This window comes from Levilactobacillus yonginensis (assembly GCF_964065165.1).
In the GTDB taxonomy this organism is placed as follows: domain Bacteria; phylum Bacillota; class Bacilli; order Lactobacillales; family Lactobacillaceae; genus Levilactobacillus; species Levilactobacillus yonginensis_A.
Genome location: NZ_OZ061549.1, coordinates 1,613,993 through 1,671,663 on the forward strand (window position 1 = coordinate 1,613,993; position 57,671 = coordinate 1,671,663).

At 48.6% G+C, this 57,671-nt stretch carries 57 protein-coding genes (2 of these 57 running past the window's edge); 26 read left to right on the plus strand and 31 right to left on the minus strand.

Annotation, left to right across the window (positions count from 1 at the left end):
• The 14 genes from AB3Y94_RS07705 to AB3Y94_RS07770 form a co-directional block, all read left to right on the plus strand.
• A protein-coding gene (locus tag AB3Y94_RS07705) for a DUF2798 domain-containing protein (RefSeq protein ID WP_367295709.1) crosses the window boundary here: on the plus strand, positions 1-72 show its final stretch. The gene continues 435 nt to the left of window position 1, outside the view; the window shows 72 of its 507 coding nt (coding positions 436-507); its start codon lies off the left edge, out of view; it ends in the stop codon at positions 70-72.
• A 399-nt stretch (positions 73-471) separates the two neighbouring features.
• Positions 472-1,149 (plus strand): N-acetylmuramoyl-L-alanine amidase, encoded by a 678-nt coding sequence (locus AB3Y94_RS07710; RefSeq protein WP_367295710.1) that lies wholly within the window; start codon positions 472-474, stop codon positions 1,147-1,149.
• 171 nt (positions 1,150-1,320) lie between these two features.
• Positions 1,321-1,644 (plus strand): multidrug efflux SMR transporter, encoded by a 324-nt coding sequence (locus AB3Y94_RS07715; RefSeq protein WP_367295711.1) that lies wholly within the window; start codon positions 1,321-1,323, stop codon positions 1,642-1,644.
• Between the two features lie 18 nt (positions 1,645-1,662).
• Complete coding sequence (locus AB3Y94_RS07720) at positions 1,663-2,445, plus strand: SDR family NAD(P)-dependent oxidoreductase (RefSeq protein WP_367295712.1); 783 nt, start codon at positions 1,663-1,665, stop codon at positions 2,443-2,445.
• Positions 2,446-2,871: 426 nt separating this feature from the next.
• Positions 2,872-4,347, plus strand: coding sequence for an aldehyde dehydrogenase (gene aldA / locus AB3Y94_RS07725; RefSeq protein WP_367295713.1), 1,476 nt, complete (start codon positions 2,872-2,874; stop codon positions 4,345-4,347).
• A 240-nt stretch (positions 4,348-4,587) separates the two neighbouring features.
• Complete coding sequence (locus AB3Y94_RS07730; protein WP_367295714.1) at positions 4,588-5,712, plus strand: NAD(P)-dependent alcohol dehydrogenase; 1,125 nt, start codon at positions 4,588-4,590, stop codon at positions 5,710-5,712.
• A 151-nt stretch (positions 5,713-5,863) separates the two neighbouring features.
• Positions 5,864-6,193 carry a toxin-antitoxin system HicB family antitoxin gene (locus AB3Y94_RS07735; protein WP_125680802.1) on the plus strand — a complete coding sequence of 110 codons (330 nt, stop codon included), beginning with the start codon at positions 5,864-5,866 and terminating at the stop codon, positions 6,191-6,193.
• An 11-nt stretch (positions 6,194-6,204) separates the two neighbouring features.
• Positions 6,205-7,047 (plus strand): SPFH domain-containing protein, encoded by an 843-nt coding sequence (locus AB3Y94_RS07740; protein ID WP_125691706.1) that lies wholly within the window; start codon positions 6,205-6,207, stop codon positions 7,045-7,047.
• A gap of 271 nt (positions 7,048-7,318) precedes the next feature.
• Positions 7,319-7,678, plus strand: coding sequence for an MmcQ/YjbR family DNA-binding protein (locus AB3Y94_RS07745; RefSeq protein WP_367295715.1), 360 nt, complete (start codon positions 7,319-7,321; stop codon positions 7,676-7,678).
• 466 nt (positions 7,679-8,144) lie between these two features.
• The gene (locus AB3Y94_RS07750) at positions 8,145-9,788 is read left to right on the plus strand and encodes a peptide ABC transporter substrate-binding protein (RefSeq protein ID WP_367295716.1); all 1,644 of its coding nucleotides are present in this window, start codon (positions 8,145-8,147) and stop codon (positions 9,786-9,788) included.
• Between the two features lie 162 nt (positions 9,789-9,950).
• Positions 9,951-10,454 (plus strand): GtrA family protein, encoded by a 504-nt coding sequence (locus AB3Y94_RS07755; protein WP_367295717.1) that lies wholly within the window; start codon positions 9,951-9,953, stop codon positions 10,452-10,454.
• Between the two features lie 1,109 nt (positions 10,455-11,563).
• The gene (locus AB3Y94_RS07760) at positions 11,564-12,136 is read left to right on the plus strand and encodes a cadmium resistance transporter (protein ID WP_367295718.1); all 573 of its coding nucleotides are present in this window, start codon (positions 11,564-11,566) and stop codon (positions 12,134-12,136) included.
• Positions 12,137-12,249: 113 nt separating this feature from the next.
• Positions 12,250-12,945, plus strand: coding sequence for a hypothetical protein (locus AB3Y94_RS07765; RefSeq protein ID WP_367295719.1), 696 nt, complete (start codon positions 12,250-12,252; stop codon positions 12,943-12,945).
• A 120-nt stretch (positions 12,946-13,065) separates the two neighbouring features.
• Positions 13,066-13,563: an LURP-one-related/scramblase family protein gene (locus tag AB3Y94_RS07770; protein ID WP_367295720.1), complete on the plus strand. Its 498-nt coding sequence runs from the start codon at positions 13,066-13,068 to the stop codon at positions 13,561-13,563.
• A 122-nt stretch (positions 13,564-13,685) separates the two neighbouring features.
• On the opposite strand, the gene AB3Y94_RS07775 is transcribed toward AB3Y94_RS07770, so the two are convergent.
• The gene (locus AB3Y94_RS07775; protein ID WP_367296496.1) at positions 13,686-14,294 is read right to left on the minus strand and encodes a LysE/ArgO family amino acid transporter; all 609 of its coding nucleotides are present in this window, start codon (positions 14,292-14,294) and stop codon (positions 13,686-13,688) included.
• A 105-nt stretch (positions 14,295-14,399) separates the two neighbouring features.
• Positions 14,400-15,404 (minus strand): NADP-dependent oxidoreductase, encoded by a 1,005-nt coding sequence (locus AB3Y94_RS07780; RefSeq protein WP_367295721.1) that lies wholly within the window; start codon positions 15,402-15,404, stop codon positions 14,400-14,402.
• Between the two features lie 140 nt (positions 15,405-15,544).
• Here AB3Y94_RS07780 and AB3Y94_RS07785 point away from each other — a divergent pair, with 140 nt between their 5' ends.
• Positions 15,545-16,087: a TetR/AcrR family transcriptional regulator gene (locus AB3Y94_RS07785; protein WP_367295722.1), complete on the plus strand. Its 543-nt coding sequence runs from the start codon at positions 15,545-15,547 to the stop codon at positions 16,085-16,087.
• A gap of 110 nt (positions 16,088-16,197) precedes the next feature.
• On the opposite strand, the gene AB3Y94_RS07790 is transcribed toward AB3Y94_RS07785, so the two are convergent.
• Positions 16,198-17,082 carry a LysR family transcriptional regulator gene (locus tag AB3Y94_RS07790; RefSeq protein ID WP_367295723.1) on the minus strand — a complete coding sequence of 295 codons (885 nt, stop codon included), beginning with the start codon at positions 17,080-17,082 and terminating at the stop codon, positions 16,198-16,200.
• A 136-nt stretch (positions 17,083-17,218) separates the two neighbouring features.
• Here AB3Y94_RS07790 and AB3Y94_RS07795 point away from each other — a divergent pair, with 136 nt between their 5' ends.
• Together AB3Y94_RS07795 and AB3Y94_RS07800 are read left to right on the plus strand one after the other, a co-directional pair.
• Entirely contained in the window at positions 17,219-18,856 is a 1,638-nt protein-coding gene (locus tag AB3Y94_RS07795; protein WP_367295724.1) for a malolactic enzyme, read from the plus strand.
• 425 nt (positions 18,857-19,281) lie between these two features.
• Positions 19,282-20,253: an AEC family transporter gene (locus tag AB3Y94_RS07800; protein ID WP_367295725.1), complete on the plus strand. Its 972-nt coding sequence runs from the start codon at positions 19,282-19,284 to the stop codon at positions 20,251-20,253.
• A gap of 47 nt (positions 20,254-20,300) precedes the next feature.
• Here the strand turns inward: AB3Y94_RS07800 and AB3Y94_RS07805 are convergent, their stop codons facing one another.
• The 3 genes from AB3Y94_RS07805 to AB3Y94_RS07815 all read right to left on the minus strand — a co-directional run bounded on the left by AB3Y94_RS07805 (position 20,301) and on the right by AB3Y94_RS07815 (position 23,071).
• Entirely contained in the window at positions 20,301-20,663 is a 363-nt protein-coding gene (locus AB3Y94_RS07805) for a nuclear transport factor 2 family protein (protein WP_367295726.1), read from the minus strand.
• A gap of 263 nt (positions 20,664-20,926) precedes the next feature.
• Positions 20,927-21,532: an NAD(P)H-binding protein gene (locus AB3Y94_RS07810; protein ID WP_367295727.1), complete on the minus strand. Its 606-nt coding sequence runs from the start codon at positions 21,530-21,532 to the stop codon at positions 20,927-20,929.
• A 204-nt stretch (positions 21,533-21,736) separates the two neighbouring features.
• Positions 21,737-23,071, minus strand: coding sequence for an MFS transporter (locus AB3Y94_RS07815; RefSeq protein WP_367295728.1), 1,335 nt, complete (start codon positions 23,069-23,071; stop codon positions 21,737-21,739).
• A 194-nt stretch (positions 23,072-23,265) separates the two neighbouring features.
• Between AB3Y94_RS07815 and AB3Y94_RS07820 the strand changes: the two genes are divergently transcribed.
• The gene (locus tag AB3Y94_RS07820) at positions 23,266-23,535 is read left to right on the plus strand and encodes a type II toxin-antitoxin system Phd/YefM family antitoxin (RefSeq protein ID WP_367295729.1); all 270 of its coding nucleotides are present in this window, start codon (positions 23,266-23,268) and stop codon (positions 23,533-23,535) included.
• Positions 23,528-23,785 (plus strand): Txe/YoeB family addiction module toxin, encoded by a 258-nt coding sequence (locus AB3Y94_RS07825; protein WP_367295730.1) that lies wholly within the window; start codon positions 23,528-23,530, stop codon positions 23,783-23,785. The genes AB3Y94_RS07820 and AB3Y94_RS07825 overlap by 8 nt, the downstream gene beginning before the upstream one ends.
• 540 nt (positions 23,786-24,325) lie before the next feature.
• Here the strand turns inward: AB3Y94_RS07825 and AB3Y94_RS07830 are convergent.
• Complete coding sequence (locus tag AB3Y94_RS07830) at positions 24,326-24,895, minus strand: Crp/Fnr family transcriptional regulator (RefSeq protein ID WP_367295731.1); 570 nt, start codon at positions 24,893-24,895, stop codon at positions 24,326-24,328.
• A 100-nt stretch (positions 24,896-24,995) separates the two neighbouring features.
• Between AB3Y94_RS07830 and AB3Y94_RS07835 the strand changes: the two genes are divergently transcribed.
• The gene (locus AB3Y94_RS07835; RefSeq protein ID WP_367295732.1) at positions 24,996-25,586 is read left to right on the plus strand and encodes an NAD(P)H-dependent oxidoreductase; all 591 of its coding nucleotides are present in this window, start codon (positions 24,996-24,998) and stop codon (positions 25,584-25,586) included.
• Between the two features lie 197 nt (positions 25,587-25,783).
• Here the strand turns inward: AB3Y94_RS07835 and AB3Y94_RS07840 are convergent, their stop codons facing one another.
• From AB3Y94_RS07840 to AB3Y94_RS07870, 7 genes are all read right to left on the minus strand, one after another.
• The gene (locus AB3Y94_RS07840; protein WP_367295733.1) at positions 25,784-26,827 is read right to left on the minus strand and encodes a zinc-dependent alcohol dehydrogenase family protein; all 1,044 of its coding nucleotides are present in this window, start codon (positions 26,825-26,827) and stop codon (positions 25,784-25,786) included.
• Positions 26,828-26,921: 94 nt separating this feature from the next.
• Positions 26,922-27,398: a flavodoxin family protein gene (locus tag AB3Y94_RS07845; RefSeq protein WP_367295734.1), complete on the minus strand. Its 477-nt coding sequence runs from the start codon at positions 27,396-27,398 to the stop codon at positions 26,922-26,924.
• Positions 27,399-27,687: 289 nt separating this feature from the next.
• Positions 27,688-28,119 carry a MerR family transcriptional regulator gene (locus AB3Y94_RS07850; RefSeq protein ID WP_367295735.1) on the minus strand — a complete coding sequence of 144 codons (432 nt, stop codon included), beginning with the start codon at positions 28,117-28,119 and terminating at the stop codon, positions 27,688-27,690.
• A 25-nt stretch (positions 28,120-28,144) separates the two neighbouring features.
• Entirely contained in the window at positions 28,145-28,798 is a 654-nt protein-coding gene (locus tag AB3Y94_RS07855) for an NAD(P)H-binding protein (protein ID WP_367295736.1), read from the minus strand.
• 291 nt (positions 28,799-29,089) lie between these two features.
• Positions 29,090-29,734 carry a TetR/AcrR family transcriptional regulator gene (locus AB3Y94_RS07860; protein WP_367295737.1) on the minus strand — a complete coding sequence of 215 codons (645 nt, stop codon included), beginning with the start codon at positions 29,732-29,734 and terminating at the stop codon, positions 29,090-29,092.
• 189 nt (positions 29,735-29,923) lie between these two features.
• Positions 29,924-30,889 (minus strand): beta-galactosidase small subunit, encoded by a 966-nt coding sequence (locus tag AB3Y94_RS07865; protein ID WP_367295738.1) that lies wholly within the window; start codon positions 30,887-30,889, stop codon positions 29,924-29,926.
• Entirely contained in the window at positions 30,873-32,759 is a 1,887-nt protein-coding gene (locus tag AB3Y94_RS07870; protein ID WP_367295739.1) for a glycoside hydrolase family 2 TIM barrel-domain containing protein, read from the minus strand. The genes AB3Y94_RS07865 and AB3Y94_RS07870 overlap by 17 nt, the downstream gene beginning before the upstream one ends.
• A 191-nt stretch (positions 32,760-32,950) precedes the next feature.
• On the opposite strand from AB3Y94_RS07870, the gene AB3Y94_RS07875 reads away from it, so the two are divergent.
• Positions 32,951-33,421, plus strand: a complete 471-nt coding sequence (locus tag AB3Y94_RS07875; protein ID WP_367295740.1) for a hypothetical protein — start codon at positions 32,951-32,953, stop codon at positions 33,419-33,421.
• Between the two features lie 168 nt (positions 33,422-33,589).
• On the opposite strand, the gene AB3Y94_RS07880 is transcribed toward AB3Y94_RS07875, so the two are convergent.
• Positions 33,590-34,003: a hypothetical protein gene (locus AB3Y94_RS07880; RefSeq protein ID WP_367295741.1), complete on the minus strand. Its 414-nt coding sequence runs from the start codon at positions 34,001-34,003 to the stop codon at positions 33,590-33,592.
• 444 nt (positions 34,004-34,447) lie between these two features.
• Here AB3Y94_RS07880 and AB3Y94_RS07885 point away from each other — a divergent pair, with 444 nt between their 5' ends.
• Together AB3Y94_RS07885 and AB3Y94_RS07890 are read left to right on the plus strand one after the other, a co-directional pair.
• Positions 34,448-35,317, plus strand: coding sequence for a hypothetical protein (locus AB3Y94_RS07885; protein ID WP_367295742.1), 870 nt, complete (start codon positions 34,448-34,450; stop codon positions 35,315-35,317).
• Between the two features lie 134 nt (positions 35,318-35,451).
• Positions 35,452-35,574 carry a hypothetical protein gene (locus AB3Y94_RS07890; protein WP_367295743.1) on the plus strand — a complete coding sequence of 41 codons (123 nt, stop codon included), beginning with the start codon at positions 35,452-35,454 and terminating at the stop codon, positions 35,572-35,574.
• Positions 35,575-35,616: 42 nt separating this feature from the next.
• Here the strand turns inward: AB3Y94_RS07890 and AB3Y94_RS07895 are convergent, their stop codons facing one another.
• The 14 genes from AB3Y94_RS07895 to pyrF form a co-directional block, all read right to left on the minus strand.
• Complete coding sequence (locus tag AB3Y94_RS07895) at positions 35,617-35,997, minus strand: VOC family protein (RefSeq protein WP_367295744.1); 381 nt, start codon at positions 35,995-35,997, stop codon at positions 35,617-35,619.
• Between the two features lie 365 nt (positions 35,998-36,362).
• Complete coding sequence (locus tag AB3Y94_RS07900) at positions 36,363-37,163, minus strand: DUF2399 domain-containing protein (RefSeq protein ID WP_367295745.1); 801 nt, start codon at positions 37,161-37,163, stop codon at positions 36,363-36,365.
• The gene (locus AB3Y94_RS07905) at positions 37,156-39,576 is read right to left on the minus strand and encodes an SbcC/MukB-like Walker B domain-containing protein (RefSeq protein ID WP_367295746.1); all 2,421 of its coding nucleotides are present in this window, start codon (positions 39,574-39,576) and stop codon (positions 37,156-37,158) included. The genes AB3Y94_RS07900 and AB3Y94_RS07905 overlap by 8 nt, the downstream gene beginning before the upstream one ends.
• 63 nt (positions 39,577-39,639) lie before the next feature.
• The gene (locus AB3Y94_RS07910) at positions 39,640-40,272 is read right to left on the minus strand and encodes an ATP-binding protein (RefSeq protein WP_367295747.1); all 633 of its coding nucleotides are present in this window, start codon (positions 40,270-40,272) and stop codon (positions 39,640-39,642) included.
• Positions 40,269-41,291, minus strand: coding sequence for a hypothetical protein (locus tag AB3Y94_RS07915; protein ID WP_367295748.1), 1,023 nt, complete (start codon positions 41,289-41,291; stop codon positions 40,269-40,271). Before AB3Y94_RS07915 ends, AB3Y94_RS07910 begins: the two co-directional genes overlap by 4 nt.
• Entirely contained in the window at positions 41,284-42,792 is a 1,509-nt protein-coding gene (locus tag AB3Y94_RS07920) for a hypothetical protein (RefSeq protein WP_367295749.1), read from the minus strand. Before AB3Y94_RS07920 ends, AB3Y94_RS07915 begins: the two co-directional genes overlap by 8 nt.
• Before the next feature lie 158 nt (positions 42,793-42,950).
• The gene (locus tag AB3Y94_RS07925; protein WP_367295750.1) at positions 42,951-43,841 is read right to left on the minus strand and encodes a DMT family transporter; all 891 of its coding nucleotides are present in this window, start codon (positions 43,839-43,841) and stop codon (positions 42,951-42,953) included.
• A 118-nt stretch (positions 43,842-43,959) separates the two neighbouring features.
• Positions 43,960-44,403 (minus strand): hypothetical protein, encoded by a 444-nt coding sequence (locus AB3Y94_RS07930; RefSeq protein ID WP_367295751.1) that lies wholly within the window; start codon positions 44,401-44,403, stop codon positions 43,960-43,962.
• A 22-nt stretch (positions 44,404-44,425) separates the two neighbouring features.
• The gene (locus tag AB3Y94_RS07935) at positions 44,426-44,956 is read right to left on the minus strand and encodes a hypothetical protein (RefSeq protein WP_367295752.1); all 531 of its coding nucleotides are present in this window, start codon (positions 44,954-44,956) and stop codon (positions 44,426-44,428) included.
• Between the two features lie 236 nt (positions 44,957-45,192).
• Positions 45,193-45,759 (minus strand): hypothetical protein, encoded by a 567-nt coding sequence (locus tag AB3Y94_RS07940; protein ID WP_367295753.1) that lies wholly within the window; start codon positions 45,757-45,759, stop codon positions 45,193-45,195.
• Positions 45,760-45,761: 2 nt separating this feature from the next.
• Complete coding sequence (locus tag AB3Y94_RS07945) at positions 45,762-46,502, minus strand: DNA alkylation repair protein (protein ID WP_367295754.1); 741 nt, start codon at positions 46,500-46,502, stop codon at positions 45,762-45,764.
• A 298-nt stretch (positions 46,503-46,800) separates the two neighbouring features.
• On the minus strand, positions 46,801-48,906 hold the full coding sequence (locus AB3Y94_RS07950; RefSeq protein WP_367295755.1) for an amidase family protein: 2,106 nt from the start codon (positions 48,904-48,906) through the stop codon (positions 46,801-46,803).
• A 348-nt stretch (positions 48,907-49,254) separates the two neighbouring features.
• Positions 49,255-49,896 (minus strand): orotate phosphoribosyltransferase, encoded by a 642-nt coding sequence (pyrE, locus tag AB3Y94_RS07955; RefSeq protein WP_367296497.1) that lies wholly within the window; start codon positions 49,894-49,896, stop codon positions 49,255-49,257.
• Entirely contained in the window at positions 49,893-50,606 is a 714-nt protein-coding gene (gene pyrF / locus AB3Y94_RS07960) for an orotidine-5'-phosphate decarboxylase (protein ID WP_367295756.1), read from the minus strand. Before pyrF ends, pyrE begins: the two co-directional genes overlap by 4 nt.
• 302 nt (positions 50,607-50,908) lie before the next feature.
• Between pyrF and AB3Y94_RS07965 the strand changes: the two genes are divergently transcribed.
• On the plus strand, positions 50,909-52,141 hold the full coding sequence (locus AB3Y94_RS07965; RefSeq protein ID WP_125691626.1) for an MFS transporter: 1,233 nt from the start codon (positions 50,909-50,911) through the stop codon (positions 52,139-52,141).
• 121 nt (positions 52,142-52,262) lie between these two features.
• Positions 52,263-53,012: a peroxide stress protein YaaA gene (gene yaaA / locus AB3Y94_RS07970; RefSeq protein WP_367295757.1), complete on the plus strand. Its 750-nt coding sequence runs from the start codon at positions 52,263-52,265 to the stop codon at positions 53,010-53,012.
• Positions 53,013-53,086: 74 nt separating this feature from the next.
• On the opposite strand, the gene AB3Y94_RS07975 is transcribed toward yaaA, so the two are convergent.
• Entirely contained in the window at positions 53,087-54,538 is a 1,452-nt protein-coding gene (locus AB3Y94_RS07975; protein ID WP_367295758.1) for a DUF5776 domain-containing protein, read from the minus strand.
• Between the two features lie 85 nt (positions 54,539-54,623).
• The gene (locus AB3Y94_RS07980; protein WP_367295759.1) at positions 54,624-55,202 is read right to left on the minus strand and encodes a TetR/AcrR family transcriptional regulator; all 579 of its coding nucleotides are present in this window, start codon (positions 55,200-55,202) and stop codon (positions 54,624-54,626) included.
• A gap of 163 nt (positions 55,203-55,365) precedes the next feature.
• Between AB3Y94_RS07980 and AB3Y94_RS07985 the strand changes: the two genes are divergently transcribed.
• Positions 55,366-57,671: the 5' portion of a YhgE/Pip family protein gene (locus tag AB3Y94_RS07985; RefSeq protein ID WP_367295760.1), read on the plus strand. 451 nt of this gene lie beyond the right edge of the window; 2,306 of the gene's 2,757 nt are visible here — the first part of the coding sequence; it begins with the start codon at positions 55,366-55,368; the stop codon falls past the right edge of the window.

Here is a 57,671-nt window from a genome sequence, read left to right on the forward strand (position 1 = left end):
ATCCTAGGTGCTGTCCAAAAACGGACCTCACCAGCCGAAACGCCAACTGAACCAGAATCTATTAAAAATTAATTCCTAACTAAACGTCGCAGCTATCATCTAGATATAGCTGCGGCGTTTTTCTATGCCAATGGTCCCACGCCAGGCAACTTAAAAACGACTATCAGATAATTCTGATAGTCGTTTTTAGTTGCCATTTCCACCGACCTATAACTCCGACCAGCGATTCATTATCCATTCACACGCAATCATCTCTGTCATATTAAAATCAAATCAGACCAGGAATAAGTACCACGTCTTAATTTTGCAATCAACCTTCGTTGGCAATTAATTGGCTGGTTGAATGGTGTAGTAATCAAATATTATCGCCGAATTTAGAAAAAGGTCTACCCGTTTTTGCGGATTTAGCGTATGCTTAATGCAGTTAAAGACTCATCATCCTTAACACTTTTTAAGGGAGCGAATCTACATATGAAAAAATGGACTTTCGGTCTCGTTGCGGGGCTCATGTTACTGTTACCACTAACGCTAGCAACGACGACCACAACCACCGCCAACGCGGCTACCAAAACAACCACGACTAAAACCAAACCCAAGACCAAGGCTAAGAAACATTACCTGATCGTCATGGGCCACGGTGCTGGTGATCCCGGGGCTCGCGGTAATGGCACCACCGAGGCAACTTTTCTGCGAAAGCACATGCTACCACAGTTAAGAAAGTATGCTAAGGAAGTTAAAAACAGTAAAATCACTTTCTATAATCCCAAGAAAAACTTGGTGAGTGATACCTTGTATCACCACAAGGGTTCCTACAAGATTAACAAGAAGACGACCGTCATCATGTTCCACTTAGATGCACCAGCCGGTCACGGGGGCCACGTAATCATTCACAAGAAGCACCCGACGGCTCGTGATAAGCGTCTGGCCAAAGTCATTAAGAAGTACGTTGGGTTAAACCGCGCTTATAACGGCTATAGTTTCCGAACAAACCTTCGAAACTGCAACGTTCTGCGTAAGCGGGGCATTGATTACAGTCTAGTTGAGTCTGGTTTTATTACGAATAGAACCGACGTCAAACATTTGAAGAAGCACATGGCCAAGATTGCCAAATCAGACATCGAAGCCATCACAAACGAACGAATCAAGTAGGACCATCTTTAGTAGGGGGCCGGGACTTTTGCCCCGGTCCCCTACTGTCGTCTTTTTAATCAGTTAACCAGCTTTTAAACTTGTAAGCGTTTTTTATTGTCCCAGCGTTAGTGAACTGTTAGGGTAAATCTTACAGGTGTGTTTCACACGAAACATGAGGGGGTGTTCACCATGCCGTACATGTACTTAGGCATTGCAATTATGGGAGAACTTGTTGGAACAAACTTACTCAAGGCAGCAGCTGGCTTCACTCGCTTCGGTCCTGCCCTGGGCGCATTAGGAGCGTACGCCCTATGCTTCTATTTTCTATCACTAGCAATGAAGAATATTGATCTAAACGTTGCCTACGCCATCTGGGCCGGGATTGGCATCGTCATCACCACGTTTGTTTCCATGACTTATTGGCATGAACCAATTAACCAAGCAAGTGTGTTGGGCATTGCATTAGTTGTTGCCGGTGTGGTCATCCTCAACCTGTACGGTCCAGGAAATTAACCGGAGGAGGAACAATGCATGACAGAAACTGTAGTGATTTTGGGGGCCGGTGCTGGCTTTGGCTTAGCCATTGCCCGTGCTTTTGGCCAACAGGGGCAGCATCCCGTGCTGGTAGCCCGCAACGAAAACCGGCTCCAACAAATGAGTGACGATCTACGAAATGACGGTATCACCGCCGATTGGCTGGCCGCTGATGCCGGCGACGCCAACCAAACAAATGCCATGTTTAACCAAATCATGCAACGTTGGGGTATTCCCCAAACCTTCGTCTACAATGTAGCCGACACTTCGTTGGATGATCCGCTAACTACGCCGACGGAAAGAATCGCCCGGTCCTTTGATTTGAACGTCCTCGGTGCTATCCGCACAGCGCGCCAGTTCATTGCGTTAGCCCCAAGGGATAGTTCCCGTAACATTCTGATTACCGGTGGCGGGGCTGCTCTGAATCCAACCAAGGATACCACCACATTATCCCTAACCAAGGCCGCATTACGCAGTTACACCCAGTCCTTAGCTGCCGAATTGGCAGGCACCGGGATTTACGTAGGCTTAATTACCATCCAGGGAATCTCGGACACCAGTGAAGCCATGGCTCCTAAGAATGTGGCCCAGACTTACGTTCAAGCCGCTGCCGAGCGTCAGCATAGTGAAATACGCTACCCTGCTGGCGAGCAGTCCACCTCGGAGTTTGACGACTTAAAGGCATTAGTTAATGAACCGACCAAACTTCAAGCATTTTTAAAAGACCATCCCGGTGCCGCAGATTTTCTACGCAAGCATCCAAATTTTTTACAAAAATGATTACTATGAGACTGAATCCTCGTTGGTTCAGTCTTTTTTTAATACCAGTAACCTTTGAAAAATCAAGAATTGACAGCCCCAAGTAGGCACTTAACCACTGATTTTCTTCATTGAGTTTAACAAGTTTATTATCAAATTTTCGACCGCTACGCGCAGTAAGATTGTTAGTTGCTCATGAATTTTTAGGCGCATTTAATCTTGTGAACCACTTTGCATTCTTTTCGTTAATGCGTTATAACGTAGGCGAGTAATCGGATATACCAGCAATACATTAGCACCATTGATTGCTCAATCGTTAACATTGCACTAATTTAAGCACCTATAAATGGTTAGCTAGTGTTAACTATATCATTCATAAATGTCATTCAACGACGTATTATGGATCAAGTTAGTCTGTCTATTGATTTGGGGAAAGGACGATCTACTATGGCTCAAAATTCTGTTGCTTTAAAGCACTATCAAATGTACATCAATGGTGAATTCAAGGATTCTTCATCTGGCAATCTCATTACCGTGATCAACCCCGCTACTGGCGCACCAATTTCAACAGTTCCCAGTGCAACATTAGAGGAAACGCGTGCAGCAATTGATGCCGCTTACGAAGCTCAGAAGTCCTGGAAGAAGGTTCCTGCTGCAACGCGTGGCCAATACTTACACGACGTTGCCACAGAAATTCGGCAGGAAGCCGATCACCTGATTGAAATGCTCCAAGAAGAACAAGGCAAAATCAAGTCTTTAGCCACCACTGAAATTCTCTTCTCAGCTGACTACTTCGACTATATGGCCAGTGCTTCACGGACCTACGAAGGTGAAATTCTACAATCTGACAACGCTAACGAAAATATCATGATCGACAAACAGCCAATTGGCGTCGCTGCTGGTATCTTGCCTTGGAACTTCCCATTCTTCCTGATTGCGCGGAAGATGGGTCCGGCCTTGGTAACTGGGAATACCATTGTGATGAAGCCTAGTTCCGACACACCAAACTTGGGCTTGGAATTTGGTAAAATCTGTGAAAAGGTTGGTATTCCTAAAGGCGTTGTTAACATCGTTACCGGTCCCGGAGCCGTCATTGGTGATGAACTTTCCAAGAACAAGAAGATCGGTATCATTAGTTTGACTGGTTCCGTGAACTCCGGAAAGCGGGTCATGGCAGCGGCAGCTACCCACATGGCCAAAGTTTCTCTGGAACTCGGTGGCAAGGCTCCTGCCATTGTCTGCAAGGATGCCGACATCGATTTGGCCGTACAATCCATCATTGATTCTCGGGTCGATAACAACGGACAACTTTGCAACAACTGTGAACGCGTTTACGTTCAGGAAAGCATTGCTGACAAATTCACGAAGGAGTTGGCTCAGAAAATGGCTGCCGTCACAGTTGGCGATCCAATGGCGCACGAAGACATTGGCATGGGTCCGCTGATTAACCAAGCTGCACTGGACAAAGTATCTGGCATGGTTGATCGAGCTGTTGCGGCCGGCGGCAAACTAGAAACTGGTGGCCACGTAGTCAAGATTGCCAAGGGCTTCTACTTTGAACCAACGGTTATCAGTGGTGTTAAGCAAGACTCTGAAATCGTCCAAGATGAAATTTTTGGCCCCGTTCTGCCAGTCTTAACCTTCAAGACGCTGGATGACGCCATTGAAATGGCCAACGACAGTGACTTTGGTCTGACCTCCTCCATCTTCACCGAAAACATCGACAACGCTATGCGGGCTTCTCGTGAACTAGAAGATGGTGAAACCTACATCAACCGGTTCAACTTTGAAGCCATGAATGGCTCCCACTCCGGCTGGAAAGAATCTGGCATTGGTGGTGATGACGGGAAGCACGGGATCGAAGAATTCCTGAACACTCACGTCATCTATCTGCAAGGTCACCCAGAGAAAGCCCAAGGTTAATACCCGTTGAAAAACGATAAGCCGCTTTCGGATTATCGTTTTTCTATGAACGTGACTGATCAAACAGCTATTTCAAAGTTTTCTAATACAATTCTAATCATCAGAAACGGTTGTTATACCTGGCTTTTGCGTAGTTGCTTGGTATGAAACGAGTTATGAAAGCGCTTGCTTTTTAATCTCATTGTGTGATAATGAACATTGTAAAAACAAACACATATCTAATAAAACGAGGTGCCAATTATGAAGATTCAAGCTGCAGTTGTTGATAAGCAAAATGCTGATTTTGATATTCGTGATGACGTTGAACTAGCTGACATGGGTCCTGACGACATTCAGGTCCACATGGTTGCCAGTGGGATCTGCCACTCCGACGAAGCCTTACGGACTGGGGTTGCGGTTATCGACTACCCTATCGTGTTAGGTCACGAAGGCTCCGGGATCGTTGAAAAGGTTGGTCCAGAAGTTACCCAATTCAAGCCAGGCGACCATGTCGTCTTGAGCTTCTACGGTTGTGGTAATTGCAAGAGCTGTCTGAAGGGTATTCCAACCCAATGTGAAAACTACGCTGCAAACAACCTATCTGGTGTTCGTCCAGATGGGAGCGCCCACTTCACTGAAGCTGGCCATAACGTTGCCGACATGTTCGACCAAAGTTCCTTCACTTCAACTACGGTCGTTCGTGAACGGAACGCCGTTAAGGTCGACAAGGATTTGGACCTGCGGAAACTCGGGCCTCTAGGTTGTGGCTACGTTACTGGTTCAGGAACTGTTCTGAACACGTTGAAGCCAAAGCCTGGTGACACAATTGCCGTCTTCGGGACTGGTGCCGTTGGATTGGCTGCTATGATGGCCGGTCGGATCTCTGGTTGCACCAAGGTCATTGCCATTGATATCGTGGACTCCCGTTTGAAATTAGCTAAGGAACTCGGCGCAACTGATGTTATCAACAGCAGCAAGGTTGATGACGTTGTCAAAGCCGTCCAAGACTTGACTGGTGGCTATGGTGTCAACTACGCTGTTGATACCACTGGGGTTGCTGCTGTTATCAGTAACTCCATCAGTGCCTTAGCACAAGGTGGGACTTCCGCCGCAATCGCTGTGACGAACCACCACATCGACCTGGATACTTGGAACGACCTCTGTGTCAACGACAAGAAGGTTGTTGGGGTCAACATGGGTGACTCAATTCCTCAAGTTGATATTCCTCGTCTGATTGAATTCTACAAGTTGGGCCAATTTGATTTCGATAAGACTGAAAAGTTCTACAAGTTCAGTCAAATCAACGAAGCCAATGCTGACTCCGTTTCTGGGAAGACCATCAAGCCCGTTCTGGTCATTGATGACAGCTACGTTCCTGGCAAATAAAGCACAGTTTTAATCGAACCGGCGAATCCGTACGAGAGACGGATTCACCGGTTTTTTCTGTCTACGAACCAGCCTTCCCCACAACCGTTTAGCAATTGCTATTACAATATCAAAATGATATCATTAGGCTATCATAAGGGAGGGCGTTATTATGGCTAAGGAAAAACAAAAGCGGTTTCTATTACGTATGGATGAAGATCTCTTTCAACGTTTATCACTGGCAGCGGACGCCGATGGTCGGAGCATCAACGCCTACATCGTTCAATTGCTCTCCCGGGCAGCACCACACGGGACTTGGGAGCAACGCCAGCTCATTGGTCGCTCATTATCTGGCAAGGAACTAGATGCCAAATCTGGCTTAGTCTTAGTAGCGGGAATTTACTATCGCTACCTACTCGAGGCGCCAGAAAAACCAGACCGAACGGCTAGTTATACCATTACCGAAAGTAACGGTAACATCTTAACGCTTAAAAAAATCTAGGGGGAATTAGTATGCTTGGGATTCGAATTGTTCGTCAAAATAATGAAGGTTTAGTTGAAACGTTAGGGAAATACAAGCACAGTGTCACTTCAGGAATTCATTTCTACATTCCTGGTATCCAGAAGATTCGGACGGTCAATCTGGCCATGACACCACTGGCTCTCCCCAACTATTCCGTAATCACCAAGGATAACGCGGATGTCTCCGCTAGCCTGACGTTGAACTATCACGTCACTAATTCCGTGAAATACCAATATGAGAACACCGACTCCGTCGAATCCATGGCCCAACTGGTCCGCGGCCACTTACGAGACATTATCGGTCGCATGGAGTTGAACGAAGCTTTGGGGTCAACTGCCAAGATCAATCAGGAATTAGCCACGGCCATTGGTGATCTGACCGACACATACGGCATCAACGTCGATCGGACCAACATTGACGAATTAACGCCTTCTAAGGCCATCCAGTCCGCGATGGACAAGCAATTAACAGCCGACCGTGAACGGGTGGCCGCCATTGCCAAGGCTGAGGGGGAAGCCAAGTCCATCGAACTGACCACTAAGGCCAAGAACGACGCCCTCATGGCCACGGCCACCGCAGAAGCCACGGCCACCAGAACCCGGGCTGATGCCGAAAAATATCGGATTGATACGGTCAATTCCAGTCTAGAATCCGCCACAAAGGAATTTTTCGAAAACCAATCAATTTCTGCCTTCAGTGATCTAGCTAAGTCCCCTGCCAACGTGGTCGTTGTTCCCAATGATCACATCGCCGACCTGGGTCAAATCCCCGCCATTGGTGCCGCTCTGAAGAGTGGCCTCGTGGATAAGACACCGAAACCCTCGAAAAAATAAAATAGTGAACGAGCGTGCAGCGTTACCTGTAATGGGAAACCCTGCACGCTTTTTGTTGCACGGTTAGCAGTTAGCCCACAGTTGTTCCCACATAGTTTCTAGCAACCAGTAAACCGGAATCTCGTCAGTTGGTTTCCCCAGTATGCTCAAAACTGTTAGCAATAGCTAGCACAACCGGTTCACCCCATCAGCCGTCGCCAACCTCATTGAATCCCCCAGTGATTAGCCGTACACTACGGGTAGTTAAAGCTATTCATAGGAGGTTCTATACATGGTCACACGACGAGATATTTTCACTTACATCGAAGATAACTTTGGGGTCACTCCCGTCTATATGTTCAAAGATTTTCCCAAATATGCCGCCCTCAAAAATCGACAAGGAAAGTGGTTCGGTCTGGTCATGAACGTTCCTCAGAATAAATTGGGACTCACGGGGACCACAGAACTCGAGATTCTCGACGTAAAAGTTGATCCCGAACTGGCCAGTATTCTCCGTGACAAACCGGGCTACTTAGCTGGCTACCACATGAATAAGGAACACTGGATCAGCATCATTTTGAATCAAACTACCGACGCCCACAGTCTCTTCCAACTACTCGATGGCAGTTACGAGTTTGTTACTAATAAATGATTATTAATAATTAATAAAATTCAACCTTTTTAAACTTGGTAGTTGACACCTCTTTTTTTCAGGGGTACACTAGCCTCAATTCAATAAATCGTCCGAAACAAACCATTGAAGTGGAGATCAAGATTATCGTGCACGTAAAGAGAGTCGTCGTTGCTGAGAGTACGGCCGAACGCAGGTAGTTAAATGGACCACCGAGGGCTTCCCCGAATCATTTAGAGTAGTACGGGAAGACGTGCGACATACGTCAGTTGTCAGGGAAATGTTAGTTTCCTGTGGAGAGGGGCGCGGTCTCTTTTTCGGGACCCGTCTAATTAAGGTGGCACCGCGGTTAAAACCGTCCTTAACACATTGGCTGTTGAGGACGGTTTTTGTATACATTTAACCAAGGGGGATTCACCTATGTTCAAACGATGGCAAAACTCAATGTTATTTCTAACCACTACGACTAAAAAATCTGGAGGAATACATGATGAGTTTACACAACCACAAGAAAGCCCTATTACTTTGTAGCGGAATTATCCTAGTTGGTGGCATCTTCGCCATCACCGCTCACTCAAAATCAACGAAAACCGCAGTTTCTCAGGACTTGAACCTGTACCAGACGGCCCCCATCACCAGCCTCGACGTTGCCAAAATTACCGACAGCGTTTCTAGCAACGCCCTCAGCCAAGTTGGCGAAGGACTTTACCGACTCAACGCCAATAGTGAAGCTGAGAATGCGTTGGCTACCAAGACGACTGTTCGTGACAGCGGCCATCAGTACACCATTGACCTGCGCCACGATGGGAAATGGAGCAACGGTCAACCAGTAACGGCACAGGACTTCGTTTATTCCTGGGAACGGACGCTGAACCCGAAATCTAAGTCGGAGTTCACCTACCAATTTGCCAATATTAAAAACGCAAATGCCATCGCAGCCGGTAAAAAAGCCCCCTCAACGCTAGGCGTCAAGGCTGTCGGTAAGTACCAACTGCAAATCACATTGAGCCAACCCGCCGACTACTTCAAGAAGATGCTGGCCAGCACGACCTACTACCCACTGAACAAAAAAGCCGTCGATAAGTACGGTAAACAGTACGGTTCTTCAGCTGCCACCACCGTTTACAACGGGCCGTTCGTTCTAACCAACTGGAACGGGACCAGCGATACCTGGACTTTAAAGAAGAACGCCACGTACGCGGCTGCCAAATCGGTTAAGTTGAAGCAAATCTCTTACAAGGTCATCAAGTCGAGCACCACGTCCTACAACCTCTACCAATCTAAGAAGTTGGACGCCGTCACCCTAGATGGCGAACAAACTACCCAAAATAAAAACAATCCAGACTTAAGGTCTGTCTCACAGGGGCGCATTGGCTTCATTCAATACAACCAAAAGGATAAGGTTGCGGCTAACCGTGATTTACGAACCGCCATTTCACTGGCCATCAACCGCCAACAGTTGACCACTAAGGTCTTGAAGAACGGGTCCCAGCCTGCCAAGACCTTTGCCATCAAGAACATGTTGAAGAATCCTAAGACTGGCAACGACTTTACGGCCGACGCTAAGGTGAAGGATACGGTCGATTACAACCCCACTCTCGCAAAGAAACTGTACCAACAAGCACTGAAGCAATTGGGTAAAAAATCCGCCAGCGTGACGATCACCTGCGGAGACGATGATGCCAGCCAAAACATGGCTGAGTTTATCCAGAGCGCTCTGAGTAGTAAATTGGGCTTAAAGGTCCACGTACAAGCCATGCCATTTACCTCCATGCTTAGCAACGTTTCTAAGGGGAACTTCCAACTTAACCTAACCAGCTGGAGCATGGACTACGCCGATCCAATCCAATCCTTACAGATTCTGGAATCGACTAACAACTCCAACATGGGCCACTACGACAGCAAGGCCTACGACCAAGCATTGAACGCTTCCGAGGGACGTGACGCGCTAAAATCAACTGCTCGTTACGCCGACCTAGTTAAGGCTGCCCAGACTGCTGCCAAGGACCAAGCCGTTACGCCACTCTATGAAGGTCGGACTGGGATTCTGGTCAATCCAAAGATCAAGGGGGTCGTCTACAATAAATTTAACGGCAGCGCAGACTACACGCACGCTTACGTTAGTGATTAATTCATTAGAATTGATGGATAAGTTCCATTGCACTGAGAGTGAGAAACGTTATAATTAAGTTAGCATCTTAATTACGCGTTTTCATGACTCAGGTGAACCGATGAAAGCTTCTCGGCCGGTTGACCCAGCTAAAAAAACGTTACAGAAAGGTTCTTATTGACTATGGCCCCATTACGTCATCATGAATATCCGACCACCGAGTCGGAATACGAAGCTGAGTTAACCGAAACGGAAAATGAACACGCCGCCGAGCTCAAAAAGGTCGAAGACAAGGTTCAAGGTCAAATTTCGCGTTACCTCTTGTTCGGTGCCATCTCAGTGGTTATCAACATTACTTTGTTCTACTTGTTCTACCACACGATGGGTATCGAATATCAACTGGCCAACTTCATCGACTGGATCATTAGTGTTCAGGTTTCCTTCTGGTTGGATCGTCAGTTTGTGTTCAAACACAAGTCAAACAAGCCAATGAAAGAAATGGGAACGTTCTACATGACCCGAGTCATTACCTTCTTGATTGAAACGCTACTGTTATGGTTAGGAATTTCCGTAATTGGCGCCAACAAGACCATCACGAAGGTCATCGGCCACATCATCGCGTTAGTTCTGAACTTCTTCGTTTCCAAGAAGTTAGTCTTCAAGAACCAACCTGCCCCTGCCGATTAAAGTTAACCAACTAAATTCGCACGCATCCCCTGTTAACTGGGATGCGTGTTTTTTTGTGGTCGAGGCAGTTGGCCGAGGCAGTTGGCATCGCACTCCGGCGGACGGGGGTGGGGCCTGCTGTGGGGACGCTTCAGCCTGAAAAGCGGGCTTCTCGCTCGCTTTTAAGCCACGAAGCCCCCGTGTCTTAAAAGTCGCCCATTGTGTAGGCGAGCATAAACCACTCGCCAACACAATTTTCACGGCTGGCCCCACCCCCGTCCACCTCCAGCTTAAATTGACCATCACGGCCACAATCTCTCAGTCTTCATAGGGAAACTCAAATTTAATCAGTCTCCGGCTATCTGAACCATACTTCTGACAATGGCAACAGAAACTGCATAAGCCTCCCACTCTCTATCCGATCAACGACAATTCTGTATCAAAGCCTCAATCTATCTACACATACACAATCACTGGCAGAAGCCTCACTCACTATCGTAGCCGGAGGTCGCCAGGGAGGGTGGCAGCTGTGTCGGTGACGTTAACTCGGCGGGCTGTCCGAGTTTAGGCCACGGGACGAGCTTGGAAACACGCGGGCTTGGCGTGATTTCAAGTCGCGCTGAAGGACCGCTCCTCAGGCCGGAAGCAGTCCCCACAGCAGGCACCCTCCCTGGCGGCCAGAGGCGACCAACAAATTGTCCGTCCGAATCTACCATACAAAATACGTTCTCTTTTCCATCATACACAGCCCACCGGCAGAAGCTTCACTCACCACCGTAGCCGGAGGCGACTAACAAATTGTCCGTCTGAATCTACCAGACAAAATACGTTCTCTTTTCCATCATATACAGCCCACCGGCAGAAACTTCACTCACCACCGTAGCCGGAGGTCGCCAGGGAGGGTGACAGCTGTGTCGGTGGCGTTAGCTCGGCGGGCTGTCCGAGTTTAGGCCACGGGACGAGCTTGGAAACACGCGGGCTTGGCGTGGTTTCAAGTCGCGCTGAAGGACCGCTCCTCAGGCCGGAAGCAGTCCCCACAGCAGGCACCCTCCCTGGCGGCCGCTCTCATTCACCACACTGATAATTAGTGTATGATAGAACATACCCTCTAGAGAAGGATGGATTGACGCATGTCACTATCATTTATCTTCACCGTCATCGGCATTTTCTTCGTCACGGATACCGATGACTTAATCGTACTCCTGCTACTTTGGCTAGCCGCCAAGACACCTCAGCAACGTCGCGCTGTGATTGTCGGTCAGTACCTAGGCATTATCACCCTCATGCTGGCAGCGTGGATCATTAGTCGCGGCGTCGTGCACTTTAACGTGGTCCACTGGACTCGCTGGCTGGGATTGATTCCCCTGTTACTGGGCATCATGGGCCTCAGAAATTGGCTACGACACCGTGACACCGGTGGGCTAAAATCCCTGTTGACCCGCGCCGTCAGCCTACCAGTTGTCTGGTCATTGACCGTTGGCAACGGCGGCGACAATCTCAGTATTTACATCCCCTACTTTAGTAAGCTCACCTTGCCAGCATTTGGAGCGGTCAGTCTGATCTTTCTAGTCATGATTGGTGGCTGGCTGCTGATCAGCTACTACCTGGCCAAATCGGCACCAGCTAGCTATTTCTTTGCTCGTTTCGGCGCCTGGCTCTCACCAATTCTATTTATCATTGTTGGCCTGGCAATTCTCCTTTAAATGTTTCATGTGAAACACTCGAAAAATATCTGACAGCGATTACATTTTCACCTATGAACTTGCGCCCCTTAACGGTATAATGAGGCCACGAGTACTCATTTGGGAGGGAAATCATGAAGAACGATCGCCTATTGTTTCAAGCCGGTCTCGATGACGATGAAGGTGCCTGGCTCGACGTCGCACCGGAAGCTGATACCTACGCCGACCCTGAAGCCTACAGTGCCATTCTGGCCTTAGTTATCCAGACGATGCAAGAGAAGCTGCACCTATCGCGGGCAGACCGGGCCGCCTTTTTAAAAATGACACTAGCCGACGTTGATGCCCACAGTGATGAGGACCAGGGGCCCCACCTGCTGAAACCGTCAGCCACCGTCAAACTAATGGTAAAAAATATTACGAGCGACCAGCGTAACACGCTCGTCATCAAGCTAGCCGACTTGCGAGAAGTTGAGAGCGTGGGTGAAGTCACCTACCTCACACTGGTCAACCGCAACATCTCGCTGGTGCCCAATGACGAGTTCAAATCAGTTAAAAACGACGTGAATGCGGACAGTCTGCAAGAATACATTGATGATCTCGAGCTCACACACATTCTCTACGCCTATCAAACCAATCAGACGGCACTGAATCAAATTGTCCAATACGCTAAGTCTCATCAAATCTATAAAACCAGTGAATTCAACGACCTCGATTTAGACGCGCCAGACTCACAGGAAGAGTTCGACCGGTTTATCAATGAAGTCTTCGCTGAAATACAGCAGGGACAACGCAAAGATAACGTCATTCCATTTCGACCACGTGAAAAGTAAGACTTCAGTTAGGCAGTCATGTGTCGCCAACAGCGATGCCGGACTGCCTATTTATGTAAAAGTAATGCTACCATCTACCTTAACCACCATCTAATCCCATAAATCCTGGAGGTAACAACGATGCACAAATTGTACCTAAATCAACGGGTCTTTTCGCTACGGGAAAAGTTTTCAGTCCTCAATGAACGCGAACAGCCCGTGTACCAAGTCGTTGGCAGCGTCTTTCAAATTCCCAAACACTTTGACATTCTCGACCGCAACGAACACGTCGTGGCTAGCGTCACCAAGAAACCTCTTAGTTGGCTACCCAAATTCTTCTTGGAAATTGGCGGCCAGCAGGTAGCGACTATTCAAAAAAGTCTGACACTGTTGAAACCGCGTTATGAACTGACAGCAGCTGGTCTTACCGTGACCGGTGACTTTTGGGACATGAATTTTGAAGTGTTCCGGCAGGGCACCGTCGTGGGACGCGTGACCAAGCGGTGGTTCAGTGTTGGCGACAAGTATGAAATCACCATCATAGACGATGAACAGGAACTCCTGCTCGTGGGCCTAGTCATTGCCATCGACTATGTCAAGCGAATGGCTGCCGCCGCCAGTAGTGGTGCCAGTAACTAAGTTGGCGAATTTACAAAAAGAAATGGTGGTCATGGAAATATCCATGACCACCACTTCTTTTGTATTTAGACACGTTTAGCCTAATATCAATTATCTAAAAATTCTTAAAGAATACCTTTAAATTAAATAACCATCATTACCGCCTGCCACAACAGGTAACAGCCATACCCCATTACAATGACCCCGGACAAGATGTTCACCCATAACAAGAACTTCTGCGGCAACCGTTCCTTGAGCAGGCCCAGCAACAACGTGATCCCGAAGAACCAGATAGCGGTTGCGGACACAACTCCCGTAATGAATGGTGTCACCTGGCTATCAGTCAACGAACCCCGTAAGGCCCCAAACATCAAGCTAGTATCGATCAACGCCTGGGGATTGGCCCAGGTCACGACCCAAGCGTTCACCAACGACTTTTTCATGGGTAACGGCGTATTGGCACTCTCTAGTTTAAAGCTCGCAGCCGACCGCAAGATACCAAACCCAATCCAGATAACTAACAAGCCACCCAAGAACATAATAATTAATTTAAACAGTTCGTGGGAGCTAATGATGGCCCCCATCCCGAAGAAAGCCGCCAGCGTCAGTGCTGTGTCGGCAATCCAGATCATGATGGTCACCGGCCACGCGCGGGATAACTTTTGATTGATGGCATTGTTAAATAGGAATAAATTTTGCATGCCGATAGACGACACCAGGGCAATACTTAATAGTAGTCCCCGTAAATACATGGCTAGCACAGCGGTTCACTTTCCTTCAAGTCTCATAACATAGATGAGACTAAAATTTTGAAACGACTTCTGCTAGCATACCAAAGTTATGGGGTCCCGTAAAATCTAGTCGAGCCGCAAGATGACCTTTCCTCGGTGCTTACCGGTTCTCATTGTCTGAATCGCAGCATTTACGTCGTCCAACCCGTACACCTGACCGTCCACGGCTGGAACGATGTGAAGTTGTTCAACCAGCTTGGTCACCGTCTTGAGCTGTTGACCATCTGGCCGCACAAAGAGAAATTGATACGTAACGCCCTGTTTCCGGGCCATCCGGTCTAACTTCAAGCCAGCCAATGAAACGAGCACCCGTTGCCACCACCGGAAACCACCCGTTTGGCCAAACAACTGGTTAGGACCCGCCTTCAATGAAAGCAATTGACCACCACGCTTCAAGATAGCCAGTTCATGAGGAATTTCTTGTGCTCCTAACGTATCAATCACTGCGTCCACGTCATGTAAGACTTCCCAGTAATCTTCCTCACGATAATCCAAGTAACGGTCTGCCCCTAAGTCTAGGCAGGCCTGCTTAGAACGGGCATTACCACTAACGATGACTTTTAGCCCCGCCGCCTTAGCTAACGGAATCGCCAACTGACCAAAGGACCCCGAACCACCAGGGATAAAGACGCTCGCACCCGCAGCTAATTTCAAATTTTCGTGCAGTGCCTGATACGCCGTCAATCCAGTCAGCGGCACTGCAACAGCCTGATCAAAGCTCAAGCCACTCGGCATCACTGCCAATGCCCGCGCTGGAACCGCCACGTACTCAGCAAAGCCCCCCAGCTTAGCGATAATCAATCGGGCGTAGACCGCGGCGCCAACCTGAAAATCAGTCACGGCTGAACCCACCCGCTCAATCGTCCCAGCAATTTCGTTACCCAGCGTTACGGGACGGGCATACCCGTACAGCACGCGCAAACTGCCCGAACCAATCAGCTGATCTAAGGGGTTAACGGCGGCGGCCTTCACCTTAACTAACACCTCATCGGCAGCAATTTCTGGAACGGGTAACGTGGTGACGGTCAACTGAAAATCTTTCGCATAGGTGGTTAATTGGGCAGCTTTCATTGGTCAGTCTCCTTTAAAGTAACTTTTTTTATTCTGTCATTTATTAAGGCCAGTATACCAAATAAATTACAAAATTCAATTATTGTTACTTTTGGCCATTTCATGTTACACTACAAAAAACAGATAAGGAGCCCTAACCCATGACGAAAACAACCCGAGAAGCCATTATTGACGCAGCTAGCCAACTGATTACCCAGACGCACTCTGCGACCGTTTCTCTCACTCAAGTGGCGGACAATTTAGGCATCACCCACGCCACCATTTACCGCTACTTTGACGATAAACAAGGGCTCTGGCAAGCTGTCGCCCAGAACTGGTTTCACCAAAATATCATTGCAAAGATTTCAGTCTCTCAGACAGCTAGTCGGCAACAACAGCTCCACGACTGGCTGTGGGGATTTGCCAACGCCAAGCGAAACGCTTACCGCCAAAATCCCAGCATGTTTGCCCTCAACACGACCTACATCGACAACGACCCCCGGGCTCTCAAAGCGGTGCTACAGGAAGCTGCTAACCAGATTGACACCATCATGGGCTACCAAGACCCCCACCACGAACAAGCCAACGCCATTCTGTCAGCATTTGCCGTCTTTGCCTTGCCCAATTTCAAAGAAGTTTGGTTTGATGACGACTATCTCGCTAGGTTTGAACGACTGTGGTCTCTGATTGCACCAGGAATTTAACCAACACCATCATAAAAGCCCCCGAGAAGATAATTCTCAGGGGCTTTGCTAATTACTGAATGTAGATCACTAAAAAAACAGCTAATTTCACGCAAGACTGACACCCCACTCTATTCCTCCAATGTCTCCCGCATAATCCGCAGCACCGTTTCCTGGGCTGGCGTTAACACGTGGGAGGTCCGCGAGACAATACTGGTGATAAATTCGGGCTGTTCGTCGTCCAATAACTCTAGCCGTACCACGTCAGCGCGGTGTTGATCCACAATATCGGTTAAAAAGGTGACGCCGACATTTTCCGCTACTAGGTTCATAATGACGTGCGTATCGCTGGCACGGAACACCACGTTCGGCCGAAAATGATTGCGGCGCGTCAACTTATTAAACGCCGTGTTGTGGACAAAACTACTGGTAAACAACACAAACTTTTCTTGTTTTAACTCACTAAAGTAGATACGTTTGCGCTTGGCCAACGGGTGATGCGCCGACACAAAAATGTTAAACGGTTGGCGGTCAAACTCCTCAGCCAAGAGTGTCTGGTAGGCTAACGGTTCTGCCGAACCTAGCAAGGCCAGGTCCGCCTGCCCCTCCTTTAACGCGTTGCGCAACCAGACTGAACCGCCCTCTAGTGTCCGAATATTCTCGAGCATCCCCTGCGCCTGTAACCGCGCCGCCACCTTCGGAAAGTAATAGTTTTCAATGATGGGGGGCAACCCCAGCACCGTCTGTTCTTGCGCCAAGTGCGCCAATTCTTGGTGAGCAATGTCTAACTCCCCTAAAATTGTGGCCGCGTGAACCGCTAACTGTTGCCCGCTGGCGGTCACGTCTAATTTATTGTGTACGCGATCCCGTACAATGAGTTTCGTCTTGAACGCCGTCTCTAACCGCTTGATAGCCATCGTAATCGTGGGTTGCGTCACGCCAAAGTCCAACGCCACCTTTGAGAAGTTTTTTTCTTGAATTAGCCGATTAAAATAGGCCAGGTCCTTCGTATTCATTTTGAATCACCTTCAAATCACCGTTTATCCACCTATTATAAAATAAATTTATAATAGGTGCTACATTTGACTATAGAATTAGTCACCATTTATAGTATGTCTCGTAAAGTTAATTATGAACTGGAGGAAGCTCTCAATGAAAACTGCAGATGAAATCTTAAACAACCCATTTTTAAACAAAGGTACGGCCTTTACTAAGGCAGAACGCCAATCCTTAGGACTCGTCGGTACCCTACCAAGTCACGTCCAAACGCTAGACGAACAGGCCACGCAAGCCTACGCTCAATTCCAAAGCAAACCGAACAACCTGGAAAAGCGATTGTTCCTGATGAACTTATTCAATGAAAACCGGACGTTGTTCTTCCGTTTGATGGACGAACACGTCGTTGAATTCATGCCCATCGTCTACGATCCAACGGTGGCCGACTCTATTGAACAATACAGCCACCTCTTCACCGACCCGCAAAACGCGGCGTTCATTTCAATTGATGATCCAGCTGACATTGAAGCTTCACTGAAAAACGCTGCGGGCGACCGAGACATTCGTTTAGTCGTGGTTACCGACGCCGAAGGGATCCTTGGGATGGGTGACTGGGGCGTTAACGGTGTAGATATCGCCGTTGGTAAGCTGATGGTTTACACCGCTGCCGCTGGAATCGACCCCGCCCAAGTCCTCCCCGTCAGCATTGATGCCGGCACCAACAATCAAACCTTGCTGGATGACCCGCTGTACTTAGGGAACCACCACAAACGGGTCTACGGCGATCAATACTACGACGTCATCGATCAATTCGTTACCGCAGAACAGAAGTTATTCCCCGAATCACTCTTACACTGGGAAGATTTTGGTCGCTCCAACGCCCAAGTCATTCTCGATAAGTACAAAGATAAATTTGCCACCTTTAACGATGACATCCAAGGTACTGGGATGGTCGTTTTGGCCGGGATTCTCGGCGCCCTGAACATCTCCAAGGAAGACATCAAGGACCAAAAGTTCTTAACGTTTGGTGCCGGTACCGCTGGGATGGGGATCGCCAACCAAATTTTAGATGAGTTAAAGCGCGCCGGTCTTTCAGAAAACGAAGCCCGGAAGCACTTCTACGCTGTTGACAAACAAGGGTTGTTGTTCAACGACACCCCCGACCTGACCGCTGCGCAACGCGACTTCACGCGTGATCGTTCTGAATTTGATAACGCTGACGAACTGACCAACCTGGCCGCTGTCGTTAAGACGGTCCACCCAACGGTCATGATTGGGACCTCGACGCAACCTGGCACCTTCACTGAAGAAATCGTGAAGGACATGGCTGCCCACACCGACCGCCCAATCATCTTCCCACTGTCCAACCCAACTAAGCTGGCCGAAGCAACTGCTGAAGACTTGGTTAAATGGACGGATGGTCGCGCCCTCATCGCCACGGGAATTCCCGCTGAAGACGTTGAATACAAGGGAACCACTTATCACATCGGTCAAGGAAACAACGCCTTGATGTACCCCGGTTTAGGTTTCGGTTTGATTGCTGCCACGGCTAAAGTCTTGAACGGTGAAACGCTGTCCGCTGCTTGCCACGCCTTAGGTGGCATCGTTGACACGTCACAACCAGGTGCTGCCGTCTTACCTCCCGTTTCACAACTGACCAGTTTCTCACAAAAATTAGCTGAAATCGTGGCACAAAGTGTGCTCGACCAGAAGCTCAACAAGGAACCAATTACCGACGCTAAGCAAGCCGTTGCTGACATGAAGTGGGTTCCTGAATACAAGAACATCAACTAGGAATAACTTCGCCGCCTGCGGCTGCCAGGGACCGCGCTGTGGGGCAACCCTGAGGCCTCGATAAATCACGAGTCTTCAGGGCGACTTGAAACCTCACCTAACCCGTGAGTTTCCAAGCTCGGCCCATGTCCTAAGCCGGTCAAACCACCGACTAAGGACATCGACACTGCGCGGTCCCTGGCATCCTCCGGCTCATACTGGCGAGTAATTAAATGTTTAGTCTTTTAAACCTAATCTTCCTGTTGCGTTTAGTACCGCTAAATTCAGAACAGTCCCCCGCTTCAAGCCAATACGCACCATCCACAATTGATTATCATCTCCCACTAAGTCACCGTCATCTGTCATAGCCAACACTAATTGGCGACTTAGCTGTAAGCGACCCACCGTCGCAATATAGAACATTATTTGAAAGAAGGACGTCTCTCGTGGCTGTTTTATGGAATTCGATTCAAAGCGTCCTCGTCGTTGTCTTAATCATGATTCTTGGTTTCGTGTTACGCCGCCAAGGCTGGTTCGACGACAAGTTCGGCGGGACCATTTCAAAGTTTATTAAGAACATTGCACTACCAGCATCCATCTTCGTTTCGGTGCTGAGCCGCCTGACGCGGGGCCAACTGGTCTCCTTCTCTGGTTACCTGGGTTACGCGTTTATCGCCGTCATCATCGGTTACCTAATTGCCTTTGGTCTGGTTCGGATCATGCACGTTAAGCCCGGCCGTAAAGGGATCTTTATCAATGCTGTCGTCAACGCCAATACCATCTTCATCGGATTGCCGCTGAACATCGCACTGTTTGGTGATAAGAGTATGACCTACTTCCTGGTCTACTATATCGTGAACACCGTCTCGACCTGGGCGTTCGGGGTCTTCCTGATTTCAAACGACGACCCGACCAAGTCCAAGGAACAGCACCACAACCACATCGACTGGAAGAAAGTCATTCCCATGCCGCTGGTTGGTTTCTTGGTAGCGTTGATCTTCCTACTGCTCAACATCCCCGTCCTAAAGATCAGCTTCATCAACTCAACGCTGACCTACGTGGGTAACCTGGTAACGCCACTATCCCTGGTCTACATCGGGATCGTCTTGGCCGACGCCGGTTTGAAGAGTATTCACTTTGACCGTGACACCATCGTCGCCCTACTGGGTCGGTTCGTTCTGTCCCCAATCTTGATGGTGGCCGTCTTACTGGCTGCTGGTCACCTGGGGGCTAACTTCCCAACCCTAGCCACGCAAACGTTGATTGTCCAGTCCGCAACGCCAATGTTAGCGGTACTGCCAATCCTTGCTAACGAAGCTCACGGTGACGTAGAATACGCTACCAACATCGTTACGACGAGTACCGTATTATTTATTATCGTAGTCCCCGTCCTGATGTCTTTGATTCAATTTATCTAGTCATACACCAAGCGCGTCACCGTCAATTTGCGGTGACGCGCTTTTTTCTAATACGTTGTGACTACGGCGCTCATAATTTTCCAAGTACCGGCGACCCGTCCAATTACCATCTCTGTATTCAGTGGCCAGGTATATTTGCCGCCACCATGAATGCTGGCCGTCACACGATTTTGGCCCACCAAATGCCAGCCCGTATCCGTCTTCTGAGCATCAACGTGTTCTTCAATGGAAGCAAAGTATTTCATGGTTCCTTGCCGTAATTCCTTGAGCCATTCAGCTCGCGGCTGTACGTACCCCGTCATATGGGTCAACGTAAAACTTGGCGCCAGCAATTGATCCAGGGCAACCGTGTTGTCAGTAGCCATGGCCTGGTTGTACGCCCGATAAAGGGCTAAAATTTCTTCATTCATTGTAAACGCTCCTTTGAAGTAACTGATTGTCCTTACTCTAGTCCCTTGCAGTAACTTCAAGGCAAGCCCTTTTCTCAAAAAAACGGACCTGGAATAAATTTCTAGGTCCGTTTTCTAACTCTAACGTTATATAGCTGAAACGTGCGACAGAAGGCAGCTAGCTCCGCTTAACCTCGGTTGTCAAACAATCCAAACCCGGGATTTTTCGACAGCCGACGTTAATGCTCACTAGCTAACCGCCTTCCGTCCCACTCTCAATTTTTTCACTTCCGGTTAATTCCCAGACTATCACGAGACCCCATGTTTTCGTCATGAGCTAAGCGAACTACCAAATCGGCAATACTCTTTCGGGAGACATCATGCCCACCAAAGGGTTCACCCTTCTTAGTTACTTGATAATCGGTATCGTCACCACTGTCGAACCACCCCGGCCGGATAACCGTGTAGTTCAAATCAGATGCTTCAATCACATCAGCAGCATTTCGGTACCCCCGTAGCATTGGGTTACTTTGCAAGTTACCACTAGCACTCAGACTTGCTGGAATTTCATTATAGATACCCATTGAGGCGATGAACAACAACCGCTTCACACCAGCCTCATCCATGGCCGTGACCAGGCTGTGCGCCATCCCTGACAAGTTACCACTCAATGCAGCAAAGACCACGTCCTGGCCCTGCAAAGCATCCTGCAAAACCGTGGCGTCGGTCACGCTACCAGCAACAGCGCGTTCACGGTCAGCGTTCAACCGACCTAAGCGCTGCGTGTTCCGCGCCATCAACGTTAACTGATCGTCCGAGTTATCTAAGAAATACTGCCGCGTAACGCTCCCAACGGACCCCGTTGCGCCAATAATTAAAACGTTTGTCATGTTATATTTCCTCCAATTCATTATCTGATGTATCCAGTGTAGTACCTTGCAGTTACTTCAAGGCAAGCACTATGTCGAAATTTTTTAATTTACAATCCATTAAAATAGGCGATATCAATCTTAGCTAATTCACCACGTCCATTGCTGGGCATAGACATTTATTCATATAACCTACTTGTAGTTTGCTCATTAGTTACCCGTAATTTAATGACGTTCGCCAGGAACGATTAGGAAAATAGCCGCCAATAACGCTAATAAGAGCAATCCGGCCCCCATCAAGATAGCGTGTTGGAAACCAGCAACCTGACCACTAAATAAGCCCTGAACCGTCACCAGGATCGACAACCCCACTGACCCACCAATTTGGTGCATGACGTTGACAACCCCAGAAGCAGCCCCAGCGTCAGCACCCTTTGTATGAGCGACTCCGGCCGCCGTGAAGGGACTTAGTGAAAAACCTTGGCCAATCCCCACGATGACCATTGGCGCGGCAATCCCCCACCAGTAGCCAACTTCTGGCGTAAAGAAACTCATCCAGAGCATCCCCGCTGCCGTTAGGGCGATACCAATAACCAGTAAGCCACCATTGCCCCATTTTGCCGTTAAGCGGGCAACCTGCAGGGCCACGATGAAATTCACGATGGTCAATGGGAAGAAGGCCATACCAGCCATCAAGGCGCTAAAACCCAGTTGATTTTGCATCAGCTGTGGCGTGATAAACCAGAATCCCATCATCGCACCTAAATAAAGAAAGCGACCCAGGTAAGCCCCGATACGTTCCCGATCAGTGAACAGGCGCAGCGGCATGATTGGCTGGCCCGTTCGGTGTTCCTGATAAATGAAGATGGCCAGAAACACGACTGCTAGCAGAAAAGCCGGTAACTTAGCCCAATCGCCAATGATGCTGTATACCAAGGCACTCATTCCAATTAAAGAGCTAAACGTTCCGACCCAGTCCAATTTACCGGACTGGCCATTTTCATGGCTTAAATGCTTAACGGCTAGGTAGTACATCCAAATACTGATTGGCACGTTCATGAAGAACCCGACTCGCCAAGTCAGAAGACTAGCAAAGACACCACCAATAACCAGGCTCACACTGGCACCAATACCGGCCATGGCCCCATAATAGGCGATAGCCTTGGTCCGTTCGGCACCTTCATAGGTATCCATTAGAATGGCCAGCGTGGTGGGGGCTAGGATAGCGGAACCGATGCCTTGAAAAGCCCGTGCCGCAATAATCATTGGCGCGTTAACCGCCATACCAACTAGCAGAGAACCCAACCCGAAAATCAGAAGGCCCACTTGGAAGACACGTCGCCGACCAAATAGATCGCCAGCGCGGCCCCCTAAAAGCAAGAACCCACCGAAGGTCAGGGAATAGGCGCTGCTAACCCAAGAAAGGGTGGCTTGATTTAAGGCCAAATCCCGAGCAATTTTGACTGTCCCCGTGAAGATGATCGAATTGTCTAGAAGAATCATAAAGTAACTCATTAAGATGACCAGAAGAATCCAGTCGAATCGTTTTTGTTTTGCCATGTTATTTTTGCTCCTCGTCTTTAAGTGAATGATTAGGAGTTTAGACCTTCATGTGGACTTCAAGGCAAGGGATATTTGGAAATTATTTTTCCCTAGATTATCAAACCAAGTGCAACATAGGATAGTGAGGCATAACAATTGTTTTTTGAACGAGTTAGTTGTACAATTTATTGTACATAAGAGGAGGGATAAACTTGCAAGCTGTTAACTACTCAAATTTTCGTCAAAATTTAAAGTCTCATCTAAAAAGTGTTAATGATGATTCAGAACCTTTAATCGTGACTACTAAGGATTCTAAAGATGATGTTGTTGTATTATCCGTCGAAGAATACGATTCGCTCATTGAAACCGCAAAAATAACTGCTAATTCTTATCTTATGGAGAAAATCAAGCGCGGCAACCAGCAGTTTTTAGCCGGAAAGTTTGAAAAACATCCTTTAATCGAGGAAACTGATCATGAATAAAACTTGGTCTGATGATGCCTGGGCAGATTATATGTATTGGCATGATACGGGAAATAAGGCGATGATAAAGCGAATCAATCGTATAATCAAAGACGTTGATCGTCATCCCTTTTCGGGAATTGGAAAACCCGAACCTCTAAAATTCGAGTTGACTGGTAAATGGTCTCGCCGGATTACCAGTGAGCATCGTTTAATTTATCAAGTCTCAGAAGATACCCTCTATATTTTCTCAGTCCGAGACCATTATTAAAACAGCAACCAACGCACAGATTTTTTCTACTGAATCTGTGCGTTGATTGCTGTTTTTAGTTAAGCATCTAAAGGTTGAAAGCACCGAAACACCCACTATGCCTGATACAACCAGGACTGGGTGTTCGGATTTAGTCAGACATAGTAGGAAATTGCCGCCTTACCGTTCGCCAAATTTGGCTACCTACTGGAGTACTAATAATATTGAATAAGTGCTGTCATTCAGAAATTTAAACTAGCCTATTTTCCAAGAACCCGTTTAACCGGAAGCGGTCAGAGGTGGAGCCAGCTGTGTTAACGGTGTTAGCCGCTTTTCGGCTTACAGCGTGGGACGTGTTTGGAGACTGGCAGTTTTTCCAGGCTTCAAGCCGCGCCGAAGGACCGCTTTTCAGGCCGTAGGCGTTCCCCACAGCAGGTGGAATCTCTGACCGCCGCGGGTGCCTGGGTGAGACTAATTTCAAGTCTATAATGTCTTACTTAATCATAATTGTGTGCACTTAGGCTACGTCAGTGATCGTTCCTGAGAAGTACGGGTAATACATCACTTTTCCTTTAGCCGCGTACGAATCCGACTCAGTGACACCGGCGTCATCCCCAGGTACGACGCCACTAACCGCAGGGGAACACGCTCCAGAATCTCCGGAGCATCAGCAACCAGCTGCTGATAGCGTTCCTCTGGTGAGTACTGTAGCTGGTCAAAAAAGATGTTGCGGTAGACAATGAACCGCTCACAAATAAAACGGGTAATGGCCGGCTCAATCGTGGGATAACGCTGCCGAATCTGATCAAATGCCGTCTTCGGCAAAATTAACACCTGCGTATCTTCAAAGCTCTCAATGGAAAAACCACTGGGTTGATCTAGGTAGAAACTTTCAAAGGACGAGACGACCTGATTTTCAAAGAAAAACTGCAGGGTAATATCCCGCCCATCACTGTTGTGCCAGAGACGCAGGGCCCCATTCGTCACAATAAAGAGTTCGGTGGCAACGTCCCCCTCCGCCAGCAAAGTCGTGTCTGCTGGGATTGTCTTAGAAATGAATAGGTCGTGAAGTTCCGACCAGTGCTCACCAATTTCTGGTAATTTTTGGGCTAAGTATGCCGGTAATTTCATCACGGTCTCCTCCCTCAATCTGCACGATTAACAAATGTTAATGCCGCGGGACTCCTCCTCATTTATACTCTCTTTATTCACTAAATACGAGGTCTTAACCATGAAAACTGTCATTATCTTTGATCACCCATACACCGCCACTGCTGGCGACAACGTTCCCCACCACCGTTCCTTTTTAGCAGCCCTCCTCAAACAAGTTACTGCCCAACTTCAGCAGGAAAACAATGACGTCGATCTCATCGACCTACACGCGGACGGTTTTAATCCCGTGATGTCCGCGGACGACCTGAGTAACTGGCATCGGGGCCAGACAATCGACCCGCAAGTTGCCGACTACCAGCAACGCTTGCTCGCCGCCGACCGCATCATCTTCATGTTCCCCGTCTGGTGGGAAGTCATGCCAGCCATGACTAAGGGCTTTCTCGACAAGGTCTATGCCAAGGGTCAGCTCTATCAAGCCGATAATATGCAGACCAAACTGACCAAGCAACCCATGGTCGACATTATCACGACCATGAGCACTCCCAATTGGGCCTACCGCCTGCTGTTTGGGGCACCACTTGCCAAGCTCCTGTTCCGGGGAACTTTCCTGAAAACGCGGCTCTGGCACTTTAAGTGGCACAACTTCGCTCAAGTTGAGAAAAAGTCGTTAGCTCAACGGCAACAAATCTTGCGGACGTTTAAGCTCTAGAGTTGGTTATCCCAATACTAACCAAATATCCAAAATCAAAATAACCAGTACAGAAAAGCCCTATGATTGTTTAGACCTATTTGCCTAAACAATCATAGGGCACTTTTCTTTCAACTTGTGTTTTTTAATAATTCAATTATTAATTACTGCAACTCATCATTATTAACTTATCACTTACATGCCAACCAGTCCGTTTATTAGTTACTAATCACCAATAATGACTTGATGGCCTCACGCTTATCCATTGCAGCGTAAGCTTCGGCCACGTGGTCGAGGTCAAATCGCTTCGTGAAAACCTTCCCTGGATGAATTTCGCCCTTTAAGACGGCATCCAACAGCACGGCTCGGTCATAAGTCGTCACGGAAGCAATCCCCCCGCGCAGACCAATGTTCTTCCAGAACAGATTATTGGTATTCATTTCTGCCTTCTGCGGTACCCCAACACGACCAACTACGGCCCCAGCCCGGCCAACCTTCACGGCCGTGTCAACAGATTGTGCCGTCCCAACACATTCCAGGACAGCATCTGCACCGGCGCCATCGGTCAACGCCATGACCCGTTGAACGGCCTCGTCACCTCGTTCGGCCACGATGTCGGTAGCACCAAATTCTTGAGCCAGCGCCTGACGGTCGGCGTGACGACTCATGGCAATGATGCGCTTAGCCCCGCGCAACTTGGCAGCAATCACGCCGCACAATCCCACAGCGCCGTCGCCCATCACTACGACCGTATCGCCAGTCTTAACTTCAGCGGTGGCAGCGGCGTGGTACCCCGTAGCCATCACGTCAGCCAACGTCAACAGGTCATTCAATTGTGCGTCGGAGTAGTCACTTGGTTGGCCAGGAACCTTGACCAGGGCCCAGTCAGCGTTCTTGAAACGTAAGTATTCCCCTTGGTAGCCAACAATTTCATCGTCGGTCCGTGCATTCTCGCAGTTACCGTCGAAGCCAGCCAGACAAGCTGCACAGTGCCCACACCCATGGGTGAATGGTGCAATCACAAAATCACCAGGTTGCACATTAGTGACACCAGACCCCACGCTTTCAACAATACCGATAGCTTCGTGACCCACCGGCGTATTTTTTTGGCGATCATTGATGCCCCGGTACCACCACAAATCGGATCCACAGACACACGCGCGCACAATTTTCAACACGGCATCGGTCGGATTTTTCACCTCTGGCTTAGGTAACTCTTGTGCTTCAACTTTACCTGGTTCAACGAACACGGCTGTTTTCATAAATTCATCCTCCTATTTCTAACTCATAAACTCAGCTTAAACCTTAAAGTTCACTTCAAGGCAAGTACCATTTAACATTTTCTGAGACGTGTGCTTAAAGCGTCCGTTCCCACCAAGCGGTCAATCGCGCGTCTGCCTGCTGGAGATCCTGGATGGTCATGCCGAGGCCCGGCTTAACCGTCGCTTGTGGCAATAGCTTGGCAAAGTCTGCCTCGTAGTCGCCCGGAGTGCCCGCATCCGTATAAAACGGCGCAACGGTTCCCTTATAATTTTTCAACTTACCAAGGAAAGTCCGGACTGGTGTCGAGACCTTCGCTGACCAAACCGGCCCACCAACTAAAATGATGTCATACTGACTCAAATCAGGCAATGAGTTAGTCAACTGGGGCAGCTTCCCGCTCGCCAATTGCTGATTGGCAATATCCGACGTCGCGTACATATCTGACCCAAAAGTGGCTGGCGCAACCGTCAAATTCACCAATTGGGCGCCCGTTACCTGCTGCAAAGCCGCCGCCATTTTAGCGGTAGTTCCAGACCACGAATAATCAACAATTAACACTTCTGCTGCCATATAAAGATCTCCTTTATCTAACGTGTTACCTCTAGCATACAAGCTTCGAGTAGGCTGAAGTCAAGGGGTTTTCGGAATTAATTGGACCGCCTACTCTTACTAACGAAATCCAGCCGCCATTTGTCACCCTTATTTTGAAAATTTTTACAATAAATTGGCACCAGCCATCGTCAACCACATCGGCCAATTCACAAGCTTTTAGGTATGATTGTTTCGCTCATCCTATCGCAAAAAGGGTAGCCACCTGATAGGTAGTTACCCTTAATTCATTAGTGAATCATGGCTAATATCATTCTTGGTCATCATCTGTTTGCTTAGTAACCTTATCGGCATGCTCCCGTTCTAAGGCTCGGAGCTCCTCTTCGGTTGCTTCCATGTGGTCATAGAAGTGATTAAGCTTGTAATTCAGATGATCAATGGCTGCCTGCAGGTCGTCTCGCTTTTCTTCCATGACGGCCAATTGTTCCTGTAATAACGCCCTTTGTTCCTTAGCGTTATCCTCCTGCGCGTCAAACAATTGGATGTAGCGTCGGAGATTCTCAACGCTCATCCCGGCACTCCGCATCTGAGTCACAAACCGGATTCGACGAATGATGCGGTCATCAATGTCTCGGTTGCCCACGGCAGTTCGGTCAATGGCTGGAATCAGTGACTCCTTTTCATAATACCGAATTGCCGCGGAGGAGACCCCCGTCTTTTCACTGGCTTCTTTAATATTCATCCTGACTCAACTCCTTAAAACGCGTTTAATAAACCGGGCGATTCTGACCCTCGGTTGCAGGATCAGCCATCCCAATACTGTCACGACTGTAGCGGGTGGGCTCGGCAATCATTTTCAAGACCACGTCAGCCACGCTGGCTCGAGAACCCGAAACACCTTCGTACGGTTGGCCTTTAGTCGTGACCGTGTAAGCAATGCCCCGGTCATTCAACCATGGCAACCGCAACGTCGTGTAGTCCAAGCCTGAATCAGCCAATAGAGCATCGGACCGCCGTGCAGGTGCCATGCCGGCTCCAATCATCTCAAGATTCCAACGGCCAAATTCACCGCCAACTTCATTGTAGATGCCCAATACGTTAGTGAAGAGCACCCGGGAAACGTGGTTCGTTTGCATGGCTGCAACCACATTCTTGGTCAACCGGTTTTGCTGGTCGTGATCGACGACGGCAACGAAGACTAAGTCTTGGCCAGCCATGGCAGCACTGACGGCTGTTTCATCGGTAATGTCCCCCTCAACCAAGGTCACGCGGGGATTGTCCTGCAAACTTTGTAAGCGACTTGCATCCCGCAAGAATAGGGTTAAATCAACATCAGCAAATTCCTTTTCCGCTAGAACTCGGCTTTCAACTAACCGGGCAATTTGTCCGTTAGCTGCTAGAATCATCACATTTTTACGCATTATAAAAACTCCTTTATCTGATTCCACCAACGCTGAGGCATGCTGGTGGTCTGCTTTCTAAAAACAACACTTAAACTTGAATGACCTTAGGTTAAACCTTCATGTGTACTTCAAGGCAAGCGAAAAAGTAAAAAAGTTCTTGAAATTTTTTTATCAGTCAATCATCAGAAAAGCAGACGACCTCGGCGGAAGTGATGCCAAACCACAATTAGAGCTGAAGATGGCCCGTTTAGTAATACCGATACCTACTAATATTGGATTAGCGTAAAAATTTGTCTTTCGACCTTTTAGTTAAGAAATCAACGCATACGCTTCACGAAATTCTTTCAATACGGTCTGCTCAAAGCCGACCACCTGCTGCACATCCAACTTTGCCTGACTATTTGGTGTCAGTAAACCGGCCAACTGTAAATGAAGCGTGGCGGCTAAGTAGTCTTCCGCCTGATTCAACGAAAGTTGGCCCGCTCTAACCTGGTCCAGAACTGTTCGGACCAACGCTTGTGCTTGAAACAGCACGTAATCTGCCGAGAAAACGTCCAAAATAAAATCTGCTTGCTGCCCAGCTGCAACGTAGGCTTTTAAGTCCTCAAAGTAGGCTTGATCTGCCGCTATAAACTCTTGGTATAACACCGGGTAGGCCTTCTGCAGGTCCGTCATAAACGTCGTAGTCGTCAATCCCATCAATAGTAGCGAATCCAACCAGATTGGTAGAAACGACGTGGTGGTAAAGTGCTTCGGGACTGGGTGTTCAGCCATGAATTTTAAGTGACGCGCAACAACTGCCTGCACGACGTCATCTTTGTTTTTAAAGTATAGGTAGAGACTTGCCCGACTAACATTAACAGCCGCCGCCAACTTACCCATTGATAATTTTTGAAAACCGTCGATTAAAATTACACGATTCAATTTAATAATGAGAGATTTTCGGTCAATCATGTCATCAACTCCTGTAATCTTAGAATACCATAAACAGATAGTCTGGACGGATTATCGTATTACTTGTCCATTGTTGACCTTGAATAACCACTATACCGCACCTCCACAGCCGCCCACTTAGCGCAATTAAAAAGGTAGCCTGAGATACCACACCTCCAGCTACCTTCTGTATTCATTTTCGTTAATGTTCTAAGCTTCTGTAGTCCCGTCGATTTCGAAACTGAACTCATGATCAATATCGCCGGCAACGTGATACTGTGGTTCAACATCGGCACCCCAACTGTCGATACCACCGACACCTCGAGTGGCACCGTACACCGTCAATACCGTACGACGAGCAACTGGTAACTCTTCCATGTGGGTCGCATTTTCAAGTTCCTCAGGCGTGTATGGCAGACAGCTGAAGGCAAACGGATGACCGTTTTGACTGACTGTCAGACTAAAGGGTTGGTGGTCCGGGTCGGCGTTATTTTGCGTCGTGGCCCGGGTAACCTTCACCCAATCATTGGTCATGTGCATCCCACACTCCTGTGGCACCATATATGGCGTAACTGGCAACCCATCAACGTGATAGGTCCCTGGCCGACCACCTGCCAACCGGTCGGGATACGTTTCACCCGAAAGGCCTTGGTAGTCAAAACCAGTAGCCGCCGTTGGCATCACAAACCGTAATCCCAAAACGGGCAGCTCCGGTAAGCCGGCAGCTCCATGGTAGTGGGTGTTGATGGTCATTTTACCAGTCTCATCAACAACGTATTCAACGGTGACTGTAGTAGCTGGTACCGTCGTCGTGGTGTACGTGAATTTGATGGCCACAGTCTCAGCCGTTTCATGGTCGGAATACTTGTTATTTTCCGGCGCAATAGGCAGCGGAATCGACTGACCATTAACGGCAACTTCAATCTTGGTGCAGGCGCTAAACACGTCGGCACCTAACCAAGCAGCGGAACTCGTGGAGAACCCATTTCCACGGTCATTATCAGTTGTCGCCCGCCAGAAGGCTGGCTTCGGTGTCCGGTACAACCATTCCTTGCCGTAACGAACTAGCGACTCCAGGCCGCCCCGGTCGTAGGCAAAGATATAGTGGAAACCAGGACCGCTCAGTCCTAGCGTCACGTCGCCATAAATAACGTTTAGTTTAGTCGTGTTGGCCATAGTAGTAGTCCACCTCCTGCAGTGCTGGCTTCGGTGTCCGGTCCGCAAAGAGCAGGCCGTCACCGGAAAATTCGTAATCGGCGTGCCGGTCATCAAAGTCCCCACCATAGCGGAGAACGGGTTGGCCGGTCACTTCATCCTTGGTCCAGAGCGCCTGGTCAATGTAATCCCAGATAAAGCCCCCCTGATACATTGGATACTTATCGATCAAATCAATGTAACTGTTCATGCCCCCAATGGAATTACCCATATCATGCATATATTCACAGTTAACAAATGGCTTGTCGGGATCATTTTGCAGGTACTTTTCAATCTCACGAGGCGGATCGTACATCATACTTTCCATGTCGGAAATCCGGTCCTCGTAGACCCGGTTCCGACAAACACCCTCGTAATGGGTCAAACGCGTTGGGTCAGCGTCATGGTAGAACTTATCCATGGCCGCAATGTCGTCGCCCGCGTACGCTTCATTTCCAAGTGACCAGAATAAAACGGCCGCGTGGTTTTTAAACATTTCATAGTTACTCTTGGCTCGGTCCAGGACGGCTAATTGCCATTGTGGCAAACTACCAGGCACGTTGTAAGACGGTTCAACGACGCCCATCTTCTGCCAAGTCCCGTGGGTTTCCAAATTATTTTCGGCCATCATGTAAATCCCATTCTGGTCGCATAAGTAGTACCAATCATCTTGGTCAGGATAGTGACAGGTCCGCACGGCGTTGATGTGATTGTCGTGGAACACCTGCATATCGTGAACCATATCAGCAGCGGTCACGGCGCGACCCCGGTGGGCGTCCCATTCGTGACGGTTAACGCCGTTTAGAATTAAACGTTCACCGTTCAGCTGCATAATCTTGTCTTTCATTTCAATTCGGCGGAACCCAACTGGGTAAGGCACGACTTCAACAACCTGACTATCAGCAGCTAACAGGGTAACTTCCAACCGATAGAGGTACGGATCATGGTGATTCCATAGATGAACGTGATTAACGGTCGTTTGTACCGTGAGTTCATCAGCAGCTTCGGCATCATCCGTCCACACAACGTTACCAGTGGCATCAAATAGGCTGACCTTAACGGCACCAGCCAGCTTGTCGGCAGCGGATAACGCCAATTTCACGTTGAGGTTTCCCGTTACGAAAGCATCGTCTACCCCAGCACGAATCGTCATATCTTCCAGATGCAGGGCGGGCTTAGCCACTAACCGCACGCTACGAAAGATACCAGAAAAACGGAACATATCTTGGTCTTCCAAGAAAGCGGCCGTACTGTGCTTAAAGACTTCAACGGCCAAGAGATTCTCACCATCTTGGAGGTAAGGCGTCAAATCAAATTCAGCGCGGCTGAAACTATCCTCAGCGTACCCGATAAAGTGACCGTTCAGCCACAAGTACATGGCCTGTTCCACACCATCAAACTCGATGCTGACCCGTTGATGCCGGAGTTCAGGATTGAGCGTAAAGTGCTTCACGTAAGACCCAACTGTGTTTTCTGGATCAGTACTAAACATACCCTTTTCAGGATGATCAGCACCCATGCTGTAGGCGGGACGCCGGTAGTGCTTCCCTTCCCAAGGGTAGGCCGTGTTGATGTATTGAATTTGACCGTAACCGGCGAGCTCAATGTGGCCCGGAACGGCTAACCGATCGAAGTCTGACCGGTCGTAGTCGGGTTCATAGAAACCCACTGGCCGGTGTTGGGGATCCTTGGAGAAGGCAAAACCCCAACTGCCATCGAGGCTCTGAACCAGACTGCTCTTTGCTTCAGCAGCTTCAGCGGCTGTGGCGTAACCACGGTGATCACTATGTGCTGGCAACTGGTTGACCCGAAAGGTCTGTGGATCATCCAGCCAAGAAATTTCTGCTTTCAAAAGTTTTCCTCCTTTTTAAAACGCTTACATTGTTATTATACAACAGATTCCGCGGAATGAAACGGGCGGAAGTAAATTGTAATCCGTACACTAGCTAAATACGTTAGCGCTTGTCCACGTCCCTATTTCCGTCCCTTGTTCCCACCCACAGGAGTCCTATACTAGGCTATGTAGAGGAGGTATCACGACTTATGACCCGTCACAAATTCATCTTCAGCCTACTTGTCATAGGCTTCAGTCTCATCTTTTTCACGTACAGTGCACCACAGACCGCTAATGCTGCGACCTGGTACGCCGGCACACCCAAGCAGATGCATGGTACCTGGTACACTAAATACCACAAGTTCAAGCATCCTACCACTAACCATTATTATTATCGTATTCAATACACGACCCGGTTCAAGGGCCAGTCTCACTTGATCAATCTCATTTACTCAAAGAAGAGAAAACTGAAGACCAACTCCGCCGGTTATGGCATTGTTTTCAGCCTCATTCACACGAAAGTTGCCACTAACACGTACCTTCTTGGCGGCTACGATAACGGCCAGTCAGTCAGTTATCAAGTGGCCTCTTTCTCTGGGAAACGGAAGATGACTCTACGCTACCCCACGAATACTAAGCTGACACATTTTAAACGTTTCGGCACCTTCTACAAGAAATAGCTGAAGGGCCTTAAAAGCATGAAGAGATTGGGAAAATATCCCAATCTCTTTTTTCGTGATGAAGCTCTTTAATGACCCCATCTATGCTGCTTAACATCGATAACCAACCCGCTCAAGCTAAGCACTAGTAGTCGGTTCAAATGTCTATACCAACTAAAACGTGTCAAATTAGGATTGTTGGTACCAGCCGAGATACTCATATTTGCTGGACCAAGCATTTTTAAATTTAAGCTGGTTTTTCTTTTTTATGATTTTTAGCCGGGATGATTTCTCCGTGAGTTCTCCCATTTGATACGTTCCCACCAAAAGATAAGTTCCTTTACCCGTTTGGCGGTACTTTATATTAGTCCACTTCGATTCAGTGTGGTGCTTGCGAGCTAAGTCGATTGACTTGCCGCTAACCTTAAAATGCATGGTGATTTTGGTGCCCTGATTGTGATACGTCCGTTGCCAGATTCCCCGTAGGGCCTTAGGCGTTCCCACGTGCCAATTGGCTGCCTCAGCCTGAGTGGTTGTCATCACCACCCCCATCGTCAAAGCCGTCAGACCCATTATCCATACTTTCTCCGTTTTACGCATCATCTTCGCCCTCCAGAATCGTTTTTTCAGCTATTTAGCGACAGTGGTTAGTTACCAGAATCAGTATACCAACTGCTCAACGAAAATCCCTTTGGGACTGCTTACAAGTTTTTTTATAACAAGCTACCTCACAGCCAACCCCAGTAATGCTTGATTTAGGTGGATTCTAAATGATCTGACAGAGTTCAGCTATATCCATCACTGTCTTTCATAAGCTGAACAGTAGCTTCATTCACACACAGTTTGAAAAACATTTCCCAGGTTAACTGCTGGGGTTAGACACTTGATAGTCAACACGTATAACCCGGGTTATCGTTCTGTTCCACATGAAACAAATCTCCGTTCTTCCATTTTTCTTCACATATTCTAAGGTATAATTGAGGTAACAGTTTATCTCAGAAAGGAGCGGTCTTCATCCTCAGAAAAGTTCTCAAAGCTGGCCTTAGCTTGCTAGCAATTAGTGCCGTTGCATTAGGCGGTGGCCTCTTGGCTAAAGCCCAAACTGAAAAGCCTAGTGCTCTGGTTAAGGTCGGAGACTACACCGCCAGCACAGACTTCTTAAACCTCAGTGCCTACTACAAGACAACTAAACCGGTCACAGTAAAAGTTGCCTACTTGCCCACTTACAAGGCGGGGCAAGCTATCATGCAGAAGCTAACGTTGCCTGCCGGAATCACGGTAGCGGGAAATTTAACGACAACGAAAAAAGGCAGCTATTTGGTCCCTAGCCTTCAGCTATACTTAGCCCGTCTCAGTTACCCTGCTCTCCTAAATAGTGCCAAAGCTGGCTACACCATGGACCCTGGTGCTGGTGCTTATGACCCGCAAGCCTCAATTACATCCACGGAGAAATTAGCCGGCTTCAAGCGAGTTAAAGCTCCTATCTACATGCCAGGTTATAGTCATGGTGACTTATATATTGGTGGCGCCAAGGCGGCGTTGAGCCCAATTGAACCACATACAACCAGTCTTCGTATCACGCCAGACGGCTACGTTGAAGTCCTCAAGTACGACAATAAAGCCAATTCTGGCTTGGGTTTTGCCCAAAAACCATACAGCATTGCAAAAATTACCAAAACTAGCTTTAATGATCCTTACCGCAAGCTATACTTTAGCCATGATTTAAAGGGTGTTAATACTAAACGGGTCAGCCATTCTGGAACTTATCAGTATTGTCTGACGCTAAAGAATCTACACACACCCCAACATACTACTGGCAACCCCACTAAGGGAACTGCCGGCACCTTTGATAGCCTTTATACCATCGGCGGCACCAAATACTACACCTTCATTGGCTATGATGGCGTGAGTGATTAACGTTCAGCATAACCCCGCCGCAACCTAACCTGGCTACGACGGGTTTGCTTGTCCTGATGATTAAGCTGGGTAACCGCCATTGTAGATTCGTCGTGGTAAACTAAACCTTAGAAAATCCTAAGGAGGCGCAAGTAATGAAACAACTTTTTAAATTCATCCTGGCGATCCTGTTAATGGGCGCAGTGGCCGGTGTGGCTTTAACCAAAACTGCAACGGCAGAAAGCCACGCAACGACGACGGTTGTCCATACTAAATAACGACCGAGCGGGCGTCTGATTGACTTCAATCAGACGCTTTTTTTAATGCGCAACTAATTGCCAGGTCACCCCAAATTTGTCGGTCACCCACGTGACTTGTTCAAAGCCTGCCATGGCCATGGGACCCATTAAGACCTTGCCACCCTCTTCCAATTGGTCAAAAAGCTGCCAAAATTCCTCAACTGAGTCACACTCAATGTAAAGTGAAGTGCCCCAGTCAATGGGAGCTTGTTCATCGGCTCCCATATCAAATAAGCCCAGTGTAATGCCATGCATCTCCAGTTGACTATTTAAGACTAACTCCGGTCGGTCCGGGTACGGCGTCACGGATAAGACTTTCGTATTGGGAAACACGGTCGTGTAAAAGGCTAATGCCTCTCTTGTCTGCGTTTTAAAAGCAAAATATGTAATCGGTGCTTGCATATGAATCCCTCCAACAACCTTATTGGTTCCAGAATACCACGTGCCTTTACTTTTCACGATAATTCTATCCCGGAAATAATCGTAGGGTCCAAATGGCCTCGCACCACGATTAACCAGTGGCGCCTCAGACTACCCACCAAGCAGCTTAACGGGTAAAACGATTCTTTCCCGCTCCCCTTTGATTCATGCTATGATGGCCTCAATAACCGGTCACCTTTTGGAGGAGGAGATTGCAGTTGGCTAAGTTCATTTCATGCTTTGCTGCTTTATTTACAACGGTTTGTATCATGACTTTCGGACGAAATTAACCTCAAAGGACCTTGAACGCCATTCGTGAACGTTCAAGGTCCTTTGACTCTCAAAAACTATAACCAACCTGGAATCAGGTTTTCATAATCCGTAATCAGTTGTTCCTGCTCGACAAATTTTCCCATTAGCGAGATTGAATTCATCTCTTGCTGGAATCTAGGTGTCGTAACTGCCAACCGATGCGTTCGTTTTGCCGCTATTTTTCCTTTTAAGGTTAACCACTTCGATACATTTTCAGGCGTTTGGATTGCTGTGAACTCAGCTATCGACGTCTCATTAAGTTGTCTGTACAAATGATCGGCCATCTGAATGCCACGACTGTCTAAATCGCCCAAATAAGTCACTTGTAAGCCTCGCTGCTCCAATCTCTGTAACAACTTAATATACGCCTCGTTAAAGTCATTCCCTGCCTGATTGATTAACGACCAATCTGGGTGTAAGTGTACTAACCACACAAAGACACCATTATTTTCCACAACAACCGCCCGCTTAGTCTTGAGCGGAAATGATTTCATTTCTTCAATTTGCCACGGATTTAACGTCAACGGCTGCGGTAAACTTGTTTCAAAAACGTTGGCACAAGTAAATGCCATCCCTATCAACTTAGCAGTCATTTCATTCACGGAGTGCTTTTCAAAGACATTCCGCAAGACCCACTGATAATATTGGTAAACTACTGGATTTTCATACGGATCACTCAAACTATGAGCCGTGAATCCTAGATCAACTGCTTGCTGGCCCCGGGGCGGTAAAAAGATTCCGCGCGCTATCTGCTCAAATAGCTTATCCAATTGCTGGGCTTCAATAGGTGCCGTCTTGCCAGTCTCAGCCTCATAGCGCCGCGAATACTCACTCATGCGCATCCCCCCAAGTTAGCGCTTCATTAATAATATTTTCATGGAAACGTCCATCATTTTGATTCCGTGGTGCAATGACATCATAAGCAATATTATCCACCCGATCGGCCAAAATTTTATTTTGAGCCCCACTAGGCATGGTAGCAATAAAATTAAAGCCAAAACGTGAAATCGTCTTCGCAAATGATTTGGCAGTTTCAGGGTCCAGCTTATCTGCAAACTCATCAAACATTACCAAATATGGGGCATCTTGCAACGTTGCTTGACGTAGAACCATTTTAGGCACTAATAGGAGCGGCAATACCATTGCCTGCGCCTTTTCAGCTCCTGATCCACCAGACTGAACAAACTTATCATCAACCTCTTCATAATTGTCTTCAGCGCTTTGGCGGCGCTTAATCAACACCTTAAATGCTGACCATTGGCGTGTATCCAATAGCTTTTGAGCAGCCGCCATAAAGAGTTCCTCATCATCGGCAATTGACAGATCCGTCGCTAATTTCTCTAAGCGGTTTTGAATCTCCGCCGTTAATACTGGTCGATCTGTTAGCTTGGGATTGCACGCTTCATCAATTACCTCATCTGCAACTTCAGAGGGTGTCAATTCAATTTTTAGCTTGATACTTTGCTCACGACTGACCCCTTCCAACAGCATTCGATTATAATCTGTAATTAATTTATATTGCGCAGTAATCCGTTGGACGGCCGCCGTCAGATACGTGTCTAGCGCCACATTATTTCCGAGCTGCAACTCCGTCAACTTCTTAGCCACATGATTTTCATCCGTCGCCATGAGTAACTGGGCCCGGTTAATATCAAAATTGACCATAATCACGTCGTTGCGGTTAATTGTTCGATGTTGCCGCATCGCACTGGCAATATCTGAATAACCCCGCTCTTCAAATATCGTATCTAAAGCATTGCGGTCAATGCCATTACTACCATTATCATGAATCAAGCGAGCAAGCCGATCACCCGTTTCACCATAACTACTATTACGCACCTGACTCCGATTATTCTGCACAAAGTCAATCGCTGCAATCACGGTATCAAGTTGTACATTTTCTGGATGATAGGGTGCTAGTAATTGCAGCACCTGCAAACCAGCCGCGTCTAATTGTGCTAATTTTTCCGCAAACCGTTTGATTTCCGATTGGGAATTTGCGATTCGTTCCTCTGCCTTAGCCCGTTTAGCACCTAAGTTTTGTTGCTCAGTCAAAAACTTCTGATAGTCCTTTTCGGCCTGCTCAATTTTCACATCAATTTCGGTATCAACTACTAACTGATCATGGCGTTCTTGTAATTTGTCAATGTCGCTAGTTACCCGTTGCTCATCAAAATTTTGTTCAATATCAACAGCAGCAATTTGACGTTCACAGAAATTCTGTTGGGTCAGTAGTTGCTTAACTTGTTGGTCCAACCGTTCTAACTGCCGCAAGTTTTCAGTCAGGCTTTCCCGGAGCTTAGTCAGGTGCAGGATAAAATCAGGTAGGCTTAAAATCCCCTTCAAATCTGGATGCTTGGCCAGCAATTCCTGCTGCTTTAATAGAAGTTGCTCGAACTGTGTGCTCATTTTAGCCGCCCCGGCTTCATGAACTTCTAAGTTATCTTGATGTAAATCATGCCGGACACGACCTTGCAACGGCCCCGCAGCACGCTTGTCAATGCGCGTGTCTAAAGTTGTCCGCATATCACTGACAATCTTAATATCCTGGCCGACGCGCTCCTTAGCACGTTCATCATTTTGATATTTGGTCACTGCACTTTTCATTTGCCGCAGATAGTCACCTAAGTCTTGATTCAACTTAGCGTTTTCTACTTCAGTGACAACTGTCGTTAATTCTGGACGGTCCTTTGCAGCAGCCGCCAGCTCGGTCAACAGCGGTTGAATAGAGTGTTCACGAATCTCCTGACTCTGTTGCTGGCAATCTGCCTGGCTCCGCGTAATCTTTGTCAATTCATCTTTTAATCCCTGTAACTGCTTCAATTGACTTCGATACGTTGCTAGTCGTTGTGTCAGACTATTTATTTGTTGTTGATAATCCTTTCTCCGCTGAATCAATCCCTCTTGATTAGCCTTTTCTTGCCGTAAACTTTCCAAGTTCTGCGTACTAGCCTTTAAATTGTCAGTAATCAACTGCAGTTGCTCTTCCACCGTACCAATCACTTGCTGTGCCTGATCGATTTGTTCCTTTTTCGCTTCACTATCCTGGGTCACTTGGCTATACGGATCCAAAATATTTTCACGGATGTGATTCAAATTACGCCAAAATACGTCCTTTTTAATTTTATCCAGTCGCTCCTGCGCCCGTTTAATTCGTTGGAGCATGCCGTTAGTCTGATTAACGTCTCGTTGACTCTCAGCAACCTGCCCAATCATGTCGGGATCAATCCCCTCTTGCGCATTCTTCAAAGCTTCCCGAATTGGCGTAAACCGGGCATTCCCCGCTGTTAGGATTGGCGACGCTAATAACTTTTAGACGGACGCTAATTTAGCCAGGTCGGCACCACCCGTGAACCCATATACCTGGGTCGCCACGTACTCTCGATAATGCACCGCTTGTTTAAAAATATGCAACTGATCGCCCAAACCTTTATTAGCAGCTGCAAAATCGTCTTCTTCCAAGCTCTTACCATCCTGGTCAGTCGTTACCAACTGAATTGGAGCTGTTGGTTGCGGATTGATGACGACAAACCACCAGGTGGGTTTGCGCTGTTCACCAACGACTCGGTGGGCACCTAAACCCAAGATAACCTGCCGCTTCGCCGACCGAAAATCAATATAACTGTAGCCGGTTCGGACCTTCATTGCTCCGGGACCCCAGCCTAACAGCATGCTTTCAAAATTACGTGAATCACGTTTACTGCTATGCGGATTCACCGATTTATCCAGATGGTCCGTCCCTTTTGCTGCGTTAAACGAAGGCGTCGCGATGGAACCATCTACCAACATAGGAAAGAAACAATTGGCTAACGTTGTCTTCCCTGCAGCATTTTCACCAATTAACGTGAGGTTACCATTCTTGGCCGCATTTAAATCTAATTTGACATACTTATTAAAATTTCGTAGATGAAAACTAACCGGTGTCAATTGCTCACGTAATGTCATTCCGTAAGTTCCCCCTCATTTTCAGTAATTTCGTCATCCGTACGCATCGCAAACCGCTTCGCAATCGGTGTAGGGCTTGCATACCCGTCCCGCAAAATGACCAAATCATTCTCAAGTAAAGCTTCTTTAACTAAACTAGGACTGATGGTGTGGTCAGGATAAATTTGACGTGTTATAAGTTGAATTCGTCCCATCAATTGCGTAATCGGCAATCCCACTCCTAAAGACTTTGCGACGGAAATTGCTACGACAAACGGTTTTGCACGACTGGGCTTGCGTCGTGTATCCAATAGCATCGCATACCCATCCCCGCACTCTAGCACAAACCGTCCGAGCTGGTCCCACTGGCTAGCAATTTCTACCTTGTGGGTCAAAAGATCTGGCCACAGCGGTGACGAACTACTGAGATAGCGCTTATTTAAAAGCGCCCGGTTCACCCTTTGAATCGGTGTTAATGCTTGGCTATCATGTTTCCTTTGCAAATAGTTGATTAAGCTTTGGGCAAAATAGTTGAAGTCTGGACTGACATCCCAATAATCGTCAACCTCTTGGCTCTGTTCCGTTGGGCTTAGCTCCGGCATATCAGGAATAAAGAGACCAAACCGTTCCACAAATAAATCAGTGATCTGCCGCCGAATTTCCTTTTCGTCTAACGCAGTCACTTCGCTATGGACCTGACGGATAATCGTTTGAGCAAGAACTACCCGATCACTTTGGGTATTTTGCAATTCTGGCAAGTTGATTACTGCCTTAATCGTCGCTAACAAAACGTGAATAGTCTCTGCATCCATTCGGCGTGCCCCAAACAAGAACAAAAGATTTTCCTGATAATTTTCCGGAACCATTCCCAACAAATCTTTGAAGAATTTATTTAAATGGATCTGAAATTGTGGCCGCTTCAGAGCGTTAATGGCCTCAATCGTAGCTTTCGATTTTTGAGGAGTCACCCGACTACCAAAAATTCCTTGATCAAACAACTGATTCACAATCAATCGTTCGTTTGCTTGTAGGTTACTCATGTGACTCCTCCTCATCAAACCAGACAGCAAAACCAGCGGGTAAAGTTACCGCATAGACTTCATCCTGACAATGGATCTTAACCGGACCACTATCCGGCAATTTTTCCACCCGTTTCACTGGCCGACCAAACGGCGCAAACCCGTCGTAATGATCGTACCCCGTTGCGCTATACAAACGGATAAGCTCATCACGAGCATGCTGTGACTCAAAGTTTAGGTCGTGATCAACGACACCATAGTCCACAGTTTTCATCAGTTTCTGCTGAAATTCCGTCAAATCTGTTTGTAAATCGATAAAATCAGCATCATCGACCGCCAACTCAGGATTATCCGCTTCCGTAGCAACCACTGCCGGCCGACTTTCTGCGTGATATGTAACTGGACCCATCGTTGTCGCATCTAACAAGTCCGCCTCATCCGATACTTCCCGATCCTGCGGCAGGTGTCGGGGAATCGCTTCCCGGACAATCAATGACTGATAATGCGTTAGTAGGTCATCTATTTGGCCAGTTAAGACTTTAATATCAACCGACTGATTTTGGATATGATCAAATTCTTGACCCAACAACCGAATGGCTTTCAAAATAGTTTGAAATAACAAGTAAACCGTATCTAAACTATTATTAATAGCAGTCGTACTAGGATCAAAACTACTAGCTAGCCGGGTTAATTGTCGTTGTGCATACCCCTGAACACGCTGCATTCGGACCACCATTTTTTCGTGATCACCGGCGGCATGAGACGCATCTAAATCATCGTTTCCTTGCTGACTGCGAGCCACCCGTTTACTAAAACTGGCAGAGTCTGCCAATGCCTGAATCTGGGGACCCTGATTCAATAATTGTCGAAATGCTGGAATGGCCTTCTCTTTCAGCATGGCTTGCAAATGACTGGCGGCTGTTCCGCCATGATTAAAGGCTAAGTCATTCGCTAGCTCGGTCAAATCTTCATCTAGCTTGTGCATACCTTTCATCACATCATCGTAGGCCGACAGCATATTTTGAAAATCATTATACAATTGCGTGCTGTCTGCTGAAATCATCGTTCCTGACAGCTTCCCAACCAACGCGCAATATTCACGAATCCGCGTAATGTTTGCTGTCACCGTGTTATCAGCATCAATGACCTTTTGCATCATGGTTAGGTATTCGATCCCACTACTCGTGATTCGATAAATATAAGCCTGAATAATGTGAAAACCACCGTTGACCATGGGACGGCGCACCTTATGGGGTGAAACATCAACCAAGTTAGCTTGGTCCCCCAACACAGACAACACTGCCTTCAATGTGTTATCGGTCATAGCCTTCTCATCCACGTCTAAATAATCATTGTTATATTTCTGCAATAAGGTGTCCAAGGTCGCCGCGTTACCCGTTGAACCACCATCATGATACAAAATCGTTAACACATTCCAACCGGCCAATGGGTGGTCGCGACTGTGCCCTAAATTACTGGCTAAGAGCAGGTCCCTTAGTTTTGCCGAAATTGTTACAGCCATCAGTGGCACCTCCCTCTTTAACCTCTTTTTAATCAGTATACGAGAAGAACTAATACAGGTCTATGCACGCTCCATCTTTTACTCAAAATGCGTAATCATTCTTCAAAAAAATGCGTTGCCTGGTTAGACAACGCATGCTTGTTCCACATGAAACAACTTTAATTCAACTGTTCTCGGCGACGCATTCCCCAAACATTGGGTAGAATGACCGCTGAGATAATAATCACGACGCCGACCATCTGTAAGCCGCTGACCGTTTCTCCTAATAGGATAAAGGCAACTGCAATGGATGATGGCAGTTCCAATGATGACAGGATTGGGCCAATTCCCAATTCCAAATATTGCATAAAGATCGAATAGGCAACCAACGGAAAAACCATCGAGAAGAGGGCAATCAAAATTCCCCATTTAATCGTATCTCCAGTAACCGGTGCCGTTGCAATCTGCGGTCCCCAAACAACTGAAATTAAAAGGAAAGCACCCACACACAATAGCCAAGTCTTGCTTAAGGGATCCAAGTTATTTCCCAGACTGGCCGTAAACTGCATTGTACAAGCATAAGCACACGCCGCTAGGAAGCTAAAGAACAGGCCTAACGGTGATAAGGCACCCTCAATTGGGAAGAGACCAGCCGCCAAAACCGTGCCTACTAAAACGAGGACGATACTTAAAACCTGTAATCGCGATGGCCACCGATGGTGAATCAGTGATCCCAACAAGACAGACAACCAAACCGCCTGCATCAACATGACCGCCGCTGCAGCTACTGACACCAATTTTAAGGCCTGTATATAGAACGTATTGGTAAAGCCAGAGGCCGTTCCTGCCGCAATCACCAACAAGATTTGTCTCCAATTGGTGTGTTGATATCGCAGCCAGCGCCGCCGCGCAACGTGAATGATTCCTAAAATAATAACCGCACTGAGAAAGGACCAGAACAGCAGCGGTCCATTGACGACGCCCTCACGTCGCGCAATTTTGAACAATGACGCCGGAATTCCAAAACTAACGGCGCCCAGTGCCACGAAAATTGGTGCTATTTTTTTCAAACAAATCACTCCAAAGATATGTATGCCTATTAAACCTATCGTTTCCATTATACATCTTATGAATGCTCGAAAACGGCCAAGCAAAAAGGCACCAGATTCTCATCCAATGCCTTCTCAGTTAAAATCTGTAGTTTACATGACCCATCATTTTCTTATTGCGGTCCGACTTGTGGCGCGTAAAGTATCGGACTGAGTAAGGTGCAGCGGGCTTGTAATCGTCCGCAAAATTCATCAACACGGCCTGGCGTTTGCCATGAATTGTCCGTTTGACGCGTTTATTCGACAATACTGCATCGGTACCGCTAACTCCCCAAGTGCAACCGTTTTTCCCATTTGAGACGTAAAGTCGCTTACCTTTGAGAGTATTTTTAGTACCATTGTAATTCGAATACACCGAGTGTTTTTTCACGATAAACGTCGTGTGATTGCCGTACCAGTGTCCCCGGTAAGCCCGTGGAATCGCCCGACTAGCACTAGCCGATACTGGTGACTGCAGCATTCCCAGTCCAATTCCAACACCCACTAATAATGCCACTACCATGACCGCTTTTTTCAACTTCATTATGTATCGTCTCCTAAATTATTTAAAAATCATCGCGAAGCCGCTCATTCCCAAAGAAACGGTTAGCATACTTCTTCGCGGCACGTTTGCTGTGATAGGCGTACCCATCGGTCCAAGCCTTGGCACCACTTGCCAATTGCAACGTGTGATACGTCTTACCATTGAGTCGATGGGCAACACCACGATAGTAGTCCCCGGCGCCAGCTCCCTGGGTCCAACCGTACGTCCACGTCCACTTTTCGCCATCAATTTTAAACGTTGTTCCATAGATCCAATTACGATGCCGCCGGCTGCGAAAATTAGTGCTCGCTGTGACCTTCTTAGGGTGCAAATGCCATGTACCCGCTGCGCCACTGATTTTCTTGGCCGTAATCTTGACGCGATAATACCTGCCCCCTGAATAGGTATACCACGTTCCCCGCATACGTTTGGGAAAAGTCCTGATTGTGTAGCGGGTCTTCGCTGCTGCTACCTGCTGCGTCCCTAGTGTAACTGCCGCCGTTGACACCGTCACCGTGGCTAATAGCAAGGTGACCATCCGTTTCATGTTCATCTGTCGCTCCTCCGATTTCAACTGATAAAAAGGTGATATCCCCTAACCATTCTCATTCTAAACTACCCCTGCTGACCTTTCAACGGGTTATCAATCAGATTAATTCTGAGGGTCGTAAGAGAACCCTGTCGCCTTAAGACTGTAGCACTTTATTATTAACCAAAATTTGTTATTAATAACAAATTAAATACTAGAATACAAAAAATTGGGCTAAAACTTGACACCGTCGAAAAGTCTTAAAATAAATGGCCTGGATTAAAGATGGCTAAACTCAACACGTATAGTGCCCAGCCACCGGCTAACCACCGCCAATTTAAGCTGATGTTCACCGCCAAGCCTTGCCACCAACGACGAAAGTAGGCCCTGTTGACACTAAACGGGATTGCCAGCTGCGTTTTACGAGCCAACAACGCTAGATAGAATGCGGCGACGCCTAGCCCCAAGATAAAGGCTAATCGTAGGACAGCCACCGCTAAATTCCCTTGTAAAAGTGCCAAAACTAGTTGTAATCCAGCACCAGTCAGCGATGCTAAATTCCACATGACCGGTATTACCAACGACCACTGCCATGGAATCAGTGAAAAGGCCCCATACCAAAATAGTAATTTACAGCCGCTCCACGTCGCATGAAGGACCGACGGCCAGGTCAGGCCAAACGCCGTAATCACGTTCACGCTGAAAAAATGCGTTGCCAGTAGCCACAGGCAGATCACCAAAATGGCAACACACCACGCCGCTAACAGCTGAACCACCAGCAGCGGCACCTGAAACAATTTAGTTAACTTCGTCTGTAACGTCTTCAAGCTTAACCGCCCCTTCGTTTCGCCTCAGTCCGTTTCTCAGCCAACAACGCCGTTAACGTTGCCTTCTCATTCGTCGTTGTGTGTCGCAACGACTTAATCTTCTGAACGGTCCGTTGCACAACTGGCAGAGAAAATTCCGTCCGCAGCAGCTGGTAGATTGTGGCCTGTTGATTAGGAAAGGCCGCCGCCAGTAACCAGGCCTGGCCCATCTGCACGTAATAGTTGGCGCTGTCTACGCTCACCGCTAATTGTAGGGCAACCTCAGTGAATTCGGGTGTTAGATAGAATTTCAGGAGAAACACCAATCCGGTCCGCTGAAACCATGGATTGCTGGACTGCAGGTAACGTTGAATCACGGTCAAAAACTCCGCCCGAAACGCTTTGACCTGTTTAAAATGAATCACCATATCACACACCGACCAGTTGTCCGCCTTGGAAATGTAAGCGTCGCATAGCTTCGTAAAGTAAGCAACATCCAGCGGCAGTCGGCTCAGCACATACCCTTGAACGATAACCGCTTCATAATATTCTGTCCCAGCTACTGCTAAAAAATCATGCGGCATCCCCTGACTAATCGCCACCCCGAGTGTCTGTAGCGTCTTCATTGGGATTCCCAATAATGGTCGCTCAGTCGCCACAATCTTAGCGCTCCGATCCCGGAAGTGGTCATCCCCCAAATCCCGTAAGTCTTGCAAGAATTCCTGATAAGTTGCCGCCGTCCACACCGTCGTGGTTAACTCCATTTGACGCCATCTCCCCGCACTATTTTCTCCAATTATCGCACACGGCCGGTGCTTTGGGGAGATATCATGCCAGGATGTTTCACATGAAACAATCCTTAAATATCCTTGACTTCATTCTTGCCACGTGCGATACTAGCTCCTGGTGCCAAACCAAGGTGGGGGTACGCGATCGGTGCGCAAGCATTCCGAAGGTCGCCGCACCTCACCACTGACAGCTCTACGCTCTGCGTAGGGCTGTTTTTTTGTCTATTTTTAGACCAGAAAACGCCGACACCCCCAAGGTATCGACGTTGTTACGCTACTTTTTAATTAAGAATTGCTTGTTGGCTGTAATGACGTGACCATTTGTCAGCACTAACCGGGTCCGTTGACCATGAACCTTAATTGACTTAATTTTTAACACGTGCCCCTGCTTAACGTGTTTAACCCGTTGACTCTGCTTAAACGCCAGGTGTTGATACTCGTAAAGACCACCTCGGCTGATGACCCGAACTTTCCCGGGATTCTTCTGGTAGTAAAGTGCCGCCACTAGCTTCGAATTGGCAGTCACGTAACCACCCTTGACCCGGTAGCGCAACGTCCCATGCTTGGAGTAAGCAACGCCTAACACCTTAAACGTCACACTCTTAGTCCGTGGCTTAGCGCGATAGTGCCGAACGCGTTTCGTCAGATTGGCATCCCGATACAAGTTAACCGCTGTTTTAGCATAAATTTGCGTCGGAAAATGCACGGTAACTGGCTTAGCGGGACTCGTTGTCGTAACGGTTGGCTTCTTCGTTGGCGTCGTAGATTGCGCTGGCGTACCCGTAGCCGGTTGCTTTTGATCATCCAGGAACTTCAATTGGCCCTGCTTCTCGAAGAGATCACCCATTGCCAAGAGTAATCGGTCTTGACTCGTAGCGGCCTCAAATTGAATTCCTAATGGCATCTGGTTCCCACTAACGTAGGTTGGCAAGCTGATGGCCGGTTCCCCAGTCATGTTAGCCAATTGGGTAAATGGCGACTTGCTCAAACCATGCAACCAGGCATCGTAAATTAATTGCATCTGATCCTGACTGTCTAACGAAGAAATGTCACGCATCTTCTCAACGTATTCCGGTAAGTAGGCCGGATCGGTGTTACTAGGCGCGGTAGTCGCCGTGGTTGGCGTTAGGTACAACGCATATTTTTGATGGAAGTCGGCCATCTGCTGCTTGGCCGTGGCAACCTCCGTCTTATAACTTGCCTGATCATCCGAAGTCAGCTTCTTACTAGCCTCGAACAACGCGTAAGTCATAATACTACCGTCATCTGGCTCTAGGTCCCGTTTGAAGGCGGATCGGGCAAACGAATTCGCCGCAAATCCACTGGACGTGGCTCCCTTGTAGTAAGCCTGCATCAACGCTTTACCGTCCACTGGGCTGTCCGCCTGCTCCACGTTGAATCCCTGGGCCTTCAAGAACGAAACACTACGCATCACTGCATTCACCGCATCCTGACTCACCGGCGTACCCACGGGTGATTTTGTCGAGTACGCAATCTTTACTGATTTCAAATCCTGCGGTACAGCATCCGCGGTCACCTTGCCACTGAGCATGTTGTCAAAGAGCGTCTGGGTATCCTGCATGCTCTTGGTTTCCGCAAAACTGGCCATACTGCTGCTTGCACTATCACCTTGAATCATCCCCGCAGTCGGCTTCAACCCAATGACCCCCGACCAGGAAGCGGGAATCCGCAGTGACCCACCAGCATCGTTTCCGGTTGCCAGTGGCACCATATCATCGGCAACACTAGCCGCTGCCCCACCGGAGGAGCCACCAGGATTATCACTCGTGTTCCACGGATTCTTAGCAGCACCGTAGAGTTTCGAGTCCGTAATATTGGTCAATCCCAATTCAGGATAGTTCGTCTGACCGATCACTATGAAGCCTAAACTCTGTAGCTTTGTGACAAATGGCCGCGTGTAGCTTGCCACCCGGTTGCTGGAATAAGGCAACCCTTGCGTGGCGGGCTCCCCTTTCAATTCCTGCGCCAGTCCCTTGATCAAGACTGGTACGCCATAGAATGGCTGGCCGGTATCCTTCAGTGCTGCGGCTTCACTATAGGCTGCGTCCTCCCGCATGGTCAGGACCGCGTTGAGTTGTGGATTGTCCTGCTTAACTTTGGCCAAAGCTAACTGAATCAGCTGTTGGCTGGTCACTTTGCCAGACCGCACCATCTCAGCCAGCTGAGTGGCCGTCGCGTGCTGGTACTGAGCCTGGGTCAGCGTCTGACTCCCAGTCGGCGTGGCCGTTGAAACGGTCGGCGTCGCAGTATCGCTGGCAAAGGCTGGTAAAGTAACACCGGTTCCTCCGAGAACCAGAGCCACAATTGCCGTTACTAGAATGAGTCGCTGTTTAACGTGTTGAAAGGTTAGTTGCTTCATGAAAACTCCTCCTACAATGTGCAAACTTCCCCTCCAATACTACAAGACTTGGACTTGTTTGAAAACGCTTAATTTGGCGTTTTTATAAGTACAAATTTATAGACTTAATTATACGATTATTATCTGCAAATGCTAATAGCCCAGCCCATCAGAAAAGAACCCGCATTACCCGCTAAATTCATGTCACCAATCCTATTTTTCGACCATCCATTACTCACTAATCAACAACATTAGTAATTACTAAATAGACACACCCATTTCGTCACAGAATTAGCTATTTTTAAAAAAATATTTTTTTTAAAAGGGGCCCGTCTTCGTGAAGACGGGCCCCTTAGCTTGCTATTCACATTACTGAGCTGATTTCGGCCAAGCCCAAGGATCTTCCCGCCACTGTTGTAGTGACGTAAACTCGGCCGGTGTCATGTTACCCTGTTGCCGCGCGACCGCAATCAAGGCGCTATACGTGGTCAACGGCGTCAGCGTCAGGCCAGCCTGTTGAAAGTTGACCACACTATCTGGCAATTCATACGAGAAAATGGCGATAACCCCCAACACCTTGGCGCCCGCTGCTTGCACGGCCTTGGCGGCAGCTAAGACACTGCCTCCGGTTGAAATTAGATCATCGATCAGGACGACCCGTTCTTCCGCGGAAATCTGCCCTTCAATCTGCTTGCCCTTACCGTGGTCCTTAGGCTTAGCGCGCACGTAGTTCATCGGTAAGTTTAACCGGTCCGCAACTAACGCCGCATGGGGGATTCCGGCCGTCGCCACCCCGCCGATCACCGTCGCTTCCGGATACTGTTCCCTAATCAACGCCGCTAACCCATCCGCAATGGCTGATCGCACTTGCGGGTACGCAATCGTCTTACGATTATCCGTGTAAATGGGAGCCTGCATCCCGCTAGCCCACAGGAATGGGTGGTTTGGGGCCAAGGTGACCGCCTGAATGTCTAAGAGGTCCGTTGCAATTTGCTGGTCAATTGTCATTATTTCCGCTCCCATTCTTGTAAAATCTGCTGGTACGCAGCGACTGGATCACTGGCCTGAGTGATGGACCGGCCAACGACGATCCCATCACTGCCCAGCGCAGCTGCTTGAGCCGGGGTCACCACCCGTTGCTGGTCGTTGGGGTCATCCGTTGCGAGTCGAATCCCGGGATTGATACAAAGAAAGTTGGGACTCGTGGCTGCGTGAATTTGCGCGTCTTCCAAGGCAGAAGAAATGATCCCATCCGCCCCGTTGGCGTGCGCCAATTGGGCCAAATGAGTGACCGCAGTGGTCAGATCCGCTGTGACTAACTGCTCCGTTTGCATCTGCGCTTCAGAAGTGGAGGTCAGCTGCGTGATGGCCAATAAACTGGCTGGCTGGACGCCCGCCAGTTCACTCCCACGAAGGAGTCCCCGTTTAGCCGCCGCAATCATGGTCGCGCCACCAGCCGCATGAACCGTGACCATAGCCACTCCCTGCCGTCCCAGCTGGACCATCGCCTGCTCGACCGTGTGAGGAATGTCGTAGAGCTTGAGGTCTAGGAACACGCGTAGTTTACGGGCTTGCAGCTCCCGTAAAATCTGGGGGCCAGCGTCATAGAAAATTTCCATGCCCACCTTGACCATTAGCTGATCCTGATGTGGAAATTGATCGAGAAACTGGAAAACCTGAGGCTGATTTTGAAAATCTAACGCAATAATTACGGGTCGCATCGAATCCACCTTTCTCTCAAAAAAACCGGGTAGCCTGCAACGGGCTACCCGGTTTTAGCCATCCCCAGTATCTCCACTGAGGGCGGTTATCCGTTCACCTTTTTAGTCTCACAGGGCTAAGTTAAAGTTGATTTTGATTGAGTTTACCTTAGACTGGCAAAAACGTCAAGCCGTATAATTAAATTAATAAGCGCCTGAACGGTTGCTTTTTAGCGAGTATCATGGCACAATACTAACAACACCCCGGGAAACCGGCAAAAATAACGAATGTCAGAGAACATTCATTTTGGAGGAAATTGAATATGGAGAACACTATGCACGACCGCGCGCTTAGCACCCACCAGAAGTGGACCATCGCTTCAACTTCAGCAGGATTTGCCTTGGAGAACATGGACGTTATGTTTCTATCCTTCGCACTTTCATCGATCATCGCCGATTTACATATCAGCGGTGCCCAAGCTGGCTTGATTTCATCGATCACGAACCTGGGTATGCTAGTGGGTGGCATTTTATTTGGAATTTTGGCCGACCGCTTTGGCCGCGTCAAAATCTTCTCGCACACCATCTTCATTTTCGCCTTCGCTACGGCGGCCATGGCCTTCGCTAGCAATATTCACCTGATTTACCTGTTCCGCTTTATCGCCGGCATCGGCGCCGGTGGTGAGTATGGCGTTGGAATCGCTCTGATTGCCGAAAACTTTGCGCACAACAAGATTGGTAAGATGACCTCCCTCGCCGCCATTGGTGGCCAGGTGGGCGCAATTCTGGCCGCCGTTGCCGCAGCCTTCATCATCCCCACGCTGGGTTGGCAAGCCCTCTTCGTCTTCGGGCTGATTCCAGTCGCCCTGACCTACTTCATTCGGCGACACCTGCACGAAAGCGATGAATTCTTAGCCGCTAAGCGTGCACCCAAGGCCGACCGCCAACCCGTTCAGATTCGTTCACTGTTCAAGACACCACAGCTGGCGTACCAAACCTTGGCGCTGATGGTCATGGTGATCGTTCAAATTGCCGGTTACTTTGGCCTGATGAACTGGTTACCCGCCATCATGCAACAAAAGCTCGGCTTGACGGTGGCCGGCTCGTCCGTCTGGATGATTGCCACGATTGTCGGCATGAGCATTGGGATGCTAACGTTTGGGAGTATCCTCGACTACTTCGGTCCCCGGCGGGCATTCGGTATCTTTCTAATTGCCAGTGCCATCGCCGTCTTCAGCATTACGCTGGCCTTTAACCAGTTCACACTGGTCCTTGCTGGCGCCGTTATCGGATTCTTCTCTAACGGTATGTTCGGGGGTTACGGCGCCGTCATCAGTCGCCTCTACCCAACGGAAATTCGTTCCACGGCCAACAACGTTATCGTCAACGTTGGTCGAGCTATCGGGGGCTTCTCCTCCGTCGCTATCGGCTTTCTGATGGACCACTACAGTCTGGTCGTGGTCATGGGCTTCCTGTCCGTGCTCTACCTAATCAGCTTCACGGTCATGCTGACGATTCCTAGTTTCCGTAAGCTTGGCCAAGTCAACGAGGCTTAAACTTCAAAATTACACGTACGCCCCAACCTGGTTAGGAACTTTCCACCGGGCTGGGGCGTTTTTGCATCAATTATTGGTATACTAATGGGACAAGCACCTCGAGAAAGAAGGTCCCGGCACCATGAAAATAATCATTGCTCCCGCCAAGAAGATGGTGGTCGACACGGACACGTTTGGTTGTGACGGCTCCCCCCAATACCTGGCCCAAACCCAACAGATTCTGGTAGCGCTCCGGCAGTTATCCTACGCGGAAGCCAAGGCACTCTGGCACTGCAGCGACAAGCTCGCACAACCCAACTATGATTGGCTACAAAAACTCGACTTGAACCGCCAGCTCACCCCAGCCATCCTGGCGTTCTCCGGCATTCAGTACCAGTACATGGCCCCGGACTTATTTACGGCACCAGCCTTGGATTATATCCGCCACAATCTGCGAATCCTATCTGGCTTTTACGGGATTCTCCGACCGTTTGACGGCATCGTACCCTACCGTCTGGAAATGCAATCAAAGCTTCAGGTGGCGGGCGCCAAGACCCTCTATGCATTCTGGAGCGACCGCCTTTACCAGGCGCTAGCAACTCCACCCACGGAACCCATCATCAACTTAGCCTCCCAGGAATACGCCAAGACTATTCGGCCCTACCTCCAGCCAGGGCAGCGACTCGTTACGGTCGTTTTCGGCAGTCTGGTCGACGGTCACGTGAAGACCAAGGCTACACTAGCTAAGATGGCGCGGGGCGAAATGGTGCGGTTCTTGGCGGAACACCACGTGACCGATATCCAAGATGTCACCACCTTTGATCATCCCGATTGGGCGTTTGATGCGCAGCGGTCAACTAATGATCAGTTGGTCTTTATCTATCAGAAATAAACTAGCAGGCTTCTGGTGCGCACCCTTTCAAATATAAAAAGACGAATCTGAGATTTTTCCCAGATTCGTCTTTTTTATTTCACAACTGCCATAACTAACTTCTTATTCGCTGTCACATAATGGCCATTTGCCAAGACGAATCGCGTCGCCAAATTGTGATGGCTGATACCCACCACCTTAAGCTGGGTTCCCTGCGCATAGTGACGAACCTTCCCCGTCAGACTCACTGTCTGATAAGTATTCAGTCCCGATTTGCCAATGACTGTCAGTCGTTGCACCTTCTTTTGATAATAAGCTGTCGTAACGTAGCCGGTCTTAGCCGTGATGTAGCCAGTCTTCCCCGCCGTTCGACTATGTTGATTGACGTCGCGGACCTGATAACGTAGGCGCCCCGCTTGAGACCGGCCGTAACCAGTTACAACAAACATGGGCCGGTCGGTGCGTTTGGCTTTCACGTACTTGGCTACCCGATTCTTCACCGTAAACGTTGGCTTGCGGTAAAGATACAACGTCTTGCTACCATAAACGGCCTGTTGCTTAGTCACGACTGCCTGGGGCGCCGCCAAAACTTTCAGGGTGACCGTTAGTTTTTTACCATTGGCCGCCGTCAAGACTACAGAATAGGTCCCCGGTGTTTTCAACTTTGCTTGAGACAGATCCACACTAACTGGAATCTTTTCGCCTACCGAATTCGTGGCCCGAGCATTAAACGTATCGGCCGTCACGCTCTCACCCGCAGTAACCGTTGCGGTTGGGGCTGCCGTCAACGTCGCCTGGTCAGCCACACTGGGTTTAGCGTATTTAACCGTTGTCGTGTAAGTTCCTGCCTTGGTAAACTTTAACGCCACCTGTGACTGACTAGGAACGTAACCCGGAACGGACGGACTCTTAATCGTAACATCCGCCATGCCGGCGTAGCCAGTTACCTGTCGGCTTTTGGCAGCTGTCTTACCATCTGGAAGAACGTAATTGATGGTGTCGGTCACATCATTCTTAACTAGTGGTACATAAAAGGCTTCCCCTTCGTAATCATTACCATCCTCTAAACGTTGAGGGGCGACATTTTGTGACAGCCGTGTCTGATAAGTCTCCCAACTTATTGACGAATTTTTAAATGCTCCCTGATATTTCGTAATTATATCGTCAACCTCAGCTTGACTCATATCCGCCGTTCCTGTCTGAATACGTAACTGTACGAGAGCTTCCTCTGGTGTTAAAACATTATTTGTAGCTCCAAAAAGGACCTCAATCATCCCACTAAAATCGTACCCTACCTGATCTTTAGCTAGCTTAAATGCGTCACCGTAAGTCAAGCTGGCTACATCTTCCTCCGGGAGGGTTACGCTAGTTGAGCCACCAGCCACTTTGTCTTCCGGATCATTCATTTCTTGCGTATAAATATCAAAGCTAACCGTCACGTCAGCCGCCTTAGCTGTAACACCATCATGCATTTCGTTCGTTGCCATCAAACTAAATAACGACACCCCAACAACAATCATTATAAAATGCCACCAATTTCTATGCATAGCCATTACCCCCATAATGTTGTTCCTGTGTTCACTAATCTAGGGTTAGTATAGCACCAGCGTAATCGCTTTCATATCTTTTCTTTTATCCCTTAATCTCCGCCAAGAACCCCTGCATTCCCCGAAGATTGAGCGTCACGATGCGCTCGCGAAACGCGGCTACTGACAGGTCTAACTGACCAGTGATGTACAGACGAAATAACGTGAGGGTATTGTCGATCAGAAAGGCCACAGCGAGTTTGGCATCCGTCGTATTCAGACCGTAGTCCGTTTCAAAACTAGCCGCTAACCCCGCTGCTACTCGGTATTTAACCCGCCGCGAAAGAAAACTATAATCATCCGAATTTAGAATGAACGTGTAGAAGGTCGGGGCCTCCTCAAAGAAGGCGTCCAGCCGGTCAAACCAGACCCCCGGATGGTGCAACGGATCATGATTAGCCGGTTCCCGTAGTAGCAACGCTAACAATTGGTCCGCAATCTCCGCCGTAAAACTATCCGCCAAGTCATCGATCGAGTCATAGTGCAGGTAAAACGTCTTGCGGTTAATATTAGCCTCATCCGTCAACTGCTGCACCGTCAGCTCACGAAAACGATACCGCTGCGCCAACTTTCTAAATGCTGCTCGCAGTGCTTGGTTAGTTCTGATAACGCGTCGATCAGTCATGGTATTCCTCCAGTTAGACCCCAGATGTGGCAAAAGTGTGGTTTACTCCTCAGGTTGCCACCTTTTGTTGTGGACGCCTGGTTCCCAAGTCCTTATCCTTTAACCACACGTGAGGCATAAAATATTTGCTCACAGCATACCACAGTTCAAGGGGGAATCACCGATGATTCGAGCCGAATGGCGTTATTTAATTAAACATAAACTGTTATTAGTTGTCTTGATTGTGATCATGTTGATCCCATCAATCTACGCAGTCACCTTTTTAAAATCCATGTGGGACCCCTACGGCAAGCTCGCCGACCTTCCCGTTGCCGTAGTCAATCAGGACCACCCCGTCACCTATCAGGGACAACACCTCGCTGCCGGTCAAAGCCTAGTTCACAATTTAGCGGACTCCGATGCCATGAAATTCACCCCAGTTGGCAGTGAGGTCACCGCCAAGCACGGCCTGCAGCACGGGAAATACTACATGGTCATTACCGTCCCCAAAAACTTCTCGCACAACGCCACCACCTTGATGCAACGGGCACCACATAAGATGGTCCTGCATTATGAAACCAGTGCTGGCCACAATTTCACCGCCGCTAAAATGACCACCACGGCTGCTAAAACTGCCGCCCAGTCCGTTGGCGATACGGTCACCCAAAGCTACGCCAAGACCCTCTTTACCAGCATCAAACAACTCAGCGCGGGGTTCTCGACCGCCGGAACTGGCAGTCATAAACTGGCAACTGGGAGCCAGCAGCTCACCAGTGCCGAACGCAAAATTAGCCGGGGCCTCAACAATTTAGCTGCCAGCAACGTTAAATTGACCAACGGTGAAACCACCATCACCACCAAATTAAACGACTACGTCACGGGCGTAAAACAGGCCCAAACTGGAAATCAGAAAATCAGTACCGGCCTCGATCAGTTACTCAGCCAATCCCACCAACTGGTGAGTGGCCTCGGCCAGCTCCAGAATGGTAGCGAGCGTTTAGCAACCGGTGTGGCCGCCTACACGCAAAGCACCAGCAAACTCAACGCTGCCAGTGGCCAACTCACACGGGGCAGTCATACCGTGCAGAACGGCACGCAAACCTACGTCGCTGGTGTACACACTGCCAACACTGGTGCCCAACAGCTTAAGGGTAATCTAGCAAAACTAGCGGGCAGCACCCAGACGCTCGATACCAGTGTGGGGCAATTGGCAGATGGTAGTCAGCAACTGGCAACCAATTTTGACCAACTCGCCACCGGATCCGCCGCCCTCACTAGCGGTCTACAAAAGGTCCAAGCCGGATTGAAAACGTCGCAAGAACAACAGGCCGCCCTCAAGCAAGCTGCCGAAAAATTGGCCACTAGTTCCCAAAGTTCCGCGACGGTCAAAACCGACGCCACCGCCCTTGAAGCCGCGCTAACCACCTTGGCAAACACGGACAGCGGCGCTCTCCAATCCAAATTAGCCAGCACCGCTGATGCGCAAGGATTAACCGCCTCGCAAAAGACCGCTATGCTAAAAGCGGCTGACGACAGCACTAGCAGCTCTGTTGGTACTGCACAGAAGGCTGCCAAACAGCTCAGCAGTGATTTGACTGACCTGGACACCAATACCGCTGCAGTCCAGCTGCAAAAGCCACTGGCCACGGCCACTAGCGCGCAGGATACACTAACTACCGGTATCACCACCCTGACCACCAACGCCCAGTCGCTGACGACTGGCCTGCAGAAGGCCAACACTGCCCTCACCAGCTTGGATAACGGTCTCCAAACGCTACACCAACAAACAGCGAGCCTGGCCACTGGAACGGCTAACCTCGCAACCGGTGCCGATAGTCTGGCAACGGGGGCGGCCCAGCTGAATCGTAGTGGCTCGAAACTGACGACTGGTACGGCTAAATTAGCGACTGGTGCCATCCAACTCGCAGACAGTAGTCAAAAACTAACGGCACAAAATACCACCCTAACCAACGGGGCTACTTCGGTTGCCTCTGGTCTCACCACGCTCAATAACCAGACTCCCCAGCTAACTGCCGGCGTCACCGAATTGGCGGACGGAGCAACCACCCTAAACACCGGTCTCACCAAGTTGGCCACCGGCGGTCCTCAACTGACGGCGGCCTTGCAAACAGTCACTAACGGGAGTGGCCAAGTTACTGCGGGTGCGCAAAAACTGGCAACTGGTGCGGGTCAAGCCACGACCGGAGCTACCCGGGTCACTGCGGGCAATGCGAAGCTGGCCAAATCACTCAACACGGCGGGGCGTAAGGCAGCCGTGCACCCGTCCCAGTTGACCTACCGTCAATTTGCTAAGCCAACCACCACCCAGCACAGTGACCACGACGACGCCCCGGACAACGGGACAGGAATGGCCCCGTACATGATGTCCGTCTCCCTCTTTGTGGGAGCACTAGCCTTCAATCTGATGTTTGACATGTACACTCCACGTAAATACCCCCGGAGCGGTTGGCGGTGGTGGTTAGGCAAAGC

Excerpts from the sequence above, each read along its gene's own strand:
- AB3Y94_RS07710 (WP_367295710.1), top strand. The coding sequence starts at position 472 with ATGAAAAAATGGACTTTCGGTCTCGTTGCGGGGCTCATGTTACTGTTA.
- AB3Y94_RS07715 (WP_367295711.1), top strand. The coding sequence starts at position 1,321 with ATGCCGTACATGTACTTAGGCATTGCAATTATGGGAGAACTTGTTGGA.
- AB3Y94_RS07720 (WP_367295712.1), top strand. The coding sequence starts at position 1,663 with ATGACAGAAACTGTAGTGATTTTGGGGGCCGGTGCTGGCTTTGGCTTA.
- aldA (WP_367295713.1), top strand. The coding sequence starts at position 2,872 with ATGGCTCAAAATTCTGTTGCTTTAAAGCACTATCAAATGTACATCAAT.
- AB3Y94_RS07730 (WP_367295714.1), top strand. The coding sequence starts at position 4,588 with ATGAAGATTCAAGCTGCAGTTGTTGATAAGCAAAATGCTGATTTTGAT.
- AB3Y94_RS07735 (WP_125680802.1), top strand. The coding sequence starts at position 5,864 with ATGGCTAAGGAAAAACAAAAGCGGTTTCTATTACGTATGGATGAAGAT.
- AB3Y94_RS07740 (WP_125691706.1), top strand. The coding sequence starts at position 6,205 with ATGCTTGGGATTCGAATTGTTCGTCAAAATAATGAAGGTTTAGTTGAA.
- AB3Y94_RS07745 (WP_367295715.1), top strand. The coding sequence starts at position 7,319 with ATGGTCACACGACGAGATATTTTCACTTACATCGAAGATAACTTTGGG.
- AB3Y94_RS07750 (WP_367295716.1), top strand. The coding sequence starts at position 8,145 with ATGATGAGTTTACACAACCACAAGAAAGCCCTATTACTTTGTAGCGGA.
- AB3Y94_RS07755 (WP_367295717.1), top strand. The coding sequence starts at position 9,951 with ATGGCCCCATTACGTCATCATGAATATCCGACCACCGAGTCGGAATAC.
- AB3Y94_RS07760 (WP_367295718.1), top strand. The coding sequence starts at position 11,564 with ATGTCACTATCATTTATCTTCACCGTCATCGGCATTTTCTTCGTCACG.
- AB3Y94_RS07765 (WP_367295719.1), top strand. The coding sequence starts at position 12,250 with ATGAAGAACGATCGCCTATTGTTTCAAGCCGGTCTCGATGACGATGAA.
- AB3Y94_RS07770 (WP_367295720.1), top strand. The coding sequence starts at position 13,066 with ATGCACAAATTGTACCTAAATCAACGGGTCTTTTCGCTACGGGAAAAG.
- AB3Y94_RS07775 (WP_367296496.1), bottom strand. The coding sequence starts at position 14,294 with ATGTATTTACGGGGACTACTATTAAGTATTGCCCTGGTGTCGTCTATC.
- AB3Y94_RS07780 (WP_367295721.1), bottom strand. The coding sequence starts at position 15,404 with ATGAAAGCTGCCCAATTAACCACCTATGCGAAAGATTTTCAGTTGACC.
- AB3Y94_RS07785 (WP_367295722.1), top strand. The coding sequence starts at position 15,545 with ATGACGAAAACAACCCGAGAAGCCATTATTGACGCAGCTAGCCAACTG.
- AB3Y94_RS07790 (WP_367295723.1), bottom strand. The coding sequence starts at position 17,082 with ATGAATACGAAGGACCTGGCCTATTTTAATCGGCTAATTCAAGAAAAA.
- AB3Y94_RS07795 (WP_367295724.1), top strand. The coding sequence starts at position 17,219 with ATGAAAACTGCAGATGAAATCTTAAACAACCCATTTTTAAACAAAGGT.
- AB3Y94_RS07805 (WP_367295726.1), bottom strand. The coding sequence starts at position 20,663 with ATGAATGAAGAAATTTTAGCCCTTTATCGGGCGTACAACCAGGCCATG.
- AB3Y94_RS07810 (WP_367295727.1), bottom strand. The coding sequence starts at position 21,532 with ATGACAAACGTTTTAATTATTGGCGCAACGGGGTCCGTTGGGAGCGTT.
- AB3Y94_RS07815 (WP_367295728.1), bottom strand. The coding sequence starts at position 23,071 with ATGGCAAAACAAAAACGATTCGACTGGATTCTTCTGGTCATCTTAATG.
- AB3Y94_RS07825 (WP_367295730.1), top strand. The coding sequence starts at position 23,528 with ATGAATAAAACTTGGTCTGATGATGCCTGGGCAGATTATATGTATTGG.
- AB3Y94_RS07830 (WP_367295731.1), bottom strand. The coding sequence starts at position 24,895 with ATGAAATTACCGGCATACTTAGCCCAAAAATTACCAGAAATTGGTGAG.
- AB3Y94_RS07835 (WP_367295732.1), top strand. The coding sequence starts at position 24,996 with ATGAAAACTGTCATTATCTTTGATCACCCATACACCGCCACTGCTGGC.
- AB3Y94_RS07840 (WP_367295733.1), bottom strand. The coding sequence starts at position 26,827 with ATGAAAACAGCCGTGTTCGTTGAACCAGGTAAAGTTGAAGCACAAGAG.
- AB3Y94_RS07845 (WP_367295734.1), bottom strand. The coding sequence starts at position 27,398 with ATGGCAGCAGAAGTGTTAATTGTTGATTATTCGTGGTCTGGAACTACC.
- AB3Y94_RS07850 (WP_367295735.1), bottom strand. The coding sequence starts at position 28,119 with ATGAATATTAAAGAAGCCAGTGAAAAGACGGGGGTCTCCTCCGCGGCA.
- AB3Y94_RS07855 (WP_367295736.1), bottom strand. The coding sequence starts at position 28,798 with ATGCGTAAAAATGTGATGATTCTAGCAGCTAACGGACAAATTGCCCGG.
- AB3Y94_RS07860 (WP_367295737.1), bottom strand. The coding sequence starts at position 29,734 with ATGATTGACCGAAAATCTCTCATTATTAAATTGAATCGTGTAATTTTA.
- AB3Y94_RS07865 (WP_367295738.1), bottom strand. The coding sequence starts at position 30,889 with ATGGCCAACACGACTAAACTAAACGTTATTTATGGCGACGTGACGCTA.
- AB3Y94_RS07875 (WP_367295740.1), top strand. The coding sequence starts at position 32,951 with ATGACCCGTCACAAATTCATCTTCAGCCTACTTGTCATAGGCTTCAGT.
- AB3Y94_RS07880 (WP_367295741.1), bottom strand. The coding sequence starts at position 34,003 with ATGATGCGTAAAACGGAGAAAGTATGGATAATGGGTCTGACGGCTTTG.
- AB3Y94_RS07890 (WP_367295743.1), top strand. The coding sequence starts at position 35,452 with ATGAAACAACTTTTTAAATTCATCCTGGCGATCCTGTTAATGGGCGCA.
- AB3Y94_RS07895 (WP_367295744.1), bottom strand. The coding sequence starts at position 35,997 with ATGCAAGCACCGATTACATATTTTGCTTTTAAAACGCAGACAAGAGAG.
- AB3Y94_RS07900 (WP_367295745.1), bottom strand. The coding sequence starts at position 37,163 with ATGAGTGAGTATTCGCGGCGCTATGAGGCTGAGACTGGCAAGACGGCA.
- AB3Y94_RS07910 (WP_367295747.1), bottom strand. The coding sequence starts at position 40,272 with ATGACATTACGTGAGCAATTGACACCGGTTAGTTTTCATCTACGAAAT.
- AB3Y94_RS07915 (WP_367295748.1), bottom strand. The coding sequence starts at position 41,291 with ATGAGTAACCTACAAGCAAACGAACGATTGATTGTGAATCAGTTGTTT.
- AB3Y94_RS07920 (WP_367295749.1), bottom strand. The coding sequence starts at position 42,792 with ATGGCTGTAACAATTTCGGCAAAACTAAGGGACCTGCTCTTAGCCAGT.
- AB3Y94_RS07930 (WP_367295751.1), bottom strand. The coding sequence starts at position 44,403 with ATGAAGTTGAAAAAAGCGGTCATGGTAGTGGCATTATTAGTGGGTGTT.
- AB3Y94_RS07935 (WP_367295752.1), bottom strand. The coding sequence starts at position 44,956 with ATGAACATGAAACGGATGGTCACCTTGCTATTAGCCACGGTGACGGTG.
- AB3Y94_RS07945 (WP_367295754.1), bottom strand. The coding sequence starts at position 46,502 with ATGGAGTTAACCACGACGGTGTGGACGGCGGCAACTTATCAGGAATTC.
- AB3Y94_RS07950 (WP_367295755.1), bottom strand. The coding sequence starts at position 48,906 with ATGAAGCAACTAACCTTTCAACACGTTAAACAGCGACTCATTCTAGTA.
- pyrF (WP_367295756.1), bottom strand. The coding sequence starts at position 50,606 with ATGCGACCCGTAATTATTGCGTTAGATTTTCAAAATCAGCCTCAGGTT.
- AB3Y94_RS07965 (WP_125691626.1), top strand. The coding sequence starts at position 50,909 with ATGGAGAACACTATGCACGACCGCGCGCTTAGCACCCACCAGAAGTGG.
- yaaA (WP_367295757.1), top strand. The coding sequence starts at position 52,263 with ATGAAAATAATCATTGCTCCCGCCAAGAAGATGGTGGTCGACACGGAC.
- AB3Y94_RS07975 (WP_367295758.1), bottom strand. The coding sequence starts at position 54,538 with ATGCATAGAAATTGGTGGCATTTTATAATGATTGTTGTTGGGGTGTCG.
- AB3Y94_RS07980 (WP_367295759.1), bottom strand. The coding sequence starts at position 55,202 with ATGACTGATCGACGCGTTATCAGAACTAACCAAGCACTGCGAGCAGCA.